This is a genomic window from Kriegella aquimaris, from assembly GCF_900103215.1.
GTDB lineage: Bacteria > Bacteroidota > Bacteroidia > Flavobacteriales > Flavobacteriaceae > Kriegella > Kriegella aquimaris.
Map to the genome: position 1 here is coordinate 1 of NZ_FNGV01000009.1, position 57,671 is coordinate 57,671.

The window sequence follows — 57,671 nt, forward strand, 5'->3', positions numbered from 1 at the left end:
TCGATCTCGCATATCGCGGAATGGTCCCTGTCGTAGACGACCTTGCTGCCACGGCTTACGGCACCCGTCTCGAGGAAATAGATGCCCAAGCGGTCGCCGCCGAATATGATGTTGTCGGTACCTACGCCCCTTTTGCGCATTTCCATAAGGGCACAGTCGCCGATATCGTTCTTGGGCAAACGGGTCACGAAATCAACGGGAACCCCGTAGTTGGCCAAGGAAACGGCCACATTGGATTCGCCACCGCCATAGACGACGTCAAAACTGTTGGTCTGTGAAAACCTCAAAAATCCCGGAGGGGAAAGGCGCAGCATTATCTCGCCGAACGTAACTACTTTTTTCATTTGTTATGTTAAGTTTAAATAAGTTCTAATCTAAATTAAAAATCAAAATATTCCTTGGCATTATTATAGCTGATATCCTGAATCAGTTTTCCGATCCACTCCATATCATTGGGCAGTTCCCCACGTTGTATCTCGCTCCCGAAAAGGTTGCAGAGAATACGCCGGAAATACTCATGGCGTGGAAAAGAAAGAAAACTTCTAGAATCGGTCAGCATCCCTACAAAACAGCTGATAAGGCCAATGTTCGAAAGGGCATTCATCTGCTTCGTCATACCATCTTTTTGGTCTAAAAACCACCAGCCCGATCCGAATTGTACCTTGCCTTTTACACTGCCGTCATTAAAGTTGCCGATCATTGAAGCCAACACTTCGTTGTCACCCGGGTTGAGGTTGTACAAAATGGTCTTGGTCAATTTATTCTTGCTATCGAGCGTATTCAGAAATTTGGAAAGGCTTTCCGCTTGTGGATAATCGCCAATGGAATCCCAGCCGGTATCAGGCCCTAATTTTTCCAGCATTCTACTATTATTGTTCCGTAAGGCACCCAAGTGAAACTGCTGAACCCATCCGAATTCATGATATTTTTCGCCCAAAAACTGTACAAGGGCACTTTGAAATTTCAAAGATTCACTTTCGGTAATAGTTTGGTTATTTCTTCTTTTTGTGAAGATAGTAAAAACTTCGGATTGGGTAAACGTATCAAAAGGAACGAAACTTAGCCCGTGATCCGAGACCCTGCACCCGTTGTCGTTAAAAAAAGAAATACGGTTGGCCAGTGCGGCACATAAATCTTCATAGGTCGCAATTTCTATATCGGCAGCTTGACCCAACGAGTCGATATAGGTGTTAAAGGTGGGGCTGTCGATAAGAATGGCCTTGTCAGGTCTGAAAGACGTACTCATCTTCGTCGCATGCTCTCCTTTCGAATATTTTTGATGGTGTATGAGGGGGTCGGTAGGGTCTTCGGTGGTACAAACGACTTCTACGTTCATTTTGGAAAGTAGGCTCTGGCAGCTATATTCCTTGGTTCTGAGTTTAGCGCTCGATGCTTCGTAGATGCCACTTGCTGTTTTTTCGTTTAAAAGCTCATGAATATCAAAATATCGGGCCAACTCCAAATGTGTCCAATGATACAATGGGTTGCGCATGGCATAAGGAACCGTTTTTGCCCATTGGGTGAACTTGCCCTTATCCGGTGCCGTACCCGTAATATATTTTTCGTTGACGCCAATGGTACGCATGGCACGCCATTTATAATGATCACCATAGATCCATGCCTGAGATATGTTTTCGAAAATAGTATCGTTAACAATATCGTTTGGTGTCAAATGGCAATGATAATCAATTATGGGCATTTTGCTCGCATACGTATGATAGAGCTCTTCGGCGTACTTGTTCTCGAGTAAAAATTGATCGTGTATAAAAGAAGCGGGCGTACTCATTATGTAGGATGATTTATTTTAGCTTGCTAACTTACGTATTTTTTGATCTTACACAAGGTCGAAATCGCTCAAAATCACATTTTAAACCTAGAATTTTATAAAAATGTAATCGATTGCAAAATTATAGGTTAATTCTTATAAATGCCAAAAGTTGCGTTCGAAAGATAATGGACACGGAATAGCAGCCTGTTTCGTAAAAGGGACTATTGTTTTTTTAGTTTTTGGTACAATGCCCTCGGGACTTTGAAAATAGTACCGTGTCGGGTGCCTTCGGGAAAATGGATTCGATTCGAAATGTCTTTCCAGTTTTTTAGGTCGGAAGACTGTACGGCGCCGTAGGTATGGTCGATATACTTGTCGAAATAGACGGTCCATTTACCATCGATTTTTTGGGCTGTCGGACCCTCCGCCCAATAATCGCCGGTTATCGGGTCACTGGCCTTTGAATAAGGGCCTGTAAGCTTGTCGCTATGGGCAATCTTGATATTCTTTTCTGCCGGTTCCCGGGTTTCGTCTTTCAGGAACATAACGAACTTGTCTTCATGTTTTTGTATGGTCGCGTCGATAACATTAAAACCGGGTTCATAAAGCAAGGTCGTCGGGGAGAACGTCTTAAAATCTTTCGTGGTCGTATAGTACATGCGGTGATTGTAACCGCTGTCTTTGTCCGATTGGGTTTTAGGGAATTTCCCGGGAATCGTACTCGCCCAGTAAATGAGATAGGTGTTACTTTCTGCATCGTACGTAAGTTCTGGAGCCCAGGTGTTGCGTGTGCTTTGTTCATGGGCCATAACGGGAATGAACTGTTGTTCGGACCAATGAATCAGATCTTCGGATGACGCATAGCCGATGCCTTTGTCCGTCCAACTTACCGTCCAGACCATATGATATTTGCCATCGCCCCCTTTAATGATGCAAGGGTCGCGCATCAATTTGTCTTTGCCAACTACGGGGGTGAGAAACGGGGCATCGTTCTTTAGACTTTTCCATGTATAGCCATCTTCGCTATAGGCCAAATGCAGTCCGTCTTCACCGTTACCTTTAAAATAGGAGAATAGCAACACCTCTTCGTTGGGTATCCAGTTGTGAGATCGGAGCCAGTTGGCACAGGCAGTTGGCCAATATTGGTTGGTAGGCCCTACGCCTAGACCGAAACCGTGGCCGCCTTGTTCGTAAATATGCATTTCGGAAGCGACATTATGTTCTTTTAAGGCGAGATAATAGGCGATGCTGTTTTCGACAGGAACGCCCGAATCATCGGTCGCATGTACCAGAAAGGCGGGAGGCGTTTCTTTGTTTATCCGTTTTTCACTTGAAAATTTTTCGAGGAGTTCAGGGGTAGGCGAAGCGCCCAAGAGATTCTTTTGGGAGCCTTTGTGGGTGATGCCGGCTTCCATACCGATTACCGGATAAATTAATATAGAAAAATCAGGACGGGCACTGGTATCGTCCGATTCCGTGTAGGTTTTCTCATTGTAAAGGGTAGACAAACTTGCTGCTAAATGACCGCCGGCGGAGAACCCCATAATCCCGATTTTAGTAGGGTCGATATGCCACTTATCCGCATTTCGCCGAACCATTCGAACCGCTTCTTGGGCATCTTGCAAAGGTCCTACGGATTTGTCTTCCATCGTTTGGTCGCTCGGCATTCGATATTTTAGTACAAAAGCGGAAATTCCCAGGCTGTTGAACCATTCCGCGACCTTATAGCCTTCTTTGCGAATGGCCAAATGGGAATAACCGCCCCCAGGGCAGATGATAACCGCTGTGCCGTTCGAAGTTTCTTTATCGGCAAGAAATACCGTGATGTCGGGCTGCGAGACTTTACTGTAGCCTCTTATATTTCCTAAAGCATCCAATTGTGATTCTTGAATATAGGAAGGGGCCGATAAGGCACTTGGCGCACCATTGGGCCACAAGGGAATGACTTCGGATTGGGCCTGTATTTCCTGTTGATATATCCCCAAAAAAAAGGAGAGGACAAAGATTCTTAAAAATAGTTTTTTGTACATGATTACTTCTTAATGATATACCTCGACTGGCTTCGGTATATTGTTGTGCAATTGGTTTGACATAAAGAGGACAAGATAATGATTTCAACTTCACGAAAGGGAATACTTGATTCGGGCAGTCGTAAAAATAAGTTCTTCCCATTGGCCTAATCAAGAAGTTCCACAATTCGGGCGGCGATGATTTTTTGCCCCGCTGCACTCATGTGAATGCCATCAGGCGCATAATTATCAAGCACTCCCTGAAGGGGGTGATAAACGTCTAAGACTTTAAAACCGTTAGCTTGTGCTATTTCTTGAAAAAGGGGCACCAGATGGCCCAGTCTTTCATTACCGCCCTCGTATTTTTCCAATATCCCTTCTGTTTTCATGGGAGGAGGGGTAACGAAGATCAGTTGGGGCTTACCGTTTTCCTTCGAGGGGGATTTTGCGATATTTTTCAGTAATTTTTCAAAGTTCGTCACCACGGCTGACTGACGATCGGCAAATATTTTTTTGGTATCGTTCGTACCAAGGCATAGCACGATATAGTCGAAATTTTTACCGCCTATTTCTAGTTGGGCTTCCCGTAGATACTTGTTGATATTCCGAAGCGCATTTAAATCTTTTGCGCCGTTATTATCAAACCCTATCGTACGTCCCGATTGGGAAAAATTGACGATTGTAGCATTTGGAAGCATCGTTTTTAATTGATTGACCCACCCTGCTTCACTGGCGCCGTTCGAATCACCGATAGTCAGAATGGTAGCCTTTAACGGCGAAGTTTTCTTATAAGGCACCAGAGACAAAGCTTGGGGAAGTTGTTCGTGGCCCCCTTCAAAAATGGTCAGTTGAATATTTTGATACGTCCGGAACAGGTGAATGTCACGACCATAAAGCGATTGCTTTTTATCCGCGAGTGGATTTAATCTTTTTGTGACCAAATTTATAATCTCACTTTCAGTGACCAAATCGGAATCGGAGACCGCTTTGGGCCGTATTTCGGCTACTTCGGAAATCTGATATTTAAGTTCACCAACTAAGCGGTTATACATATTGATGGAATGCGTTATAGGAACAGAACCTTCATAGCCATCGTGCACCCCTTCATAAATATAAAGTTTGGCTTTTTTTCGTTTTGCAATAGGATACTTATGGGTTATGGGAGAGCGCCTTAAGGCTTCGGCCTTGTCAAAAACACCATCTTTTGAAATGGCCTGTAAAATATCTTGTGCATATTTTTGTTTCCTGCCTATTGACTCCCAATACCATGCTTCAATATCGGAAATGGGCGCCCAGGCAGAAAAAGATTTGACGGGGTAGTCTAATCCCATATAGGCCAATAATGTGGCATAACCTCCACCTGAGACCCCTATAATATGAACTTCATCAGGGTCACTGTCGGTATGTTTTAATGCGTATTGAATGGCATCGGCAATATCTGGAACGACTAGATCACTCCCCATGGCCTGAGGATGGTTGTTGGTGCCTCTAAAATCGGGGTGAATATAATTCCAATCCCTAGCCAATATTTCCTTGGCCAAAGGGTCTTTTTGGGTATAATCGCCACTCCACGTGTGAAGGCTCACAATAAGGGGTTTACGGACTTTGCTTTTTGACCTATAGAAAATAGCATTTTGAATTGCACCATCTTTTGATGATGTAATGCCTACACGTTCAAATGGTGCGGCCCAATTGCTTTTTGCAGTATCGTCCCATGTTGGGTCCTTTTGGGAAAATAGTGTCAAAACCCCAAAAAATAGGGTAAATAGGTAAATGCTGATAAACTGTTTGACCATGTACTCGTTGATTTTTTAAACTACCGCAGTGAGTCGCTTCATCATACCTTTACGGCTACTAATTTAGGAGGGTAAGATAAATATTATTTAATATCAAAACCGATGACGTTTGTATTGATCAGTTCTTGTTCCCTGATGGAATCTACTTTAATATTTTTTAGTTGAATATGCTTTACAGGTACCTCTTGGTTGCCATTAATATGTGATATAAAGTCGACATTCTTTGCAACCACATTGGTTATAAAGATATCTTTGATAGGCGTGAGTCGCCTTTCATAAGTAGGTACTAAATCACGCCATTGATATAATACGTCAGTTTCTATGCCTAGGATTCCTTTGTCAATTTTACCCGATTTGATATTGCTTACATAAATATTTTTGACATAACCGCCGCGTCGTTCATTGGTTTTTATATAAACAAGATGGTTTAGTTTGGCGCCCTCCAAAACTTCACAACTATCCACAAAAACGTTTTCTATGCCACCCGATAGTTCGCTGCCGATGGCCAACAATTCGTGTCCGTTTTTTACCGTGCAGTTTTTTATAACCAGATTTTTTGTTGGGGTGTTTAGACGCCAAGCGTCTTGATTACGCCCTGATTTAACGGCTATGGCATCATCGCCTTGGTCAAAAATGCAGTTCTCTATCAATATGTTTTGAGACATTTCAGGGTCAACACCATCATTGTTATGGCCGTGTGCCTTTACTTTTACATTTCTGATTACAATGTCTTTGGAAAGGTAGGGGTGAATGACCCAAAAAGGGCTGTTTGTTATGGTTATTCCTTCCACTAAAATATTCTCGGATCTATTAAATTGAATGAAGTGGGGCCGCAGGTTAGCGGAGTCGCCGACCATTTGTCGTTCTTCGACCGGACGGTCTTTGGCCGCCAAGTTATATAAGCGCTTAAGACTGTTCATATGCGCCGGGGGGCGTGTAAACCATTTTTCCCATACATCCATCTTCGCCTTTAACTCACCTTCTCCCGTAATAGCGACGTTTTGGCATTCATAGGCATAGATCAAGGGGGAATAGTTAAAGCATTCCATGCCTTCCCAAGTGGTATGTACCGGGGGCAAGTAATCTTTTGGGTTATCTGAAAATAACAGAACGGCTCCGTTGTTCAGGTGTAAATTGACATTGCTCTTTAGATGGATTTTTCCTGTTATCCATTCTCCTTCGGGTATTATTACCATCCCTCCCCCAGCTTTATTTGCCTGGTCAATGGCCTTTTCAATGGCTTGGGAAATTTTTTCTTGATTGCCCAGTACGGCACCAAAGTCGGTAATCGGAAATTTTTCACTGCTCGTAAAATCTGGAACTTTGATCGACGGCATTTCGAAGGGGGCCTCGACTTTTATCTCAATGTTGCCAATGGTAGACTTCTGAGTACATGAACATAGGTTCGAAACCGCAACTAACGTTAATAAGAATAGTGTGTTTTTCACAAAAAAAATATTTTTATCTTGGACTGGGTTCATTTTCCATGCAATTAAGCTTGCAAGTAGAACATCCAATTTGGTTAAGGTGCGGTTTTAAACCATTAAAATAACTCGATAATTAACTTTAAAATCTGTTATTATACGTTTAGTAGACCACACCCAATTTTAGCGTTGTAATCGATTACATTTTTGTGGCAAAAATAGACTTTTTTATTTATCGAGGTTGATAATGTTTGAGGGATTTTATTCTGGGCCTACCTTTTCTAAGTGTTTAGGTTGGTAGGATATTGATTTTCTTTGAAAGTGCCGTCCGAAGTCGAAAGAAAAGGCATTAAGAATATCATGTGCATTCAGAAAATAGATTATCTAGTATCTTTGATAAGCCTAATGGTTCAGGGTTATAGCAGGAAATATTTGAACGGCTTAAGTAGGGTTTGGAAAATAACATGTAACTTGAGCCTGACAAACAGGCTAAAAAGAAAGAATAATCTTACTAATTTGAATCATTATTTTCATATCTTCGGTTTTTGTTTCACTGCGAATAAGGTTGTAGCTTTTCGTCATGAAATTTCCACTGTTTTAGAAGCCCCCTAAAACGTTTAACTAAATATTTAAAAGATAGCCATTATCATAAAATCAAAAAAATCATGGGCAAAAACAATCACATTGTAGCGTTGGATAATAAACAGGAGGAGGCAGCATCTAAAATCGAAATTATAAAGAATTTGATTTTTGGTGAAAATATTCAAGTATACGATTCTGAATTCGAGTCTTTGAAAAAAGATATTGAGAAGAAGAAAAAAGCATTGGAAGAGTTGATCGAAGAGGTACGGCAAGACCTTAAAACAGCCATTGATAATGTGGCGACCGATGTAAATATTAGAATTACCGAGCTAGAAGATAAAATCGAAGAAAAAATAGAAAACCTAGAGACCGAGAAGGTAGATAAAAAGATGCTTGGAAAGCTACTAATTGATTTAGGAGAAAAAGTGAGCGCGAAATAACCTAGTCAAAATTTACCAGGTTATGAATGAAAACGACAAAATGCAAATCTTGAGAGATCTTCTTTTTGAGGATGATGCGATTTTTATTGAAAAGATAGCGAAAAGACTCGAGCGATTAGAAGATAGTTTCAATGACAACGATAAGTTTACCTCAAAAGTAGACCCGATTATCTTGCATCAACTCGACGAGTTCAAAACCAGTATACCACAAACATTGGGGCCTACCATTACCGCTGCACTCAAAATTGAAATCAAAAAGAATAAAGACGAAGTGGTAGATGCACTTTATCCCGTTATCGGGAAAATGATTAAAAAATACATTGCGCAAGAAATCAGAAAACTCTCAGAAAGTATCAATCGCCAACTTGGTTTTAAAGAAAAAATAAAATCTTGGTTCGGAAAATCCAAAGAAAAACAAGCTATCGTTAATGAGCTGGCGGCAGCACATATCGAACAGGTGTTATTGATCGAAAAAGAGTCTGGACTGTTGAAGGGAAGCTATTCTAACTTGCACACGATCGACGAAGAAATGATTTCAGGTATGCTTACCGCTATAAAGAGCTTTGCCGAAGATGCTTTTGGGCAAAAAGGAGAAAGTCTTGAACTCATTGACTACGAACTGTACCACATTCACCTACAAAGTTTCAGTAGCTACTATGTCGCTGTCGTACTGTCGGGCACTTATACCTTAAGCGCCAAGGACAAGTTGCAAGACCTGATTTTTGATTTCTATGAAGATTTCACCAAAAAAAATGAGTACAAATCACTAAGTTCCGACCGTATTAATACCGAACTGGCACAAAATTTCAGATATGCAAGTCTCTAAAAAAGTTATTGTATTAGGACATTTTGGGGTTGGCAAGACCTCATTGATTCGGCGTTTTGTCGAGAATAGTTTTTCAGATAACTATACAGTGTCCATCGGGGTACATATTACCAAGAAAGTGGTCGAAGTCTCCGTGAATAAATCCGTTTCCCTGATTCTTTGGGATTTGGAAGGGACTGATGATCTTAATCATATTCGCGAATCATATTTGCTGGGTACACACGGAATTATCTATGTTTTTGATGTGTCAAGACCAACAACATTTCAAGATATTCAATTGGATTTGTCTGTTTTGGAAAAGAAAGTGCCTGGTATTCCCACCAAAATAGTCGGTAACAAGGTCGATCTAGTAGTACCTACGGAAGTGCAGGAAATTTTGGAAAACAATAATATTTCATTCGATTATCTAACCAGTGCCAAAACAGGGGGCAAAGTTAATGACCTGTTCAAAGAATTAGCAAAAATGCTTGCTCCAGATGCTGAAAAAATTAAAGGAACACTACAGTAGTAACAACTTTCAATTTATTTTGACGGATACCGAGGGATTGGTGGTCGAAAGCGACCAAACCCTCTTAGCGGTCAATAAAGGAGCCCCGATTGGTGAACTGCATCCTTTTTTTATCAGTATTCCCGAGATTATGGCCTCGGTTCAAGAAAGTACTATTTTTCATTGTGTACAGTTGGGCTCCAGCGTTGATAGCCTAACAGCCGATATAGAGGTCCTGAAAAAAGAGGGCCATATACTAGTGGTTATTTGTGACCTTACTGCTCATTACCTCTCTTATCAGGCAATGACCCAGTCTAGAAACGAGTCGATTATAGACTCGGAACTTATCCTTTTAAAAAATCATGAACTTCAGGAGCGCGAGGATTTTAAGAACGAGTTTATTCAGAATTTTAGTCATGAACTTCGCAATCCACTCACAAATATTATTGCCCTTACCAATATTTTAAGACGAACGGACCTGAGTTCGGAGCAACAAAGAATTTTAACCGTATTAAAAGATTCTACGGCTAACTTGAAATTGATGCTAGAGGATATTTTGAGTATTTCTATGATTGCAAAAGGCAAGCTGGCGTTAAACCCCAGTGTGTTCAGTTTTTCACAATTGGTAGACTTCTTAAAACTGACATATACCACGAGGGCCAAAGAAAAAGGACTTGTTTTTACGATAACGGTCGACGAAAAGATTCCCGCTTACCTCGAAGGTGACCGTTTGCGGTTATTACAGGTATTGACGAATTTATGTGATAATGCTACCAAATACACGGAGAAGGGGAGCATTGAATTGTATATTGCCCTTAACCAAAAAAGGGCGAATACCGTGAGCTTGCGATTCGGGGTCAAAGACACTGGGGTGGGTATTCCGAAAGAGAGCCTCGAAACCATTTTTGAAAGTTTTGAACAGCTCCGTCGTACCGAAGGGGTAGGCCTAGGTCTCGCCATAGTCAAAGGTTTATTGGCGTTAATGAAAAGCAAGGTAAATATAATTTCTACGGCCGGGGTCGGATCTCATTTCTATTTCGACGTAACCTTGAGCTTTCCGTTACACCAGCCTTCGGTTCCTGTTTTTCAAGAACATTCAAGAAAGAAAGTTGTCAAACCGAGGTTAAGAAACAATTCAAAATTCAAGGTTTTGTTGGTAGAGGATAACGAACAGGTGCAAACTGCCCTTTTCAAGATGCTGATAGATGAAGGCGAATTCTTTATTGATGTGGTCAATGACGGAGCCCTGGTCATGGAAGAAATTGTTAACAATGCCTATGATATCATTTTGATGGATATAAACCTTCCCAATATTTCAGGAGATCAGCTCGTAAAAGTGATCCGAAGTTTTCCGTTCAATAATATCAAAAAAATTCCGGTTATAGGGATAACGGCCTACTCCTATGAAGAGCAACTCAAGACCTATTTGAAGGCAGGTATGAATGCGGTACTGGCCAAACCTTTTGAAGCGCATGAATTACTCAAAACCATGCACCGTTTCCTGAGGTAGTTTGAGAAGATTAAGTATTGCCCACTTCGTCAAAGCAATTACGTTTAAAAATATTTTGTAAGAATATTACTGTTAAATATGTATTTAATCGATAAAAAGATACGTTTTATCGGTTTTTTAAATTGCTGCTCGTAGGATTGCTGTTTTTGCCTTCAGCTTTATATTTTTACCCTGTTTGATTGAAACAACTTATAAATGCTATTTGAACACTAACCATTGATTATAGCAAAAAGGGTCGAAGAACCATTAGAAGATTCGGTAGACTCAGAATTAAATTGTTCCCCCATTTTTAATAGTATTGGCTTATGAAAGCCCCTTTGTAGGGGCTTTCGTTAGTCAATTTTCAATAGCATAAAAAGAATGGACATAGTGACACCGGATTAGTTCCTTGGATTAAGAAGGTAAGTTATGTTTAGTTCCCCCAGGGATATTTTAAGAGTAATCTTGAATGTCCCTTTTTTATTTCTTGATATCGGAATTTGTTGAGATTTAAACTGAGTGTTCCAGTACAATCGATTTATTGGTTGATTTTGTATATTTCACTTCCGGCCAAAAGAAAACAACCCAAGCCATAATCTTCAAAATCTGGTACCTTGTCGTAGGATAACGGCTGACCATCTTTAGGTTCTTTTCCGGTAGATTGAAGAAAGCCCAAAAATCCCGATGTATGCAAGCCGTCTGTGACCATTGCATTCCAAGCTTTTGTAACTACGGGCAAATATTTCTCACTATCTAGAATTTTATTATTGATTCCGTACGCTAGGGCATAGGTGAACAAAGCGGTACCCGAAAGCTCTTTTCCCCCAAAGTTCTTCGGGTCATGCAAACTTACGTTCCAAAAACCATCTTTTCGTTGAATGGGGACCAAAGCTGCTGCCATGGCCTTGAGGTCGGAAATGTACTGTTCGCTGTGCGGCAAATTATCGGGTGCAATCGAAAGCACTTTCGCCAAAGCGGCAATGACCCAGCCATTACCCCGGCTCCAATAACAATCTTCTCCATTGGGTTCGGTATACGGCGGGTCGAAATCGGCATCGCGCCACCAAAGTCCGTCTTTTGGGTTGTACAATCCATGGTCGCCATGTTGATTACGCGTATACATATACATGTCGTACATTTTTTCGTAATAGCGGTCGTCATTCTCAAGTACGCCCAATTTTGCAAACACGGGCATCCCCATTTGAATCGCATCGATCCAAGACCAATCGTCAGATTGCGGGGTATTCAACAGCATGCGCATGGTTGCCCTCGTATTTTTTAATTTTTTAGGATCTGGTTCTAAATTATAGAGGTCAATATAAGTTTGAGCTGCACAATAGTCGTCGGCATTTCTATTGGCCGAACCATATCGGAAACCCCATTCATGGAATTCGGCCCAGTCGTAGGCATAATTGTAATATTCTTCTTTGGGCCAAATCTCGTAAAGTGCCATAAGGCCTTCGTAATAAACACCCCGGGTCCAGATATTGCTAGGCCTTTCTTTGTTCGTGATGATGGTCTTGCCAACATCGGGCCATTTTTTCATGAAGTAGGCATTCGCCAGTTCCATCTGTTCCAAAACTTTTGCCCGGTCAAAAGGTTGCGCGTGTAAGATGCCAAAAGCAAGTAATATGAAAATAATAAGTGCATTTTTTTTCATTGTTTGGGTGTTTAGTTGTTGTGTTTTAAAGGAACTAGCAATACTTTGCCCAAAAGGCCTGAGGGCATGGGTTTCCATTGGGTGGCATCGAATTTTTGATAATCCTTGTCGACCATATTGATTTCGTGAAATATCTTCCATTCCTCTCCACGTAGTTCTTTGGCACGTATTCTATTGGCCGGTAAATTGGTTACTTCGATGGTCAACCTGTTTTTTCCTTTATTGAGTTTCCCTATGTTCAGGGCAAAAGGTGCCGACCAGAGCGTTCCCATATACGTATCGTTCAACCATACTTTGGCACTTTCGCGTACATCATCGAATTGTAGTCTCCAATTATCAGCTTCAATGTCGGGAGCGTCAAATTCAATTTCATATTTAGCCGTGCCCGAAAAGCCCTCGGCTTGTTTTCCCAATAGGGTCCAGGACTCAAGGGTATTCAATGTGCTGTTCGGAGGTAGCGTGGGCCCTCCTTTTAAAAAAGAAAGCTGCCATTTTCCATTGATTGGGTAGCCCTTTTCCAAGTTTTGGTAATATGGCCATTCAGGAATGGTGGTTTCCCCTGTTTTTAGGAATAGAGAACCTCCTGAAGGAATAGCTACTTTGACCAAGGTCAGTGCTTCTTCTTTTTTAATCACAGCTTTTCCGTAGGCTTTGGTCAAAGGGTCTAGAATAAGAACTTCCTCGGCGCTCCCCTGTAAGGGAATAAAAGTGTTGATGTCTTCGGAGGTATGGTTGACCAAAAAATAAACCTTTGCACCATTTACATCCCTTCGTATGAATTTCAGTCCCGTTTCTACTAGGGTTTCTGGGAAAATTTGGGCAGCGGCCAATGAGTCCACAAGATTTTTTGTTGGCGTAGTTTCCTGTGAATTGTCCGAGATCATTTGTGCCAACTCGCGGTTTCTTTTTTCGTATTGATAAAACCCGGGTACCGATTCGGGTAGCCCTTCAAAAATAATGGAAGCACCTTGTTTTTTTAGGTCAATCAACTTTCGAAGTGTTGCCAATGGCATATTTCGACAATCGGGAAGCACTAAACTTTTGTAGGTGCCGCCTGGCAGTACAATTAGACCATCGGAAACCGTCGCTTTTTCGATAAAGGCGTCCGAGATAAAATCGACACCGTATCCTTTTTTCATCAACTTTTGGGTAGTGTTGTAAAAATTGGTACCCTGTAACCATTCTTCAAGCGAATGAATTTTAAACTGAAAGAATAGGGAGCCGTTGTGGTATTCATCCCATACATCATAAATTGGCCAATAAAGTAAAGTTTCATTGTCCGGTTTCCCTGATTGCAACATCGCTTGGCAACGGGCAATATAGGAAAACAGCTCAGGGGCATCTTCCCAAATGGTGTTGTTGACATTGAAGTTGACCGAGGCGTAGAATTTCCATCCTGGCCATGCGGCACTTTCCGGCGAGTAGGTAGAACCATGCAGAAAAATATGGTTTACACCATTTAACATCAAATCTTCGGCCTCGGGTTTGCATTGTGATAAGGCTGTTTTAAAGTGATCGCGAAGCCAAGTAAAAGTTTCCGAAGAAGTCAACGGCTTACCAGAAATATGGGCGGCGGAAGAGGAGAATTTTAACATGACGGGGTCGGCATCTCCCTGACGGATATCTTCTTTTTCCCTACGGAAACCTTTGATGTCAAATGGCATCGATCCAAAAGTCTCGCATTCGGGTATGTCGGCAGAAGCATACATATCGATAAGGTTGCCTGGCGAACCGTGGGCTTGTAACCGTGTTTTAAATCCTTTTTCATTGGCCCATTTTGTCCAAGGTCTATCAAATTGGGTAAGCAATAAGTCAGAAAGTGTCTGCCGATAATCACTTTTTACACGATTGCTTTCTTGTCGGTCATTTTTGTCCAACAATAGGGGTATGTGTGGTTTTAGGTCGTAACCGCGTCTTTTTTCGAAGGTGCTAAAAAAATCGGGGGTAAAATCGGTATGGTAAACTTCATAACTGTCATTAAAAATAGAACGCAGGTGTTTTGCATGATTTTCAAAGGCGGCATTAAAAGGTTTTACGTAAGAGGTAAAAGCCGCTTGGGAGTAATGGTCAACAGTGAACCCTTGGCCGCCCGGTGCTGCTCGTTTTACCTGCTGTCCCGTTTTACCTTCGTATACTACATAGATAGTGTAATCGGACCCCTTGGCCTTCCATTTTAAAACGTTGTCTTCTAAAGTTGGGGTTAAATCAATGTAAGCACCATGGGCGCCAAAAGCCAGTACATGGATCAACTTGGCATAAGGCCGGTCTTTTGTGTTCGTAGCAAGAAGATGGGTGTTGATTTTTTCGCCTTTTTTTATTTTTAACGTATCGATCACTAATTTGGTGGCGGCATATTCTTGTGTAACCTGAGGTCCGCCGTAGGGCCATCCCGTGCCCAAGGTCATGTCTACCTGCATATCGAGACTGTCGGCGATTGAAATGGTCTTGTCCAGCATTTGCAGCCATTCGGGAGAAAGATAGTCGAGGTAATTTTGTTCCGTTCCCTTTACCCCGTAGATTGGTTGGATCTCGACGCCCCCCAAGCCTGCTTTTGACATTTCAACCAATGACGTTTTGATGTTTGCTTCATCTATGGCATTCCCCATCCACCACCAACGGGTCCACGGTTTTGTAGTATTCTTAATTTCAGGCCATGGCTCTTGTGATGTCTCTTGGGATTGCATACTCGGAATGGTGATCCAAAATACGAGTGCTACGGTCCAATATTTTAAAGATGAGGTATGCAAGAACTGTTTTTTCATTTCAAAGTCTTATCTGTCCGCTATAATTAAGGAGATGAGTTCCTTGCGAAGGCCGTTGTAATGTACTAAAATAACTCCTGTAGCAGATATTTGCATCCTGTGCTGTACTGTTACAAAATAAAAGGGCAGTATACTACAGGATGCAAAGACTAGGAGGACGTGGTATTTTGGTGCGATAAAATAGATTTCGCGTTATTCAAAAATAGAAAGAATAGGATGTTCGGTATAAATACCTGTGGGATACCGGGAGCTTACTCCCGTTAAAATTAAAAGAAAAAAATACAGGTATTCGAATCACGGAATAATTAATTAACTTTCGAGGCTAGCTATAAAACCATCGTATATGAAGCTTATTGTGAACACGCTTGTGCTTGTTACATTTCTAATGTTCTTTTCCTGCGGTACTACCGACGGATTCAATACCAAAATCCATCTGGCCAATGACTCCGATATTGCCCTGATCAACAAACCAATTTCTATTGAACGTTCAACGATAGACTTAAATAATGAGACCAATTTGTTTCCGATGTTACGTGATGAGAAAGGAGATGTGATTTCGGTTCAATTTAATGATAGTGATGGCGATTATAGGTGGGATGAGCTTTTTTTTATTAGCGATCTCGACCCCCATGAAGAAAAAAATATCTCCGTAAAATGGGTCGCAGGGCTACCCGACTTTCCAAAGAGTACGAGTGTCCGGTTTGGGAAACGTCCTTCGGCAACTAAACCGATCAGGCCCGAAATACAGGAAACTCTTACCGCAAATGAACTGCCTAAAAGTTTGGGATATCAGCAATACCAGACTGATGGACCTTCTTGGGAAAACGATAAGGTCGGGTTTCGGCATTATCTTGATGGTCGAAATGCAAAGGATCTTTTTGGTAAAAAAGTTTCAGAAATATCCCCTGAAACTGTTGGAATCAATGCCGATGGTGCTGTTGAAGATAATTACCATACTATGGAAGATTGGGGTAGGGATGTGCTTGCCGTAGGAAACTCTGTCGGTCTCGGCGGGTACGGCTTGGCCATTGGCGATACCCTGATGCGTTTGGGGGTGACCGTAGATGATTCGATAAACAATATAGCAAAAACAACTTTTAAAATACAGTCCGAAGGCCCTGTGAATTCGGTCTTGAGCTTCGAGTACAATGATTGGAAACCGCTAAATCGCTCTTATGATGTTCGCGAATACACGTCGATTTGGCCGGGTATGTATGGCTATAAGAATACCGTTTCCGTTTCGGGACTTGGGGGCAATGAAGACCTCGTGGTCGGACTTGTGAATATAAACACGGATAAAGCGCTTGTCGAAATTACGGATCATGAAGAATATGTCATCGTTTATACCCACGATAAGCAAACCTATGACAAAGAATGGTGGTTAGGTATGGCTTTGATCCTTCCAAAAGATAAGTATCTCGGCTATACGGAAGCCCCAAAAACAGGAAGCCTTTCCAATACGTTTTTGGCCAGGCTCACTATCGAAGATAAAGAGCCGATAAGCTATTATGCCGTGGCCGGATGGGAACTCAGTGATTCCGGTTTTGCAAAAGAAGCCTATTTTGTGAACTACCTTAGACAACTTGTAGATCAGCTGTCAGTAAAAGTAAATGTTGAAATAAGGAATTGATTTGAAGATAACTGAACCGTATGAAAATGATAGATCGCTACACTAAGGAAAGAAATTTATTTCGTATAACTTCGTATGTACTACCTATCTTTCTTGTTCTTTTTTTTGAAAATGCTATAGTAGCTCAAAATAGTACCGAAAGCAAAAAACCTAATTTTTTGGTCATCATTGCCGATGATGCCGGGTGGAACGATGTGGGCTATAACGGCTCTGAAATACACACGCCGAACATTGATTTTTTGGCCAAAACCGGAGTGCGGTTAGACCGGTTTTATGTAAATCCCACTTGCTCACCTACAAGGGCCAGTTTTTTGACCGGTATGCCCGCCAGTCGTATGGGCATTGTAGCCCCTATCGCCGGTCGCAGTGAAAAAAAACTGCCCGATACGGTAATCACCTTGCCGCAATTGTTGCAAAAACAAAACTACCAGACAGCACTGTTCGGAAAATGGCACTTGGGTTTAAAACCGTCGAGCGGACCAAAAGCATATGGTTTTGAATATGCCTATGGATTTTTGCATGGGCAAATCGATCAATACTCGCACGAATATAAAAATGGGGACCCCAGCTGGCATAGAAATGGTGAATTTATCACTGAAAATGGGCATGTTACCGATTTGATAGGGAATGAGATCATCACATGGCTTCGGTCAAAACGGGATACCACAAAAAGTTTTTATGTTCAATTGGCCTATAGCGCTCCCCATTTTCCATTGCAGGAAGAAGATAAGTGGAAAAAACCATATTTGAAATCGATTGCGAATGAATCCCGGAGAGATTTTGCGGCGGCCATGAGCCATATGGACGATAATATAGGGCAGGTGCTAGAAGTATTAAAAGAACTGGGTCTCGAGAAAAATACCATCGTCATTTTTATGAGCGATAATGGGGGAATGGACAGTTGGTATCCGGAAAGTCAATATAACGGCAAACACGGTCCCAATCCGGTATTGGGAAATAATCTTCCCTTGCGTGATTGGAAAAAATCGAATTACGAAGGTGGTATTCGCGTACCCGCTGTTATCTCATGGAAGGGCAAACTTGCACCTTCCGTAAATGCCGATTATATATCGGTCATCGATGTGATGCCTACTTTGCTTAAACTCTCTGGATCTACATCGATTCCCGAGACGGTCGAAGGAGAAGACATTTGGAATACCCTTGTTTCAGAGGATGCGTTCAACAATGAAATTTATGTAAGGGGACATGTACAGGAAAGCTTGATTAAAAAGCCTTGGAAATTGATTCGTACGCGGCATAGGGGAGCGGTTCCTACGGATTATGAATTGTACAATCTTGAAAACGACCCGGAAGAAAAGCATAACCGCTACATTGATGAGGTTGATGTTGCCAAAGAATTAAACGACCGTTTACAAAAGCAATTTGCCAAAGACGCCCCAACAGTAAATGCGGGTATAAACTAAAAATCAGAAGAAAATGTATCGAAATGCCTTTACCATGAAACTAAAGCCTGGGTTCGAGGCGGAATATAAAAAGCGGCATGATGAAATTTGGCCCGAACTTTCTACATTACTCTCTAAATCGGGTATTCATGAATATTCTATTTTTTTGGATGAGGAGTCGCTAACACTTTTTGCTTTCCAGAAATTGGAAGAAGGTTTTGATGACGCCGCACTTCCCAACCACCCAATTGTAAAAAAATGGTGGGCTTATATGGCCGATATTATGGAAACCAATGATGATAATTCCCCAGTAGCAAAACCGCTCAACGAAGTTTTTTATATGGATTAAAAAAAATGCTATTGGTTGTACAAATACAGTTATGTGATGCACCCGGGTAGTTTTTTGGCATTGGTTATCCTAAAGGAGACTTTTGTAGATTAAAAAATTCCAGTGATAATAACTTGCCGATAGACTCCTATCGTCAAACCGAATTCCGCTCGATGTATTTAAAGACGTTTTTTACTTTTTCCGTTTTGTTTTTGAGAATCATATAGGCCGTAGTTTCACCCATGGCTTTAAAATCGGTGCTGATGACGGTAATACCCAAGAGCTCTTTTAAGGGAGTGTCATTATATGAGATAATACCCACATCTTTGCCCAAGACCATTTTTTTGGCGTTGATTTGACGTACCAAGTTGACCAGGTCCATCTCTTCAATGGTAATATAAACGTCTTTGCTGTTAAGCTCCATGTCATCATAGATTTCGTCCAAGACTTCGGAGTCAAATCCAAATTCACCACAAAACCGGGTAAACCCATGAACGATACGCATCGGGTAGGGGAAAACAGATTTTTTTGGATACACTAAAATCAGTTTATCATACTTTCTCAATTTATCGATACCCTCTTGTAGCGCGTTGTACAGGTCATCCTTGAAATTTTGATAAATAGCGCCGTATTTACCTTTTATCTCCAATCGATCGTTATCGAGAATAATAAGTTTGTCTTTCGGTATTTTTTCGATCTCTTTCAATACGGCGTCCGTTGCACTGGTATGCGCCAATTTTTCATCTTTAAAATGAGGCATGATAACGTAGTAGTCAAAGGCACCTAAATTTTTCTGCAACGCCCTTATGAATAGCGTTTCCTCACAATGGTAAATATTGAGTGTAACATGGCCGTCAACGCCAATACCGTTGACAAAGGCATTGTATATGGCCATTTTGTAATAGCTTGGTTTGTTCACCAAAAAGAATATACTGATCTTCGAGATCAAATCGGTTTTCGAAGTGTAATATCCTTTTCCTTTTACGGAAACGATAGCTTTTCTGCTTTTCAGTTCTTTATAAGCTTTTTCAACCGTATCCCGCGAGAGGTAACATGACGCACTCAGCTCATTAATCGAGGGTATTTTTTCACCAATTTCCAACTTACCTTTGGCAATATCGTTTATAATAGTCTCCACGATTTGCTTGTATTTCGGAATTCTCGATGATTCGTTGATCTTAATATTGAGTCTTTGGATCATGTCTGCAAATTAGGGAATTTCGCCACACTGGTCAACAGGGAAAAGATAGTACAATACCGAATTACAACTTAGATTTTTAACAGTGAAGTTTTTCACAGTAGGAAGTCATAAAAAAAATACGGTCTTTAAGCAACGAAAATCAGTATTATGATTATGTCATAACCCTGGAAATTCATTGTGCTAAAGACCGCACTATTTAAAAAGAATTGACGACCAAATTGATTTGATGTGTGCCGGGAGACAAACGAAGGGTGCCAAAAGCCATACTTGCCTTTTCCCCGTTCAAGGTGACTACATCATTTTCAGCGGTCTTGATTTCAAATTCGGCAACCATATTGGCAGGAATTTCTATGGTGTATACCTGTAATCGTGGGTTTTTGTAGGTATAGGCAGCCTTTATTGTCCCTTTAATGGTAGGAACTTCAATGGCGCTATTCTTTAAATCTCCCATTTGAGGTTTAATAGTAGCAATGTCAAATCCGGGTGTTTTTGGTTGAATCCCCCAAAGTCCACGAGGAATAGCATTTGCCGGTACGGCTCCCCAAGCATGGTTCCAATCAAGATTGTTTTTATATTTTAAATCCCAAGCTTCTAAGGTAATCGTCGAGCCGATACGAATCATGTTGTACCAACTCCTGTCACTTGTATCCGTTAATAGTTCCATGGCATAATCCGCCGCGCCAGCATTATATAGGCCATCCATCAAATATTGTGAGCCATATACACTGCAGGCCATTCCTCTTGATTTTACAAATTCAACTACGGATCCTATGTGCTCCTCCGGAACCATATTGAAGGCCAGCGGCATCATGTTGGCATGTAATGAGGCATGGTCTGTTCCGATCCCATCTATATAGATGCCTCGCTGAGCGTCGAACATTTTCTCATTGAAAGCCTTTTTCGCTTTCAACCCCCTTAATTTAAAATCTAAAGATTCTTGTGTCTTCCCTAAAACCTTGGCGAATCCGGCCATGATTTTCATATTTTGATAATAAAAGGCATTGACTACGGTATTATAATCCTTAAAAATATAACCGTCGCGTTCGCCTTTGTTAGCCGGGTCACCGCCCCAGCCAGCAGAGGGCCAATCAACGATGTCCCTGAAAGTTTCTTTCATTTCTTTTGGAAACCCAAGATTGGCCATTAACTCAGGAGTCATTTTGGTCGAGGTAATCAGACCATCTTCGTTCGCAAGCTCATAGAGTGTTTTGTATTTTAACTGATCATAGTATTTCTCAATAAGCTCTGTGTTGCCCGTGTACATATAATCGGCATAAAACATAAGCGCTACGTGCTGTTGCCATTCTGTAGGCCATGTAGGGTGTTCCATGAAATACTCTATGGTCTGTCGGGCGATGGCGTATTCACGATCGGTGGTGTAATGGCTCAGTTGGTTGAGGTAGGCATCGGCCTCATAAGGAATTCGCTCCCGATCGCCATCTACATAAAGACCGTTAAAAGTCGTAGCCTTGATAGAATACTTGCATAAATCCCAAATCTGATTTAAAATATCATCTGAACTTGTGAAGCTGCTGGAATCATCTTCCCAATAACTGTGATAGGCAAGTTGCGTAAAATTTTCAGCAGTCAAAGGTTCTTGGGCTCCGTCAACTTCGGCGTATCGAAAAGGCATCAAAACCGGAAACCCTTCGGGTAGCGGTAGTGCCTTACCTGGTAAAGTATTTCGCTTATTCGGTTTTATTGGTAGTTGATATTTGGTTTGTTCCGGTTTTACCTGAACTTGGATTTCTTGATACCGGATATGGCTCTTTTCAAAAGGTTTTCTATTGATGTTTTTACCTGCTAACTGCTCTCCAATTCGGAAAGTAAGTGTATGGGCCGTTTTGGCGTTATAAGTAAAATCAATGGTTGCGAAAGCAGCCTTGCCGAAATCGATAAAATAGGTGTCACCTCTTTTTTCGAATTCGAAAGGTTTTATTTTATCGATTTGGAAACTATTGGGTGTAGTGATGGTCGCTTTTGGGTTTCCCATGGTAAAGGATTGACTTTTTGAATATCGTGAAAGTCGATTGTCTTGGTCCCAAATACGCACTTTCCAAAAGTAGGTCTGCCCATTTTTCAATGGCGTCCCCGCATGTTCTATTTCTGTTGAGGCATTGGTTCTTACTTGTCCACTATCCCATACATCACCGATATTATTATTTATCTTTTCTTCGGTCGATGCTACCAATACTTGATAGGCCGATTGTGAAACTGCGCCATTTGGCACCACCCATCCGTACTCAGGTTTAGGGTCAATTATGGTAACTCCGGCCGTATTTCGTATCCATTCAATAATTAAATTTGACGGTCCCGTTGAATAGTCGTCCGAAAGTTCAAGAATAAGGTCATCCGTTTTTTTCCGAAACGTTTTAAGGGTTTCGGCATATTTTGAATCTTTTGCAAGATTATTGATCTCTTGTGGGTCCTTTTTTAGGTTGTAAAGTTCCTCGAACGATTTGTCATTGACGTACCTGAAATACTTCCAATCTTTGGTGCGTACCCCCTCACTGGGCGGAATATTTTCAAATTCCCAGATATGCTCGATTAACACGGTGTCTCGTTCTAAGCTCTTTTGTTGCCCGGAAACCAAAGGGAGTAGACTTTTCCCTTGCCAAGCTTTGGGGGGTGCCACTCCGGCAATATCTAATATGGTAGGCGGCACATCGATATTTAGGGCCATGTCGTCAAGGTCTTGGTGCTTTTTAACTCTTGGGTCGTAAATAATAAGGGGCACCCGAACTGAATTATCATAAAGGAGCCATTTTCCGGCCAGTTGGCGTTCGCCTAAAAAATAACCATTGTCACCCATTAGAATGATTATTGTATTCTTGTCGAGTCCTTTCTTTTTGAGATGGTCCCGAATTTTTCCTATTTCGCGGTCAATACCTGAAATCATGCGGTAATATCCCTTTACACTGTGCTGATATTTTTCAGGAGTGTCATAGCGCCAATTCCAACGGGTACGGTTAAAGCCGTCCCGAACGAACTTGGGTTGTTGCTCAAAATATTTGTCCTCACCGAGTTCAGGGTCGGGCATCGTTGTATTTTGTAAAAGTTTATCAGATTCATCTTGCCAAAAATATTGGTCTTTGGCGCCGTCATGGGCATGGGGTGCGCTAAAACTGAGTGAGAGACAGAAGGGGGAAGAAGCGTCGGCGGCGTCAATATAGTCCAATGCTTTTTGACCCGTATAGCGTGTCAGGTGTACCGTATCTTTATCCAAGGTTTTGTAATAATATCCGCGTCGGTCTTTAAAGGCGTTGTTACGGTCGTACGATTCAAAGACATCAAATTGCTTTTCGAGATGGTCGTAACGCACGCCATACTTGCCAAAAAATCCGGTGTGGTAGCCATTATTTTTTAAAAGGGTAGGGTAAGAGGTTTCCATATAACTGTCCCTGATATTTCCCGTCTGAAAATTATAATTGTGGGTACGCTCGTAAAGTCCGGTCAAAATACTAGCGCGGCTAGCGGCACAGATCGGGGTGGTTACCATGGCATTTTTAAAATAGGTGCCCGATTTGGCCAAGTTGTCCATCTCCGGAGTATGAATCAATGAGTTTCCTGCATAGCCCAGCGCATCGAAGCGCTGATCATCCGTCAAGATGAATATGATGTTCGGACGGTCGGCACCATTTTGTGCTTTGTTCTTTTGGGCATAGAACTTGGGGCCCGATACTAAAAACAAGAGTAAAATTAGAGGGAAACTAAATTTTTGATAGTTCATTAATTTTTATTTTTTCTGCAGAATTTTGAAGTAGGTCAAACTTAAGCCATTTCCCATAATTGGGTATCCTGTGCCGTCCTGTTTCATATAAATAACCTGTCTGATATCCTTTATAAATATATACCTTTAAGACCGATTGATGTCATCATTTGAATCTACTTTTAATAACAACAAAATCCCCAGAATGATAAGGAGTTTAATAAAACTGGTATTTACTTCCGTCACATTATTGCTTTGCATACCATGTAAAAGTCAAAAGACCGTAAGTGGTTTTGATCTGGTTCAAATAGAAAGAAACCGGGTGGTTGATAACGCTCGGGAGTATGCAGGCTTAGAACCTATTACCGTTACCCATGACCAAAGTGAACGCAGTGCTGGTACGCTGCATGATTTTTACTCCGAGGGGGATTATTGGTGGCCCGATCCTCAAAACCCTGAAGGACCTTACATACGAAAAGATGGATTGACAAATCCCGATAATTTTACGGCACATCGAAAAGCGATGATTCGTTTAAGTCAGATTTCCGGAGCCTTGGCATCGGCTTATTTGGTCACCGGTGATAAAGCTTATGCCAAACAGTTGCTTCCGCATTTGCAAGCTTGGTTTGTCAATGAAGATACCAAAATGAATCCGAACCTTTTATACGCCCAAGCCATCCAAGGCATAGTAACAGGTCGGGGTATCGGTATTATCGATACCATTCACTTATTGGAAGTAGTTCTTGCCGCTCAGGCCATTGAAGAGGCAAAGGTAATCTCGGCTAGTGACATGGCCGATATACGGAAATGGTTTTCCGATTATTTGGAATGGATTACGACACACCCGTATGGCATCAAGGAGCGCGACAATGGAAACAATCACAGTGTTTGTTGGGCCATGCAGGTCGCCGTCTTTGCCGATTTCGTCGGAAATGATACGCAAAAAGAATTCGTCCGAAATTTTTACAAGGAAACCTTGCTGCCCGATCAAATGGACGACAAAGGGACTTTCCCGCTCGAATTGGCGCGAACGAAACCTTATGGGTACTCCCTTTTTGTGCTTGACGGAATGGCGGCGCTCTGCCAAGTGCTTTCTACCCCTACAGAGAACTTGTTTGCCTATGCGACGGCCGATGGTAAAAGTATGGTCAAGGGACTCTCGTTTCTATACCCTTATGTCAAGGATAAAAGCAGCTGGCCTTTTCAAAAAGATGTCATGTATTGGGAAGAATGGCCCGTAAGGCAACCTTCATTTTTATTTGGCGGACTCGCACTGCAAAATGAGACTTATTTAAATTTGTGGAAATCCCTTGAACCCAATTTCGATAACCCCGAAGTCATACGGAATATGCCCGTGCGATATCCGTTGCTTTGGGTAAGGAAATAAGCGACCCCTAATAACACAGGGTCGCTTCCTTTATAGATTTTTTAACTGTATGTTGCGGTATTCAACTTTCATAGGCGGACCTACATGTACTTGAACGCCTAAAAAGCCTGAAGATGCGCGGTTTACAGTATCATCATCAATAACCTCGCTCATGAGAACTCCGTTGATGTAGTGCTGTAACTTATTTCCTTTAATGATAAGGTGGGCTTCGTTCCAATCTTCACTTTTGATTTTTGTCTTGAGTTCGTCGGAATCGCCTAGAGATTCGATAACCTCACGACTCTGCCAAGCGTTCTTTGCCACATTGGCGCGTAAGGATCCTGGAGTATCTGGGTTTTCTTGTGAAGTGATGATGGCTTTTTCGCCTCGATAGGCGAGTGTAGCGCGTTTTTTCTCTTCGTAGTTCTGCCCCGTATATCTGATTTTCCCGTCGATATCAGCCTGGTAGCCGCGTAGCGCATAGGGAATAGTATCGATTTTTTCACTGCGATAATTGATGCCACTGTTTCCCGCTTCGGCGATACGGAACTCCAGTTTTAATTCGAAGTCGCTTGGTTGCCCGCCTTTCCAGACAATAAACGTATTGTTCTGCAAAAGGGTCGAAGGGGTGACTTCACCTACCAAATTCCCGTTTTCTACTCGCCAGTAATTGGGGTCTCCTTCCCAATTATCCAGGGTCTTGCCATCAAATATTTCTACAAAACCATCAGTGTCTTCAACAACGGCAACGGATTCTTCCGCTGCTTTACTTTCTTTTTTTTCCTTGCAAGATTGTAGACCAATAAGTGCAAGAACTACTAGGGCATAGCGCATATAATTTCTTTTCAAATTCATTTTTTTATTTTTTTGTTGGTTCGTTGTAATAGATAGTTAGCCCATCTTTTCCGGCTACGATAATATCCTTCATTCCGTTTTTATTCAAATCGGATACGCTAAAATAGACGCCCGTGCCTTTTCCCGTGCCATAAGCACCGTAGTCAATAATTTGTTTGCTGAAATTTTCACCGGTCCATCTGAAATAATAGAGTCCGAGTTCATCATTCCCGCCGGGATCTTTTCCGTTGTGTGCACGGTAACGTTTTCCTGTAACCAATTCATTTTCCCCATCTTGATCAATATCGATCCATTCCATACTATGGTATTGCGAATTGTAGGGGTCAATGGAATGTTTGGTCCACGTCGTTTTTTTATCTTTTTTCGTGGTTGTCTGCTCGTACCAGTGCAGACCGTAACCATGACCCTGGCCTACAATCAGGTCGTTAAGTCCGTCTTTGTTGATATCGGCGATAATCATAGGTACGCTGGCGGTGCCTAGTTCAAAGTCTTGATGAAATTTCCATTCTCCGGTATAGGGATCTTCTGGCGCTTCGAGCCACCCCGATGGAACGACCAAATCTCCACGACCATCATTATTGATGTCCCCAAAACCTAAGCCATGACCCTGTTTTTCCGAAATGGTGTGTTTGCCAAATTTCCCCGTACCCTTTTTATTATTATCCAATAGTAAGCGATAGATAATCAAGGGGTCGTTTGGAGTATTTGGAACGATTTCGATGATGCCATCGCCATCAATGTCCCAAGAACGGGTGCTCTCAATATTGCCGGCTTCGGCAATCAAATGTTCTTGCCACTCGCCATTGTCACCGGAATTTTCTTTCCAGACCAATTGTTTTCCAAACCAGCCTCCTGTAATAAAATCCATATTTCCATCACCATTCACATCGAGTGGAATGGTCGAGAAATCATCGTAATATTCACCATAGCGTTTGGCCGACCCAATATAGTGCCTGTTTTGATAGTCAGGTCCTTCGTACCAATAGGCGCCCGATACGATATCAAGCACGTTGTCATTATTGACGTCGAAGACGCCTACCGATTCATAACTTTCGGAGGCAATCGCTTTTTTGGTAAATACCAAGGGTTTTGATTGGGCATACCCAAAAACACCCGTCAAGAAAAAGACGATGAGCGAAATACGTGCCGTACTGTTTTTGGATGTAGTTTTAGAAGCTGGCGCAGTGTAGTTTGAAACTACATGGCAACCAGCTTCTTTTACTAATTTATTCATTTTAATTATTAGCCTCCGTGTAAATAGGGTTTTTTGGGTCACCTCCGGAAATCAAATAGGCCAGAAGATCTTTTAGCTCATCCGCGTTTAACGAATTAATGGTGCCAGGGGGCATTATAGACACAGTCGACATTTTCATATCGGTTACCTGATCTTTAGGAATCTCACGAGTGATGTCCGGAGCATATGGGTTCTGGGAAACTACATAGTTTTGATCGTTTTCGTTCATCAATCTGCCTACTATCGATGTGCCATCTTTTAGAGTGTACACGGTAGAGTTATACTGATCTGAGATAACATCACTAGGGTCTATAGTGGCTTTTAGAATATCTTCAGGAGAGAAACGCGTGCCTAGCTGACTAAGGTCGGGACCAATATTTTGACCTTCGCCCTGCATGGTATGACATGTGATACAGCTCGTGGAAGCAAACATACTTTTGCCGTATTCAAAATCTCTTCCTTTTAAACCATCGGCCAATAAAGGCCCTATTTCTTCTACTTTCCAATTGTGTCTAGGTCCTTTCGGTGTTACCGTAGAAACGGCCAAATCGTTACCCGAACTTGCCAATAAATCGGCTCCTGACATCTTATCGTAGAAATCAAATTTGGCTTTAGGTACATGGGTCAAGGCTTTTTTTCTGGCCTTGTCGATAAAACCGATATAACTTCTACCTGCTTTGAAAGAAAATGCCTTGTTAAACCACTTGAAATACTTTTCGCGAAGCTCCGGCGTCCATCCTTTGTCAACATCTTCGATGACCATGCCATAATAGGTGTGTTGGGCAGGAGGCATATTTTTCAATGTAAGGGCAATGTCCATTCCATACTGAGGGTTTCTCAATATCAAATCGGAAGCGTCAGTGGCAGTGTTTGCCATTACATCTACGTTCTCACCAGTATTCGATTCCAATAACGCTAGCGTTTTTTTGGCGACTGTCGGGTCATCAAGATAGGCAAGGGTCTTGCTCAATAATTGGTTCAAGACATCTGTTTGTGCCGGGTATTTCGGTGAAAGATAGGCGATAACCTTGTTCTTAATGCCGGCCGACGGAACTCCGAAACGCGCAAGTGTCAGTTCAAAAGCGCGTAACAAATCAACCTGATGTTGTGGTGAAAGTGAAGCGTAATCAACACCCATAAGCGCATTTAGCATTCCGCTCTGTTGTGTTTTTGATCCCTGACGGGCTAAAGCGATAACACCTTGAGCCAAGGCTACTGGATCTTTTTCGGCCAATACTTTCGCCTGCCATTCTTGTACGGGTTGATGCTCTATGGCAATACGTGCGGCATACTGTAAAAAACGATCTTCACTGCTTAGGTGCGGCCAAGCAAATGCTACGGCACCTGCCTTTGGTGCTTCGTGATAAGCTTCTAATTGTCTTCTGATTTTATTCGCTTCGGTCAACTCGGGAGTCTCGTTTGAAGCGACAACCGATTCGTCACCTGTGTAATGCACTCTGTATAGGTCGGAATCCAACCTACGGCCTCCTGTCATAAAGTACATCGCGCCATCTGGGCCAATGACCCCATCGGTCAAAGGAAGTGGAATGCCTGATAAAAATTCTTCGCGCTCACCGTCATAAGAAGAACCGTTAGGTGTGAGATGAATGGCATAAATCATTCCAAAACTCCAGTCAAATGCATAGATACTTTTCTGATATTTCTCTGGGAATTTTGCCCCCCTACCATACACCACGTTGGTCGGAGACCCTTGGCCGATATTCACTATAGGCGGAAGGTTGTCAGGATAGGCGGGAGACCATTTTCCGTTACCGGTACGCCATCCGAATTCACTACCACTGGTTACGTGGCAGATACGGGTCGGACGATACCAAGGCATGCCCAAATCCCATTCCATATCGCTATCGTAAACGAACATATCGCCTTGGTCATTAAAATCAAGGTCAAAAGGATTTCGGAAACCGGCGCTCACCAATTCCCAGTTTTTTCCTTCGGGGTCGATTTTTGCTATCCATCCTCCTGGGGCACCTCGGTCATTGGCATGACCACGAGGATCTTTGACCTGAGGAAAGAGGTTATCATCTTGCCATACTTTAGGCAATCGATATGAATCCATTTCAGGTAAATCGGTATGGTTTCCGGCGATGACGTGCAGCGTCTTTCCGTCAGGACTCATTACAATACTATGCGGACCATGTTCACCGGCACCGTTCAATGCCTTTAACAAGGTAATCTTGTCATATTGGTCGTCATTATCCGTATCCTGCAAACGGTAAAGCCCGCTGCTTTTTTCAAATTCGTCGTTACCCCTATGGTTGACCATCACGTAAAGACTATTGAAAGCATAGAGCAGTCCTTGTGCATAGCCCATTTGTATTACGGAATCAGCCACGGCTTCCCCGGTTTGAATCTTGAGCTTTTCAATCTTGGGTGTTACAACGTCGGAGCCGATGGCAGGTATTTCCATACGGTATAATGCACCATATTGATCCGCGGTAATTAGTCGGTCTTTATCATCAAAGGTCATAGCGACCCACGATCCTTGATCATTATCCGCAGGGCTATACAGATGTTCTGCTTCAAAACCTGGCTGTAATTTCAGCTTCGACAGTTTTGGATCAAGCTCTTGGGTACTTTTTGAATCCGTTTCCTTGGCATCCTCACAGGAAATAGAAAACAGCATTGCAAAAATAAGTGCGACGAAAAGTCTGGTCATATTATTTTGATTTTTATTATAAGTCGACTAATTTAATTAAAAATTTGGGTTTAGGGATGATTCGGATGCCGGAAGTGCATAACGTTCTGTGATATTGGTAAAAACATTGCCCCTTGGTTCTACACCCGCAGGATAGTAGTAGTCAACTGGGTTGGCTTTTATTTTATTTCCATGAGCAGTAATCACATCAATTGCACGACCTGTTCGAACCAAATCGAACCATCTTTTGTTTTCAAAAGCGAGTTCGACCCTTCTCTCGTTAAAGATTGCTTCTCCTAAATCACCTATCGGGGCACCAAGGCCTGCACGTGTGCGAACTTCAGTTAGATAGGGAAGGGCTTCACCATCTTTTCCTTGTTCTTCCAAGCTTTCCGCTAAAAATAACAGTACTTCGGAATAACGATAAATAGGCCAATTCATACCATGGTTGCCATGCAAAGAATGGGGTTCAACATATTTCTTGATAATCGGATAAACACCATCTTCCCAAAAGCTCTCACTAGCGGTAACATACAATATTGAAGCATCTTCCCTCAAATCGCCGTCTTCATAAGCTTCAATAATATCTGGGGTTGGGATATTGTTCCCTTCTCCATTAACGGGCTGTGGGTTTGATGTTCCGGTTATAGCACCAACCTCTTCGGCGGTAATTGGTCTTGGAAGAAAGTTGTATAGAAAGCTGCCATTCAGTCCTTCGGCACCTTCCCTGTATTGAATTTCAAAAACAGACTCCATGTTGTTCTTATTGTCGCTATTTCCGGAAAAAGCGTCCTCATAGTTAGGCATTAAGTCATATTCGTTACTGGCTACAACCGCTTTCAAAACGGTTTCGGCATCCGCCCATCGTTCGCGAACTATATAAACATTTCCTAAAAGTGTTTGAGCCGCACCGGAAGTCACCCTTCCAGGTTGTTGTTGTGATTTAAGCGGTAATAAAGAAATGGCCGCTTGGGTGTCTTCTATAATCTGGGCATAAAGTTCTTCTTCCGAAGCAAGGGGCAAAGCTGCTCCTTCACGGTCTACTACCGGCTCAAGATGCATGGGTACACTACCAAATAACTGCGCCAGGTCAAAATAAGAATATGCCCTTAGAAAAAGCGCCTGACCTTTTACGTTCGCTTTTGCAGCTTCATCAAATTCAGCTTCATCTATGGTTGCTAAAATCTGATTGGCTCGAGCAATAACTTCATAATATCCCACATAAACATTATTTACATGGCCATTCGCGGTTATGCCCCCATCGCTAGGTATGGAGTGATCGGCAATATCTTCTTGGTTATCTGTAGCACCAAAAGCCGTATTACGTGCAAAATAGGTGTTGTCAGAGTGCATCTCGGCCAGAAAGGGCTTTGATTGATTGTTAATTCCACGTAGGGGTACGTAGGTTCCGTTAATGGCTTGTGTGAAATCTTCTTCCGTTTTGAAGAAGGTAGGCACACTTAATGAGTCTTCGGGGAAAATGGTTAATTCCTCGTCACAACCGCTTACCAGAAACCCCAGTAATATTGCGATAAAATAGAATATATTTTTCATTTTTTCATTTTTAAGATTTGTCGAAAGTGAACTATTTTTTGACATAATAATTTACGATTTAAAAGTTTAAATTTAAACCTAAACTAAATATACGTGGAACCGGATATCCGGAAATATCTACCCCGGAAGCAAGATTTCCACCATCTCCCTCTCCATTATTCTGCACACTTATTTCAGGGTTTGGTCCGCCCCAATATTTAGTGAATATGTGCACATTTTGAATTGAGCCATATACGCGGGCCGACTTGAAATATTTATCCAGTCCTGGAATGGTATATCCTAAGGTTATATTCCTAATGTTGAAGTAGGAGGCATCTGCAACGAAGCGATCATTGATCCAATCCCTTTCTATACCGGTAACATTACCACCACCAACTGTGGTGCCATAAAAACCGTCACCCGGGTTGTCAACCGATCTAAAACGGTTTTCAACATCTTTTAAAAGATTGAATACCCCATCTAAATTCGTTGTACTGTACAGGTGCCTAACAAGTAGTTCATTGCCGTAAGAACCGGTACCCACAACAGAAAAGTCAAAATTCTTGTAGTTAATAGTGTTTGTAATACCGTAAGTAAAATCAGGAAATGGACTTCCCATGATCGCACGGTCATCTTCATCGCCCCCGCGAGTAATGATACCATCACCATTAACATCGAGTAATTTGATACTACCCACAGTAGAACGACCCGGAACCTGTGGGGAGCTGTCCAAGTCTTGCTGGTTTAGATAAACCCCATCAGATAGATGTCCATAGAATTGACCAAAAGGCTCGCCTACTTTGGTAATATGCCATCCGCCTGGGCCGTAAACCCTGTCAATACCATCGGCCAATGCTACTACCTCATTGCGATTGAAGGATATATTTGCATTGGTGGTCCATTGAAATTCACCTGTAGTGTTAACCGTATTTATACCAAACTCATGGCCCCAGAATTTGATTTCACCAATGTTGTCGCTGAAGTTGGAAAAGCCTGATTCCCTAGCCACCTGTACGTTATACAAGAGATTGGTCGTGTTCTTGGTATAATAATCATAAACTAACGACACCCTATCATTGAAGAGGCTTAAATCCAGTCCAATATCGAACTGCTTGGTGGTTTCCCAACCCAAATTAGAATTTGAGAGTGAATTTACCGCTGAACCAGGCGCAAAAGTGTCTCCAAATACGGCATTTACAGTATTGTCTATTAACGCATATTGCGTGTAGTTACCTATATTATTGTTTCCGGTAACCCCATAACTCGCACGCAGTTTTAGAAGCGAAATGGATTCCACATTTTCTAGAAAAGCCTCATCAGATGCAATCCATCCTGCAGATACGGAAGGAAATGTACCCCATCTATTCTCGGATCCAAATCTTGAAGACCCATCACTACGGATTGAACCGGTCAAGAGATATTTTCCTTTATAGTTATAGGTAAGTCTTGAAAGATAGGAAACCAAACTCCATTCCTGCACTTGATCATATGTGCCGCCCCTGTTAATGTTGGCCGCCCCTTGTATATTGGGCAGTCTATCATCGGCAAAATCACTGGCCGCAACCCTACTCCGGTCGAAACGATATTTTTGATAGGTAAAACCTCCTAGAAGCGAGAAATTGTGCTCGCCAAAACTTTTAGTATAATTAACCGTGTTCTCGTTCAACCATGAAAAAGTGTTCCTTTTGTCCCAAACTGCTTCATTGTTCGTTGGTATCGGACGATTAATTGCATAGGTGGCATTGGTGGGACTGAAGTATTCATATTGACTATTGTAAAATTCCGCGTTTAAACTCGATTTAATAGAAAGGCCTTCTATTGGTTCGTATTCAATATAGGCATTGGACAAAAGATTAAGTTCTTTAGTTCCGTCTTGAATACGCTCAGCAGAATTGAGCCAGTTGGCATAAGAGAAGATATTTCCTGTATTTGCCGGAAAATTATTGAACTCCGTTCTGGTCCCGTCAGGATTGTAGATAGGCATAATGGGCCAGGTGTGCAATGCGTTAAACAGGAGACCTGTTCCCCGGCTACCATCTGTTCTTGGTACATTATCAAGAATGTAGCTAGGTGCAACATTCACCCCTACTCGAACCTTATCAGATAAACTATAATCCAAATTTGCACGTAGTGAATACCGCTTATAATCCGAATTTAAGACTACCCCTTCTTGATCAAAGAAACCTAAAATCACCGAGGTTCGTAATTTTTCTTTATTAGAAGTCAAGGTGAGGTTGTAGTTGGTCATGGGAGCCGTTCTTAGCATCGCATCGTACCAATCGTTGTTTTGTCCTTCGTACTGCGATGGGTTCTGATAAATATCAGGTACCGGGTCCCCTTGATCTTCATAATACTCCTTTTTAAATTGCGCGAATTCAACAGCATTCATCATTTCTATCCTTCCCCTATCCGGAACATTCTGCATACTGGTTGTAACATTCAGGCTTATACTTGTTTCACCGGGTTTTCCGCTTTTGGTCGTAATCAGAACAACTCCATTGGCGGCTCTTGAACCGTACAAGGAAGTGGAAGCAGCATCCTTTAAAACGGAAATATCTTGGATTTCATCAGGATTTATATTGTTGATCCCTCCAGAGATGGGAAAGCCATCAACTACATACAAAGGGTCACTACCACCGGAAACGGATAATTGCCCCCGGATCCGAACCGACATTCCCTGACCCGGTTTACCCGTGGTCTGATTAATTTGAACCCCTGGAAGCCTACCCTGTATTTTTTGAGTGATCTGGGAAACGGGGATATCGGCAAGCTCAGTGGCCTGAATGGTAGACACTGACCCGGTAACCTGTCTTTTAATCTGGGTACCATAACCAACGACCACTACTTCATCGAGGCCGGCAGCGCTTTCTTCGAGTGTAATATTTAGAGTCGATTGACCATTTAAGGGAACCTCTTTGGTTGCGAAGCCGATATAAGAGAAGACCAATGTGGCATTTGTATTGGGAACTTCTATCGAAAAGTTGCCATCAAAGTCGGCCGTTACCCCATTTGTGGTACCTTTTTCAACGATGTTGGCGCCTGGTAGCCCCAGTCCGTCAGTGGAAGAAAGTACCGTGCCCTTGATCACCACGTCTTGAGCATGGCTATTAAGTGCAAAAAGTAACATTAAGGCAAAGAGAAATGCCTTTGAAACAGCGTTCAATTTTTTTTTCATAATAGAGTTGATTAAGTTGTTGTCATTAATAAAAACGAGGGGGTCAGAATACCTTTCTTACTTGAACATAATTCTGTCGTCTTTACCCCGAAAGTACTTACCTAATCTTAATGAACTATCCTGTACTGTCCTGTTTAAAATGAATAGAAGTTAACAATGGTGCATCTTTTTTGATAGAAAGTGTTGTTTTTATTCTGAAAAAGAAGAATTTGATAGTGTTCGTTACTTTTTGGTTTTATAATTATTTTTTCATTGAATCGGGACAGTACAGGACACCTCCCTCAATTCCCTTGCTTACTTTAGCCCTATCAAAACTAAATTAAGACAATCAAAATGAGCAATACGGTTAAGAATTTCAACTATGTAGATTACCTCTGGGACGATGAAAAAGCGGCAAAACTAGGCGACGATCAAGTGGCACTGTTTCTATACCGTTCGAACATTCTCGGGGCCGATTTAAGAATAACGAATTATGGTGGGGGAAATACGAGCTGCAAGACCATCGAAAAAGATCCGTTGACCGATGAGGAGGTCGAGGTGATGTGGATAAAAGGTTCGGGGGGTGATATTGGTACCCTTACCAAGGCGGGAATAGCGGGACTTTACACGGAAAGGCTGCGAAATTTGAAAAATATATATGGCGGATTGGCCGATGAAGATCGCATGGTCGGCCTCTTCAACCATTGTATCTATGATTTAGACAGTAAGGCACCTTCTATCGATACTCCTTTGCACGGGCTGCTTCCATTCAAACATATCGATCACCTACACCCCGATGCCCTGATTGCGGTAGCCGCTGCCAAAGACAGTGAAAAAGTAACCAAAGAAATCTGGGGCGATACCATGGGCTGGGTGCCTTGGCAACGACCTGGTTTTGATTTGGGGCTACAGTTGGAGAAATGTTTGAACGACAACCCAGGTATCCGTGGTATTGTTTTAGGCAGCCACGGACTTTTTACATGGGGAGATACATCATATGAATGTTATATGAACAGTTTGGAGGTGATCGAAACTGCTTCGGAATATATCGAGAAAAAAATCAAGGAAAAGGGAAGCGTTTTCGGAGGGCAGAAAGTACAGTCCCTTCCGAAAGACGAGCGCCGTGAGAAAGCGGCGCAATTAATGCCGATGTTACGTGGACTCTGTTCTTCCGAAAATAGGATGATAGGTCATTTTACGGATAGTGACGTTGTATTGCAATATATAAACAGCAATGATCTTGAGCGTTTGGCCCCGATGGGTACTTCATGTCCCGACCACTTTCTTAGAACGAAAATTCAACCATTGGTCCTACATTTAGATACCAATGAAGACCTTTCCGATACAGCAGCGGTGCTTGAAAAATTAAAGCCTGCCTTTGAGCAATATAGAAAAGAATATCAAGCCTATTACGATACGCATAAGCGTGACAACAGTCCTGCAGTTCGTGATGCCAATCCGGTCATCATTATCTATCCGGGGGTGGGGATGTTCAGTTTTGCCAAGAATAAACAGACGACCCGTGTTGCCAACGAATTCTATGTGAACGCCATAAACGTAATGCGCGGTGCCGAGGCCATTACCGAGTATACTTCCTTGCCAAGGCAAGAGGCATTCGATATCGAATATTGGTTATTGGAAGAGGCAAAGTTGCAACGTATGCCCAAAGAAAAGCCCTTATCGCGAAAAGTGGCTTTGGTAACTGGTGCCGGAGGTGGTATTGGGAAGGCCATCGCCGATAAATTGGCCGAACAAGGTGCCAATGTGGTCTTGACCGATATTGCCGAAGACCGCCTTCAGGAAGCCTTAGAAACTTATGGTCGTGATACTGCGGCATATGCGGTATGTGATGTCACACAAAGCAGTTCCATTGCCGAAGCTTATAAAAAAGCATGTCTCGAATTTGGGGGAGTGGACATTGTGGTCCATAGTGCTGGTCTGGCCATCTCCAAACCATTGGAAGAAACTACCGAAAAAGATTGGGACATTCTTCAAAACGTATTGGTCAAGGGGCAGTTCGAATTGGCCAAACAGGCTGTTGCGGTTATGCGCAAGCAAGGGCAAGGAGGTGATTTTATTAGTATTGCCAGTAAAAACGGTCTGGTCTCCGGTCCAAACAATGTCGGTTATGGTACCGCAAAGGCGGCACAGCAGCACATGGCCCGTTTATTGGCCGCCGAATTGGGGGGTGATAAGATACGTGTAAATACGGTCAACCCCGATGGCGTAATCGTTGGTAGTAAAATATGGGAGGGCGATTGGGCCGAAGGTCGTGCCAAAACCTATGGCATTACCGTTGAAGAATTACCCGCGCATTATGCGAAACGCAATTTGTTGAACGAAATAATTTATCCGAAGGATATTGCAAACGGTGTCTTCGCCTTGGTCGGTATTTTAGATAAGTCTACGGGAAATATAATCAATGTCGATGGCGGTATGGCCAACGCATTTGTACGATAATTATTTGAGTGAGTTTTTTGAGTTATTTTAGGACTATCCACAGGCTTTGTGCCTGTGGGTCTTCCTTCTTGTAAGTACATCATATTCATCATATTATGAAGATAGAAAAAGAGCAGATTTTAGTTGAAAACCAGCAGCAAACGACTTTCCATAATGAAAGTTTTGATTTTTTGGGAAGCTCCTTGGATAAGAGAGGAGTCGATGTCGAAGAAGTCGTTCAAAGGTTGGCCGATTTTCAAGTGGCCATTCCAAGTTGGGCCTTAGGTGCTGGGGGAACGCGGTTTGGAAGATTTTCCTTCTACGGCGAACCTGCGACCTTAGAACAGAAAATCGACGATGTGGGCGTTTTGCATGCCCTTACGGGTACGGCGGGTGCCATTTCGTTACATATTCCATGGGACATTCCTGAAGATTATAAAGCGATAAGGGAACGGGCCGCTTCTCACGGATTAATTTTTGACGCGGTCAATTCCAATACTTTTCAAGATCAGAAAGACGCCAAAGAAAGTTATCGGTATGGTTCGCTGTCGAACAGAAACGAAGCCGTGCGCGAGCAAGCGATACAACACAATCTTGATGTCATTAAGATCGGCGAGAAATTAGGGTCAAAAAGCCTGACGGTGTGGCTTGCCGATGGTTCCAATTTTCCGGGCCAGGACAATTTTCAAACAGCGCTACTGAACACCGAAGATAGTTTGAAAAAAATCTATGCGGGACTTCCCGAAGACTGGAAACTCTTTATTGAATATAAACCTTATGAACCCAATTTTTACAGCACCGTAATACAAGATTGGGGTACATCGTTCCTATTGGCGAACGCCTGTGGTGAAAAGGCCTATACACTTGTGGATCTTGGCCACCACCTGCCCAATACCAATATCGAACAGATTGTTTCCACCTTAATGGTTAAAGGTAAACTTGGGGGTTTCCATTTCAACGATAGCAAATATGGCGATGATGATAGTACGACGGGAAGCGTAAAACCGTATGCGCTATTCTTAATATTCAACGAGTTGGTTTATGGTATGCAGCACAATCCGCAGAACCCATATCCGGCGTGGATGATCGATGCAAGTCATAACATCAAAGATCCTTTAGAAGACCTTATACAGTCATTAGAGGCAATACAAGAGGCCTATGCCAAAGCATTGTTGGTCGACCAAGAACAATTGAAGGTAGCACAGCAGCAGAACGATGTGGTACAGTGCCAAGAGATTTTACAAAATGCATACCGAACCGATGTACGACCGTTGTTAGAACGGGCGAGACTTCAGATGGGTAGTGCGTTGCATCCGTTGATGACCTACCGTTCCTTACAGGTGCGCGATAACTTGATAAAGGAACGGGGCCGACATACCGTCGCTACCGGACTCTAAGATGTATCGATGAAAAAAAAAGTTACCGCCATATTCGATATCGGGAGAACCAATAAAAAGTTCTTTCTTTTTGACGAGGATTATCAAGAGGTCTATCGCGAATATACCCGTTTCGAAGAAATTTCTGATGAGGATGGTTATCCTACGGAAAATCTCGCGGCCCTTGAAAATTGGTTAAAGGAAGTCTTCGATCGGATGATGGACGTTTCCGATTACGAGATAAAGGCCGTTAACTTTTCCAGTTATGGTGCCACCGTCGTACATATCGACGAACATGGAAAAGTAATCACACCTTTGTACAATTATATGAAGCCTTTGGATGAATCCATATCCAAGAGCTTTTATGATAAATATGGTCCGGAGGCAGAACTTTCAAGAATTACGGGGTCACAAAAATTGGGTATGCTGAATACGGGTATGCAGCTCTATTGGCTCAAGCAAGCGCGGCCCGAAGTCTTCAAAAAAATAAAATATACACTCCATTTGCCCCAATACCTGAGTTATTTGTTTACGGGCATACCGGTGAGCGAATATACCAGTATCGGTTGTCATACGCTGCTGTGGGATTATGAAAAAAAAGATTATCATGCATGGGTCTACCGAGAAGGAATAGATAAAATACTACCTCCATTAACCACAGCGGATACTTGTTTACATGTGGATTATAAGGGCCACAAACTAAATGTCGGTGTGGGGATCCATGACAGTTCTTCGGCTCTTTTGCCCTATGTGCGAAGTACGGAAAGTCCTTTTGTACTGGTTTCGACGGGAACGTGGAGTATTTCCATAAATCCGTTCGCGAAAGAGATGCTTACCGATACCGATATCGCCAATGACGGACTTTTTAATATGCGTATCGATGGAAGTCCTGTGAAAGTATCGCGTTTGTTTCTGGGTAATGAATACAAATTTCAGGTAAAACAATTGTCCGCCCATTTCAATCTTCCCGAAGATTACCACAAATTAGTTAAATTCGATCAAGAAATTCTGTTCGAGGTGACCAAAGATTTTACCCCAATGTTCAAATGGACGAGCATTTCGGCCAAGGACGTGCCCGAGGAAACAAAAATATCATACGATAGGTTTGAACACGCTTATCACCAATTAATGTTAGAACTGGTGTTGTTACAAGTCGAAAGTATCAAAGCGGCCGTCGGTGATACCCCGGTCGAACATCTTTTTGTAGACGGAGGTTTTAGCGATAACGACGTATACATCAAATTGGTGTCCCATTACTTGGGCCATATGGGGTTACAAACGACTGATTCGTCTTTGGGTTCGGCCCTGGGCGCGGCAATCGTTATTTCGAAGGCGAAGCTCGACACGACCTTCCTTAAAAACAATTATGCTTTGAAGACACATGCACCCTTTATTCTAAAATAACTATGAAGTCCGAAATAAATTCACAATACCCGTCCGTAGAAGATTTAAGGGAAAGAGCTAAAAAGCGTGTTCCTAAATTTGCTTTCGAATACCTTGATGGCGGTTGTAATGAGGATGTAAGTATTACACGAAACACCTCGGAAATTAGGGAAGTACAGTTACAGCCTCGATACCTTCGCAATAAGGGGGTCAGTGATACCAAAACAAAGGTGTTGGGCATGGAGTTCGATGCTCCTTTTGGCATTGCGCCAGTAGGTCTTCAGGGATTGATGTGGCCCAATTCCCCTGAAATTTTGGCCAAAGCAGCTTTTAAAAATAACATCCCATTTGTACTCAGTACCGTTACAACAATGGATATCGAGCGAGCAAGCGAACTTACGGAAGGGAACGCTTGGTTTCAATTGTACAATCCTGTTGAAGACAGGCTACGCGATGATATTATTGATCGTGCTGAAGCCGCCGGATGTCCGGTGCTTGTTTTGTTGTGCGATGTGCCCACATTTGGTTATCGGCCGCGCGACATCAGAAATGGACTGGCGTTGCCTCCCAAAATGTCGTTGACCAACATTCTTCAAATTTTAGGAAAACCACGTTGGGCCTACAATACGCTCAAATACGGGCAACCAACTTTTGAGACCTTAAAACCGTATACGCCTGAAGGCCTCAACCTAAGGCAATTGGGGCAATTTATGGATAAGACCTTCTCAGGTCGATTAAATGAGGAAAGAATAAAACCAATTCGTGACAAGTGGAAAGGGAAGCTGGTATTGAAAGGAGTAGCCTCGGAACAAGATACCCAAGATGCGATTCGCATGGGCTTTGATGGTATAATTCTATCCAATCATGGGGGCAGGCAGTTAGATGCCGCCCAATCGACAATTAGTTCGTTACAGGGCATTGCTTCGACTTACGGTGACCAGATTGAGATTATGATGGACAGTGGGCTGCGATCAGGTCCCGATATCGCTAGAACCATAGCCAGCGGTGCAAAGTTTACCTTTATGGGGCGTTCTTTTATGTACGGTGCAGGCGCTTTGGGCAACAAAGGTGGTGACCACACGATAGCCATGTTGAAGACCCAATTCAAACAGGTTATGGATCAATTATGCTGTGAGCGCGTCGAAGACCTGCCCAATCATTTACTACACAACTCCTAAACCATAACCATCCGAACCGCTTTGCATAGAACGTTTCAAGTTTAAAACCAGACCAATGAGCCAATACAATATCGAAGAGGAAATAATAGAGGATATCGCCGGTGGCGAATTTGAACGAACTCCAGTCCCCAAATCCAACCTCAAAGGCTGGAAAAGCTTTTTAGGTATGTATGCAGGTGAGCATGCCGCGGGAACAGAATTTATCATTGGTCCGTTGTTCTTAACAGCAGGGGTTAGCGCATTTGACTTGATTATAGGGCTGCTGATCGGCAACCTATTGGCTGTTCTATGCTGGCGTTTTTTAACTGCGGAAATAGCCGTGAAATATCGGTTGACCCTCTATTATCAATTGGAAAAGATTTGTGGTAAAACACTGGTAACCGGCTATAATTTGGCCAATGGTATTTTATTCTGCTTCTTGGCCGGAGCCATGATTACCGTTTCCGCCACGGCAGTAGGAATCCCTTTTGGGATGGAAATGCCCAAATTGACAGATACCATGCCTAATGGGCCTACTTGGGTAATTATCGTATTGATTATCGGAGCGGTAATTTCACTCATCGCTTCCAAGGGGTATGATACCGTTTCCAAGGCCGCCAATTGGATGTCGCCGATAATCGTCTTGGCATTTATAGCCTGTGGCGTTGTTGCATTGGGGCAATTGGAGGTACATAGTTTTTCTGATTTTTGGAATATTTGGGGGGAAGGTTCCGATCCCTTTCCCGGACAATTGAAATATACGTTCTGGCATGTGGTTATCTGGTCGTGGTTCGCCAATGCGGCTATGCACATCGGTATGTCAGATCTTTCGGTTTTTCGGTTTGCTAAAAAGGCAAGCTCGGGCTGGACTACCGCTGCGGGAATGTACGTCGGCCATTATATGGCATGGATTGCCGCTGCGCTGCTATATGCCGTTTATCTAAAATCGCCGGAAGCGCAAGCTTTTTTGACGAATGGGGAAGCTCCACCGGTGGCTCCTGGGCCTTTGGCAAATAACGCCATCGGTATTTTTGGTATTATTGCGGTCGTTTTGGCCGGATGGACAACCGCCAATCCGACCATTTATAGAGCGGGACTTGCTTTTCAGGCCATTGTTCCCAAACTTTCCACTTTTTGGGTGACTATTATTGCAGGCACGGTGGCTACTATTGCGGGGCTTTTTCCAGCCTTTGCCATGAAATTATTGGGTTTTGTAGCACTCTACGGGTTTATTTTGGCACCTTTTGGGGCGATTATCGTGTTCGAGCACTTCTTTTCTAAAAATGCCGGTATCGTTAAAAATTATGCCGAAACGGCCAACATTAAGTTTAATAAATCGGTGTTTTGGGCATGGGCCATAAGTTTTGGGCTTTTCTACTTTATATCCTTACAATTTGATGTGTTCTTAAGTTTCGTAACGCTTCCTGCCTGGTTGCTTTGTGGCGGACTTTTCCTATTGTTCAGTAAAATGTGGCAGAAGAACGTTTAAGAAGGAAATCCGAATGCATTCGAGATGACCCGGAATGGTCGTTCGAATCTATTTGAGTTATAAAAAGGTCTTGTTTAGAAGAACATTTGTCCAACCACTACTTTTTTATCAAATTGGCATCTTTACTGTTATTGTAAGGAACGGTAATTTGCCATGTTTTTCCTTCGGATTTTACGGATAAACTTACACCATCTTTATTTTCGGAAACAATCTTGGCCTTTATATTTGGCGTTTCTTTTTCCGAAGGTACGAGCAACCATACAACAGTGGAATCGGAGTTGATTTGGGTGCTGTAATTAGCGGTGGTGTTGGGTTCGAACAAATTATATTCAGGACTGTACCATCCTTGTATTTCTGGAGTTTCTTGACCTTTGATAAACTTAATTTCGAATTTTTGTTTGCTAACTGGGATTACGGCCAAGTTCCCAAATTCATTAGTAGTCTTGACAGTTGAGCCGTCTTTTTGTACCACCGATTCAGGGTGCCAGTGCCAGAATGCATCAATTTTTCTGGGCCTATCCGTATCGATACGATCTACGACTACCCAAAATTCTCCACGCACGTAAAGTACCGCACGGGTGTGCTTGGCTTTTCCTTCGACATCGATGAATTCGTCGAATGAATTGGTGGCGTAGTCGAAATCGTCGGCAATTTTAAAATAGTTGGCACCTATCGGTTCCTCGGCGAGTTTCGGCCCCGCATTTTGACCTTTTTGGTCTATTAAAATGCTATTATGGCCTGCCGTTCCTTTGGCATATGGCCGGAATTTTTCAGCGACTTCACCAGTATAGGCGAACCGTCCCGAATCGACCAAAAGATCTCTTCCGTAAGCGGAAATGGAAATATGTAATTTGTCATTATGCTGATGGCCGCTGCCCCAAGGGCCCATATCAAAAAAGGACCATTGGGCATTGGCGTCATATCCACTACGAGAAATAAAATGGCCGGCCCAAGGATAAAAATAAGAGGGACCGTCACTTGGCTTGATTCCCGATGCTCCATTAGTGGCAATATATTCCCACTCCGGATGATTAAACTTTTTCGCACCCTTTAAAATAAAATCGCGGTCACTGCCCTTGTCACCATCATTATTTAGAATACGGAAACCACTGGGGCGCACCACATGGGAGACATAGCTGTACATCGCTTCAATCGTATTGTTGAAATAATCTGGAAGCTCTTTATTGGCCCTGTCACAGATATCTTTAAAAAGTTCGAAGTTGATTAGCGAAACATTGTGATAATGGGAGGTAAGTTCTGTTTGAACCCCATCGGCATACACTTGACCCTTCATGCTTTCGCTCATAGTTGCTATGGCATAGTCTAACCATTCATTCGATTTTTTATACTCGGGAAAATCTGCTGCTACAGTAGCTAATGCTGAAATTTCCATCGTCAACCAATTGTTGCTGCTGTGAAAATTTCTGTTGTAGTGGGCATGGTCCGGTAAACTGGCCAGCATCAAAAGTTGTGTGGCCGGAGAAATATATTCACTGTTGATCATTCCATAAAAAATACGCGACCAAACTTTGGCCCGAGCAGCAACTTCGAGACCACGCCATACTGAAGTTCCACTCTTAATGGCGGGGTAGGGCATACTTTTAATAATAAAATCCCTTAGAAATAGATCGATGTATTCGGCATATTTTGGATTGCCCGTTTCGAGATAAGTAGAAAATATACCGCTGAGTTGGCTATGACGGTTCGATAACCAAGCCCATTCTTTGTCGTTGTTCGGGCCTTTGTAATACCAGTCTCGGTGGCCATCATTTAAGAGGGGTACTTTTCCCTTAATATTCTGTATAATAAAAACATCGGTCAGCGTAGTGTCTGCTGTTGCTTTGGTATTATCTGACTTTTCAGGGGTATCTTTTCTAAGCTCCATCGCCGTGTCCCCGTTTTTGTAGTAAGCCAACAACGCATTGCTGGCTTCTACCAAATTACCGGTGGCATAAGTTTCTTTGACTTTCTCCAGCCCGGGATAGTCAAGATTGAATTGTTCGAGCATCGTTTTTACGGTCTCGGGATAACTTGAACAAAGTTCTTCAACGGTGGTGACCTCCTTCCAATTAGATTGGGAAGTACAAGGGAGATAAGCGAAAAATAGAATGGTTAGTAGGGCAAGGGTCCGCGTAATATTTAGAATCATTGTTTGTTTTTTGGTTAAAGTGACTTCGGGTTTTTTTCTCTTTTTCAGAGGGAGTATTTGTATAATTTAATTCGCTAATTCTTTCTTTATATCCGGAACAATCGTTTGTAGCGCCTCATCGACATTGATATACTTATGCAAATCTCTTAGGGCAATGACGGTAAAGTTATGTGCTGCCAAATAGTTTAGATATGCTGTAAACAGTTCAGGAGGCGTATTGACCCAAGGGTGTTCGATATCGGGTACGCCATGAAGGGTTAATACAACGATTTTTCCGTTGTTGGCCTGTTCAAGGGCTGCCATGATGGTTTCTTTATTTTCGGCATCTGTAGCCCAGCTTGGAACAAGAAACGGGTGATCGATCAGGGGATTGTAAGCCCTACTGCCTCCGGCGCGGGCGAAGCGATACCCTAGTTCGTTCAAAAATGGAAGTATCTCAAGATTAAGCCCATATCCTGGGTAGGCAAAATTCGTCGGTTTTTCTATGCCCAACGAGTCACATTTGTCTTCAATATAGCTAAGCTCATTAATAAACTGTGCTTTCGATAATTTGGTGACATTCGCATGCGTTCGGGTATGATTGGCTACTTCAAAACCCATGTTGTCAAGCTCCTTTATTTGGCGCCAATTCATGTAAAGGGTACTATCGCTATAGTTTGGCGGAAATTCACAAACAAAAAAAGTAGCTCCGAAACCAAACTTCTTGAGTAACGGCGCCACTACCGAATATTGACTTGCAGGAGCATCATCAAAAGAAAGTACGACCAGTTTATCGGGAATTTGTTTTTTTAGGATTTGGGAATGTCCGTTAAGAAAAACAGAAAGCGTAAAAAACAGTAGTACTGACCTCATTTCGGGGTGCTTGGTTTAACGAATAAAGCCTTAGGCCATTTAGCCGTTACAAAAATGATATAACGGTCTCTAAAAATAAGCGATTAATTTTAATCTGGAATGAATTCGTTAAGATTTACGTTTTGAACATTTCAGAATAACCTTTGTAATGAAACTTAAAAGTAAATACTTAAAAATTTTAGGGGTAATAGGTTGTTTGCTTTACGAATTAAGAAAATTTCCATTTTTTTATTTGGTAGGCGCTATCCCAGAATTCGAATTCCATGCGACTAGCAATGATAAATGCTTCGGTCATGTATTTTTGGGTTGACGGAGTGGCAGTGAGGGCTGCTCGGTCACAAATTTCAATAGCACGAGTCACTGCGATACCAAATTCTTCCCCTGCATAGGTATCGATCCATTTTTGGTAGGGGTTATTTTTAGCTTTTTGATGTTGGTAAATATAGTTCCCTACTTCCCTGTAAATCCAAAAGCAGGGTAATACGGCCGCCATGGCGATTTCCACGGATTCATAGGCGGCGGTGCTTTTCAAATAATGAATGTAATGGTGGCATGTAGGTTCCAATTTTCCACTGCTGGAAATTCCAAAATCCTTAAAATACGATTCGTGAAGCGCATTCTCCACTAAGATAGCATTTTGTCCAAATTGAATAAAGGCTAAGGCTTCTTCAACATTCGGTGCCTTGGCCCCTATCATTGCTAATGCGCGCCCGAAGTGTTCAAGATATCCGGAGTCTTGGGCCATATAGAATTGGAATTTTTCCATCGCTAGGCTGCCGTCCATAAGTTCGGTAATAAAAGGCATGGCAATAATCGATTCGTAAATAGGGATTATACGTTCCCATGTTTGTTTAGACCAAGTCATGTTTTACTAATATTTGAGGGTTAAAAAAGTGGTTTAACGGGCCATTTCCTTTTCCGATAGCTACATCTTTTCCATGAAAAATGGCTTTGTGTACATAATCCTGCCCTTTTGATATGGCTCCTACAAAAGACTCGCCTAAGGCCAAATAACTGGCGATGGCCGATGATAGCGTGCAGCCTGAACCGTGCGTGTTGTTGGTGTTATATTTTTCCTGTTGAAAAGCAGTTACCTTATCGTCCGCATCAAAAAATAAAGAGGTCAATTCCAGTGTTTTAAGGTGACCTCCTTTTAATAAAACATTTTTTACGCCTAATTTTTTGATTTTTTTACCAGCCGAGTACATGTCTTCGACGGTGTGAATTTCCATTTCAGCCAAGATGGCAGCCTCGTCTAAATTGGGAGTGAGAATATCAATTATGGGAAACAACATTTCCACGATTGTGCCGATCGTGCTGTCTTCAATAAGTTTGTGCCCACTGGTCGCCACCATAACAGGATCAAAAACCAAGGGAGTTTTCGGATATTTTTTGAGGGTCTCAACGACAGTCAATACGAGTTCGGAAGTGTGCAGCATACCAATTTTTATGGCCTTTGGGGGAATGTCTTCCATAATTGCCTGTATTTGTTCTTGTACCGCCATATATTCAATTGGGTAAATCGATTTAACACCTGTAGTGTTTTGAACAGGGAGGGCCGTTAAGGCGGAAGTGGCGTAGCACCCCAGGGCAGATATGGCTTTAATGTCGGCTTGAATGCCTGCGCCCCCGCTGCCATCAAAACCCGCAATTGTCATTACTGAAGGATAGGAATACTGTTTCATATCGTTTTTAGAATCTCATTTTTAAGTTCGAAAGCCGCTTTTTCCGGATTTTTGGCGCTGCAAATGGCAGAAACAACTGCAATACTATCGGCACCAGCTTCCAATACAGCTGCTATATTATCGATATTCATGTTTCCGATGGCGATCAAAGGTTTGGAGATTTTTTCTCGAATGTTGCGAATACCTTCCAAACCCCATTCCGTTAGGGTATCTTCTTTTGTTTGGGTTTTGAAAACGGGACTAACCCCTAGCCAGTCGGAAATTTGTGTTTCTTCGGTATCGAGCTGATCCAAGGCTTCTAGAGAATATCCTAACGATTTGCATCCTTTCCATGCCTTGCGAATGGTACTGGGAGGAATATCTGTTGTTCCCACGTGTATTCCGAAAGCCTTCACCTCCATGGCAACCCTTAAGTTGTCATTGATAATTAAGGGAATATCATATTTATCCGTTAATTCTTTGAGTCGTTCGGCCTTAAGGAAATACATTTCGTCGGGGCAGTCTTTCTCCCGTAACTGGATGAGATCTACCCCACCACGAATGGCTGCTTCGGCAACCTCTAGAAAGGATTGATGTTTGCAATCACGTTCTGAGATGACCAAATACAGTGGATATGGAAAGGCTAGACTAGTCATGTAGCTCGATGTTGAGTGTGTTGTTAAATTCCGATGCTGTGATATTATAGAGCTTGTCCAATAGTTGGGTTTGGAGGCTTCCTGGTCCGGCACAATTATGGGCGGCCAATTCTCCACAGATTCCGAATAATGCCATTGCTGTGGCAACAGCCTCCATCTTGTCATCTATGACTGCGATAAAAGCGCCGATGATAGCGGTAGCGGAACATCCTAAACCGGTAACCTTGGTCATCAATGCATGACCATTTTTGATAAAAACAGAGGTTTTAGGTCCTACGACAATATCTATCTCACCCGAGACGCAGACCACGGCGTAGTAGTTTTTGTGCAACAGTTTGGCAGCTTCCATGGCCTCCATGCTAACTGCCGTACTATCAACTCCCTTGGTCCTTGATATTTTAACCTGGGCCAAAGCCATAATTTCGGAAGCGTTGCCTCTTATTACCGTGGGTCGATATTCGAGCAATTGGGTCAAAAGGGTCGTTCGATAATGCGAAGCCCCTGCGCCTACAGGGTCTAGGATCCAAGGCTTTTTTGTATGATGTGCGAGTTCGGCCGCTTTTAGCATCGCTTGTGACCAATAATTGTCCAAGGTGCCAATGTTGATGACCAACGACTGGCAAATGGTACCAATATCATTGATTTCATCGTGCCCATGAGACATGATGGGAGATGCACCAACTGCTAAAAGGGCGTTGGCCGTGTTGTTCATCACCACAAAATTGGTGATGTTCTGCACTAGGGGAGCAGAATTTTTTACGGTTTGAATGTGTTTCCAGAACTGGTTTTCCATAATATTTGTGAGTTATATATTATGGCTAAAGGGCAATTCTTGAACATAAGAAGATGCGTGGCCACTATGGTGACCGGATACTTTTCCCTACGACGGTATCAACCGTTTCAGGTTCAAAGGGACTCTCTCAATTCTTTTTACGGAATACCCCTAAAGCCATTTCAAATATAGCATCCTTTTTTTTAAACGGGAAATGAAATAATCGGTTCATTAACTTAAGTGAGTGAAACGGAGGTGATATGGTAATGGGTCACTTGAATTTTTGGGTATAGGCATTTGCAAATCTTTTTCCCATAATTCGTTGTGCTTCCGAATTAAAATGTACTTTATCACCTTTATCCTTTAAGTCGGCGGTTTCGATCAGCGATGCTTTGTCATCTGTCGAAACATAAAGCGCAATTTGATTATTTATTTTTTGCCATTGCTGATTGTTTTTTGAGAACGAGCCTAATTTACCTATGAGTATGGGCAAATCTTCGTTGTTTCCCGACGCTCTGAAATTAATAAAAAGTTGTGAAAGTCGGTCGGTGTACAGTTTAATATCTTCTTCGCTCTCAGCATCACTTTCACCTTGGTGCCATAAAATTCCTTTTAAGGTGCCATGATTTTTACCTATTTCCATTTTTTGGGCGAAATTTTTAAATAACTGAACCTTTTGATAGGTGGAATCTTCCAGCCACTGTCGTAGTGAACTTCCGCCGACAGCAGTCGGAATTAGCAATAGTGAAACACTATCGGGAATATGTTTTAGTAATTCCTTTCCAAAGGTTAAACCGCAGTCTAGACCAGCTCGGGAAGTTTCGTAAAAATGAAGTGGTTCTTTTGCCACAATAAACTCCTCGGTTTTGTTTAAACTTAATATCCTGTTGGAAGGAAGTGTATCTTGAGGTTCGACAAGGGCCCTGCCGGCCATGTTCGATTGTCCGGCCAGAATGAAGACCCATAAATTTTCTTTAGCAGGTAATTTATCAACGATTATTTCCATTTTTGGGAAAGTCTGCATCCTGATACTGTCGTCATAAAATTCATCATCTTTTTGATTACAGGAGACCAAAAGGAAGAAGTTAATAAATATGAATATTTCTTTTCTCAAAGCAACTTTTTTTGTTGATAATGGTCATTTCGAATTGTTTATAAAACAACGACAATTTTTCCTATATGCTCACCTCGGCCAAAATATGTGATTAGTTCTGGTATTTTCTTAAAAGTATGCGGACCATCAATAACGCATTTCAATTTTCCTTGTATATAAAGCTGGTTGATTTCCTCCAGGCCCTGATTCGGTTTAAGACTTAGAATGCTGAGTTGTTTTTTATGGAATAAAGAAATGAATTTTTTATAACATAGCATTTGCAGCAGACGATGTGGTTTTCCGCCCACTGTGATGTAACTAGCTTCTAGTTTTAATGAACGTACATAGGCTAAGGGACTTCGATTCGTTTTGCAATCGAGGACTAAGTCATATTTTTGGTGGCTTCTGGTAAAGTCCTCTTTTTTATAGTCAATTACATAATCAAAACCTAATGATTTCATTGTTTCCAGCTTTTTTCCGGTGTCTACTCCTGTAACTTCGCATTCGTGTAATTTTGCTAGTTGAAGTCCGAAAAAGCCCACTCCACCTCCTCCGCCGTTGATTAAAATTCTTTGCCCCTTTTTTATATTTCCCTTGCGTAGGCCCTGTAGGGCCAAAAGAGCAGCGTGTGGCAGAGAAGCGGCTTCATCAAATTTCATGGTTTCAGGTTTTTCGACCACTGCCTTTTCGTGAATACAAATGAATTCCGCAAAACTACCAAAACCATAATCTGAAATATCACCGTAAACGGCATCCCCTATTTTGAGTTTTTTAACATTAGATCCGATTGCCTCGATCGTACCGGCCAACTCCATTCCCGGAATCTGTCTTTTGGGTTTTCTAATGCCGAACATTAAACGGTACAAATAGGGCTTGCCGCGTACCATACTCCAATCATAATCGTTTATGGCCGTGGCACGAATACGCAGCAATACCTCGTTTTCTTTTGGTGTAGGTTGAGGTACCTCTTGAATTTTTAGTAGCTGAGGAGGCCCGTATTTTTCGCATACAAAGGCTTTCATATATTTGGACATGGCTTATTTAAGTCGAAAACTTAAATATACTAAAAAGGAAACAGCCTCTGGCGAGAGGCTGTTTAAAATAGAGTAATTCTTAGTCGGTTATAATTACAAAAGGCTAGAACAAATCCTTTGATTTTTAAAGAAAACTATTTTTTATTTGATTTACCAACTTTGTGCCATCTGGGTCGGCCTGAGTTTTTAATTGACAAAAGTCTTCTGCCCATTTTGAGGTACGAATACGTAATGGCGGATTTTCGTCTTGAGCTACCTTCAGCACGACTTCCGCTACTTCTCGACCAGTTTGATAAACCGCTACTTCGCTTTCACCGGCTCTTTTCTGATTGGCCGCTAGATAGCGCTCAAAAATGGGGAGGTATTCTCCTGAGGCGAGTTGCCCATTGTCTACGGTTTTGTCTATGGCAGACTTCATAAATTCGGTCGCTATACCGCCAGGCTCGACATTGGTGATTTTAATGTTAAAGGCATCGCCCACATAGGTGGCAAGCGCTTCCATATACCCTTCTACGGCAAATTTGGCACCGCAATACAGCTCATTAAAGGGTTGCCCTACTAACCCGCCTACTGAGGTAATGCTGATTATTTGACCCGACTTTTGTTTTCTCATATGGGGCAATACTGCTTGTGTGCAAAGCACTACACCGTGATAATTTACGTCGGTTACCCATTTTATTTCTTCTAGTGTGGCTTGTTCGGTGGTTTTGGCAAAACCAGCTCCGGCGTTGTTTACCAAAACATCGATTTTTCCATCTTTTGCAATTATGGTTTTCACTGCTGACTGAATAGAAATTATGTCGGTTACGTCAAGCGGAAGTAATTCAATATTTAATTTTTCTTCGGAAATTCTTTTTTTCAGGGCTTCGGCCTTTTTGAGATTTCGCATAGTAGCGTAAACCTTGTAGCCCTTGTTGGCAAAAAGTAGGGCACTTTCAAAGCCTACGCCAGTCGATGTTCCTGTAATCAATACATTTTTTTTCATTTATTCTATTTTATTGGAGTGAATGTTCATTCCATTTTTAATTAAAATTTTTTTACGTTTTGATTCCGTCCCAAACCATGTTTGTTTGATTTTGAACTGATGTGCTATCAATATTTTCCTGAATTAAATACCATCTGAGGTACGATAAAACAGAACCTCCTATAAACTGAATTAATTCAGTGATCTCCAGATTTTTGATAATCCGTTCATCCTTGCCTTTTTTTAGCAAATCAAAAACGGGGTTTACAACCGCTATTCCTTTTGCCTTGCTTTCGGAGGTGATTATAGGAGACGCATGTAATTGCTCCATAAACTGAAAGTAGGCGGGATGTTCGATAAAAAAGAAGATAATGGACTGATAATAGTTCTCAAATTGAGTTTTTATAGGTTTTCTATAATCAAAGTCCGGAAAAGCGGAGTTCTCCTTTTCTTTAATGTTCACGTATAGTTCGTTGATTAAAACATCTTTGTTGGGAAAATAGTTATAAATGGTTCCCATACCGGTACCCGCATTTTTCGCTATGGCCGACATGGGGGTATTATGAACCCCTTTTTCTACCAAAAGCATTAAAGCGGATTTTAAGATGTTTTCTTTCTTGTTCACCGGACAAAAATAAGTATTTTGGAATGATTATTCCAAAATATGATGCAATTTTTTCAGCTTACCGTTAATTGTTCGAATATTATAGCTTTGGCAGATAGGGGAAGGAGCGCGAATACTCTTTATTTAATAGGGAGTTTCCTATGAGTATTATATCCTTTAGGATATTTCGAAATATTTAGTTTCTTAGACCATCTAAGTTAGCTTTTAGTATCGTCTTGACATCTGCTTCTTCAACATGTCCTAAAATACCGAAATCACCCATGTAACCTTTGGCTATCAATAATTCGATCATTTCTTTTTCATAATCTCCCGCTCCAATGGGAAGTATCTTGGGTCCCTCTTTTCTTAAGCCATCCAGATTTACATTCCATAGGTAAGGCAACATTATTGTCACCATTTCTGGAAAATCGTCAATTTGATTATGTGCATGGTGAAAATTATAGACTAACCCCAAATCTTCATTGGGCAGTGCTTTGATAATCTTTATTTGATTTTCAGGTTCTCCGAACCAATCTCCATGATTATACAAGGCTATTTTACAATTCAAAGCCGCTGCTTTGTTACTTAGGAAAGCAATCATTTTCGCCCCTTTGTTAACTGAATCGGCATCCGATAGATTTTCAAAAAAATTGGCATTAAAACTAACCCAGATTTGACCTTCGTAACCGACCTCTTGTATAACGCTGAAGACTTTTTCATTGGAGCTATTCAAACCTTCCAACGAATTCGAATCGTTATCTATCCAAAGCCACAGGGCTATTACATCTATATCATTTTTTTTAGCCAACCTCAATTCTTCAGCCATATAAGGGAGATGCTCGCTTCTCCAGTCATAGGCATACTTTGTGATGCCCAAATCTTTCAGCATTTCTATTCTCTCTGTCGGAGATCGCTTCATACTGTCATAGGGTACAATGCACCAAGCATAAATATTTTCGGGGTCAATGATGTGGTCTTCTTTTACTTCTTTGCATGAAATAATTATTAATAATGAAGTAATGAGAATCGGAATATAGGTTTTCATGTCGTTTGATTTTAACTCAACTATGTGCAAGTACATTTTCTCAGTGGAAAACTACTGCAATAAATTATCAGGGCCTAAGTGATAGTTGATTCTTGGTATTTTAAGACTTTTTTACGTAGAACAAGAATCTTATCACAAGATAGTCATTAAGCGCGCACGGTTGCTTTCAGACCTACCCGATTTTGGTTTTCTGGATGGTAGTTTAAAAACAACGCTTCGAACAATTGGTGTCCGAAGCGTTGATGATTATACTTGATTATAATATTTTACTCTACATCCCACCATACCCTGGTGTCCAAAATATCGGGGCCTTGTCTTCCGATAGCTGCATCTAGATTGGCTGAATTGACTGTTCGTTCAGCATCTGGGTAGGTCAACCTACGAATAAAATCTTCGGTCTTCAATTCCCCACCGGGGTAAGGGTTCGGGGCTACAACCGGAAACCCGCTCCTTCTGAAATTGGCCCAACTTTCCGAACCGTTTAAAAAAGAAGATATCCAATATTGGGTATTGATCTGCTCCAATTCCATTCCTGAGGTGAGGGTATGTGTTGAAATATAGGTGTCAATTTCAGCTCCAGGTATCGTAGTATCTCCTGGCCAGTCCGCAAATTGTTCCATATTGGCGCGAATTGCCTCTTGATAGAGCGCATTGGCATCGCCAGAGGCCCAACCGCGAACGATGGCCTCGGCATGCAACAATAATGTCTCTGAATAGGTAACATAGAAACTAGGTGCCTCGGGCGCTCCCAACCGTGTTCGATCTAACTGGCTATAATCAAAAAGGCTTGCTACTCCGTCCGCTGCAACCTGCGGTGCTATCGTGGTGTTATCAAACCCTTGTGGCATTCCTATCTGTACGGCGGGATCGCTATTGGCATTTTCGGGTACTTGGCCCCCTTCTGATGCCGATCCTACATAACGAACGGCTATCGCCTTCAATCTAGGGTCATCGTTGCTCTGAAAGAAGTCGACCAACTCTTTGTCCAAATAATAAAATGGCGCTTGGCCCCCGTTCAAATTGGTACCCATTCCATTTCGGAAGCTGGCATCATGCCGAACCAAGGCATTGTCGTCATTTGAGGTCATAAGGCCTCCTGCAATCGCTTTCGCAGAAAATTCTTGGGCTTTCGCGGGGTTGACTTTGACCAATCGCATGGCGGCCCTTAATAAAAGGGAGTTTCCCAATCTTTTCCATGCGCTTATATTATCGCTGATGCCGGCACCCGCGTACATGACTTCTTGGTCTACCCCATCTTTTGCAGGGTCTAAGGCTGCAGAAGCCTCTTCCAGTTCTTTGAGCAGGTCATCGTAAATCAGCTCCTGAGAGTCGTATTCGGGAAAAGGAATCTGTTCCAAAAATCCTTTTCCGGCCTCGAAATACGGTACATCTCCATAACTGTCGGTCAAGATCATAAATTGATGCGCGCGCCAAATTCGAAGCATCGACAACATATTTGTTTTTTCGGGGTCACCTTCGATGGATGCAATACCATCAACCAGATTTTTGATGGTCGTACGATAGCCCAGGTTCCAAAGTTCGAGCGTTGCTGCGCGGTTGTCTTGATTAAGATTGGCCCCAGTACCTACACCGGCAAAAGGAGTAATCATTTGCCTTACGATGGTAACTTGATAGGTTAGGTTATTGCCATAACCGGGGGCACCTTGTATGATGGCGGTATTCAGTTGATAGGTCGGATCTATGGAAACCAAACGAACTTTGTCGGTATTCAGTTCATCGAACCCATCATCACATGAGAAAAGTAATGCCATTATCAAAAACGTACTGTATATATATTTCGTTATATTTTTCATCGTCTTTGTATTAAAATTTAATATTCATGTTAAAACCGATATCCCTGGTAATCGGTAGACCCGTGGCTTCAAGACCTGTATACTGATCTCCGATAATCCCGTTTTGATCGGGATGGATATGGGGAACCCATTTTTTAAGAACCGCCACATTATTGGCCACAATATCGAATTTCAAGCTTTTTATAAACTTGATATGATCCAAGTGTGATGTAAAGTCATACCCTATGGATAATTGTCTTAACTGCCATGATCCGGCATTAAAAACCGATGCTTCAGATCCCCTATGGGTGCGTATGGTCTGGTAATATCCCTGAATGTCCGCTTGCGCTGTGTTGACACTGCCATCAGGATTGACCCCTTCGCCAATAACATAGCCGACATCCCGTCCGACCAACGTGGCTTTGTCAAGCCCGTGCCGATACGCATTGATATGGGTGCCCGAAATCATCTTATGGCCCAATTTATAATCTATTAAGAAGGAAGCTGTCAGGTTTTTGTATTTAAAACTGTTAGTAAACCCACCGACCCAAACGGGTAGTGCAGTGCCAAAATTAAGTTGCTCTTCAGATCGTAACGGAAATCCGTTGTTTGGATCGAATACCTGATTTCCTTGATCGTCGCGCAACCATCCATAGCCGTAGAGCTGTGCCATTGGCTTACCGACCACCTGCCTAAGTTCTCCATGGAATTCGGCAAGTCCGACAGTAATAAAGTTGTCATCGACACTTTCGCCAAGACTCAACACTTCGGAAGTGTTATAGGATAAATTGGCAGATGTATTCCATGTAAAATTTTCAGTCCGTATGGGGCTGACCGATAAGAAGGCCTCGACCCCTTCGTTTCTACTTTCCCCCACATTTATGCGACGGGTGGTATAACCAGATGCATCTGAGGTCTGTGCTTGGAGAATCTGGTCCGAGGAAAGCTTGTTGTAATACGACGCTTCGAACCGTAAATTATTGAACAAGGTCAATTCTAGCCCTATTTCCCGTTCGGTCACCCGCATAGGTCTCAAATCTGTATTAGGAATGGTACTGGTGTCGATGCCTCCGACAGGTTGGCCTAAGAGTTGTAATGGATTAATGCGATAAGGCAAGTTGTCGGCGTATGCACCCACATCGGTGTCGCTACCTACCTCTGCATAGGCCAAGCGTATTTTTCCGAAGGAAAGCCAGCTCGGCATATTGTTAAACGCTTGGCTAAAAACAAAACTACCGGTTACTGAAGGATAGAGGATGCTTCTATTTTCTGGGGAAAGGGTAGAGAACCAGTCATTTCTCGCTGTGGCATTTACGTATAGAAAGCCCCCGTACGAAAGTTCGGCCGCAGCATATAATGAATTTATCTGCTCTTCCGAACGCACATAATTGGGCGATACCGTACTAGCATTCCCGATAGTGTAGAGATTCCTAGTATAAAAGTTCTCTCCCAAAATGGTGTTCACGTCGGATCGACGGTACATTTGGTTGCCACCAAAATTCAACATTGTGCCAAACTCGCCGAACTGTTTGTTCGCGCTGATTAAAAAGTCGGCATTCACCTCCCTGAAGCGACGTTGGTCTTGAATATATTGACCATTTACAAAACCAGGAGGTGGATCGGACTGTCTTTGGCTACCTGTGGGCAAATTATAATCCACATCACGCATGTAATAATCTTGCCCGATCCTTACTTGAGCGAACAACCAGTCAGCAAAATCATATTTTGTCGTAATGTTGCCATATACCCGATCGCGCGTATTATTCTCAAAACGTTTTAGGGCGAAATACGGGTTGGTTCTGTTGGTAAACCTTGAATACGGAATTTCATCTCCATTTGCATCACAACAGTTCTCTCTCAAGAGATCAAGTGGCATTGTGGATGCAAGGGTGTAGATGACGACGGGACTAAAATCCTGCTCCGCTATATTCGGAGGGTTCGTACGTTCTTCATTGGAGTAATTGACATTTCCCGAAATGGTGAACTTTTTAAGTTTTTGTGTGAATCCAAGGTTTACCGTTCTTCTTACGTAGTCTGATCCGGGAAGAATAGATGTTGCATCCATATTTGCAGCAGAGAAACTGATGCCCCCATTTTCTCCACCAGAAGCGACAGAAATCGTGTTCATCAAAGTCGAACTGTTTCTATAATAGTCCCTAATCTTGTTTGGGGTCGGGGTATAGGGCACTACGAGCCCGTCGAATAGAATTTGCGTGCCGCCTACGGGTTCCCCGAAACTCCAAACCCCGGTATTGGGGAACGGAGCATTGGGGCGAACCCCACCTTCTCCTTGACCATATTCATATTGGTAGTCGGTATAATCAAGTGGCGCGCCATTGGTATAGTTGGTGTTAAAAGTAACTTCGACCCCACCTTCGTCAGACCTATTTTTGGTCGTAATCATGATAACACCATCTTTGGCCCTAGAACCGTATAGTGCCGAGGCAGCTGCACCTTTCAGAATGGTCATGTCAGCCACGTCGTCGGGATTGATACTGCTAAGTCCGTCACCACTATCGGATCGTCTGTTACTACCAACTTCACCAACATCTCCCTGAACCCCAAAAGAGGTATTGTTTATGGGAACACCATTTACTACGATTAATGGAGAGTTGTTATTTCCAAAGGAAGAAATACCGCGTATTCTGATTTTGCTACTTCCCTGCGGACCCGACCCCAAGCCCGAAATATTGACTCCTGCGACTTTCCCTTGAAGGGCATCCATGAAGTTCGGGGTTCTATTCACGGCAAATTCTTCAGAATCGACCTTGGCTGTGGCGTAGCCCAATGTTTTTCGGTCTCTTTCAATCCCAAGTGCCGTCACTACGACTTCCCCTAAAGCCTCGGCGCTTTCTTCTAAGGTTACATTGATGGTAGATTGTCTGCCAA

Annotated in this window: 40 protein-coding genes and 1 riboswitch (1 of these 41 running past the window's edge); of the genes, 13 read left to right on the forward strand and 27 right to left on the reverse strand. The window is 42.4% G+C overall.

The features are described from left to right. The 5 genes from BLS33_RS16360 to BLS33_RS16380 all read right to left on the reverse strand — a co-directional run. Nucleotides 1–344, reverse strand: a 344-nt coding sequence (locus BLS33_RS16360; protein WP_245731505.1) for a PfkB family carbohydrate kinase, incomplete at its 3' end; no start/stop codon positions are given. 35 nt (nucleotides 345–379) lie between these two features. Next, complete coding sequence (gene uxaC, locus BLS33_RS16365) at nucleotides 380–1,786, reverse strand: glucuronate isomerase (protein WP_089891920.1); 1,407 nt, start codon at nucleotides 1,784–1,786, stop codon at nucleotides 380–382. Nucleotides 1,787–1,989: 203 nt separating this feature from the next. Then, nucleotides 1,990–3,798: an alpha/beta hydrolase fold domain-containing protein gene (locus tag BLS33_RS16370; protein WP_089891923.1), complete on the reverse strand. Its 1,809-nt coding sequence runs from the start codon at nucleotides 3,796–3,798 to the stop codon at nucleotides 1,990–1,992. 146 nt (nucleotides 3,799–3,944) lie between these two features. Further along, a complete protein-coding gene (locus BLS33_RS16375) occupies nucleotides 3,945–5,573 on the reverse strand; it encodes an SGNH/GDSL hydrolase family protein (RefSeq protein WP_089891926.1) in 1,629 nt (542 codons plus the stop codon). A gap of 83 nt (nucleotides 5,574–5,656) precedes the next feature. Further along, nucleotides 5,657–7,021: a glycoside hydrolase family 28 protein gene (locus BLS33_RS16380; protein WP_245731507.1), complete on the reverse strand. Its 1,365-nt coding sequence runs from the start codon at nucleotides 7,019–7,021 to the stop codon at nucleotides 5,657–5,659. Between the two features lie 641 nt (nucleotides 7,022–7,662). Between BLS33_RS16380 and BLS33_RS16385 the strand changes: the two genes are divergently transcribed. The 4 genes from BLS33_RS16385 to BLS33_RS16400 are packed head-to-tail and all read left to right on the forward strand — an operon-like array spanning nucleotide 7,663 to nucleotide 10,842. Beyond that, nucleotides 7,663–8,019, forward strand: coding sequence for a fructose 1,6-bisphosphatase (locus BLS33_RS16385; protein WP_089891932.1), 357 nt, complete (start codon nucleotides 7,663–7,665; stop codon nucleotides 8,017–8,019). 22 nt (nucleotides 8,020–8,041) lie between these two features. Then, nucleotides 8,042–8,845: a cell envelope biogenesis protein OmpA gene (locus BLS33_RS16390; protein ID WP_176801413.1), complete on the forward strand. Its 804-nt coding sequence runs from the start codon at nucleotides 8,042–8,044 to the stop codon at nucleotides 8,843–8,845. Continuing rightward, nucleotides 8,832–9,353 carry a Rab family GTPase gene (locus BLS33_RS16395; protein WP_089891936.1) on the forward strand — a complete coding sequence of 174 codons (522 nt, stop codon included), beginning with the start codon at nucleotides 8,832–8,834 and terminating at the stop codon, nucleotides 9,351–9,353. Before BLS33_RS16390 ends, BLS33_RS16395 begins: the two co-directional genes overlap by 14 nt. Further along, nucleotides 9,322–10,842, forward strand: a complete 1,521-nt coding sequence (locus BLS33_RS16400) for an ATP-binding response regulator (RefSeq protein ID WP_089891940.1) — start codon at nucleotides 9,322–9,324, stop codon at nucleotides 10,840–10,842. Before BLS33_RS16395 ends, BLS33_RS16400 begins: the two co-directional genes overlap by 32 nt. Nucleotides 10,843–11,359: 517 nt before the next feature. Here BLS33_RS16400 and BLS33_RS16405 read toward each other — a convergent pair. Beyond that, nucleotides 11,360–12,481, reverse strand: a complete 1,122-nt coding sequence (locus BLS33_RS16405) for a glycoside hydrolase family 88/105 protein (protein WP_089891943.1) — start codon at nucleotides 12,479–12,481, stop codon at nucleotides 11,360–11,362. An 11-nt stretch (nucleotides 12,482–12,492) separates the two neighbouring features. Then, on the reverse strand, nucleotides 12,493–15,243 hold the full coding sequence (locus BLS33_RS16410) for a glycosyl hydrolase (protein WP_089891946.1): 2,751 nt from the start codon (nucleotides 15,241–15,243) through the stop codon (nucleotides 12,493–12,495). A 343-nt stretch (nucleotides 15,244–15,586) separates the two neighbouring features. Here BLS33_RS16410 and BLS33_RS16415 point away from each other — a divergent pair, with 343 nt between their 5' ends. Genes BLS33_RS16415 through rhaM form a run of 3 tightly spaced genes read left to right on the forward strand, consistent with a single transcriptional unit; the run spans nucleotide 15,587 to nucleotide 18,625 of the window. Further along, nucleotides 15,587–16,873 carry a DUF4861 domain-containing protein gene (locus tag BLS33_RS16415; RefSeq protein ID WP_218129578.1) on the forward strand — a complete coding sequence of 429 codons (1,287 nt, stop codon included), beginning with the start codon at nucleotides 15,587–15,589 and terminating at the stop codon, nucleotides 16,871–16,873. Nucleotides 16,874–16,893: 20 nt separating this feature from the next. Then, the gene (locus BLS33_RS16420; protein ID WP_245731508.1) at nucleotides 16,894–18,297 is read left to right on the forward strand and encodes a sulfatase family protein; all 1,404 of its coding nucleotides are present in this window, start codon (nucleotides 16,894–16,896) and stop codon (nucleotides 18,295–18,297) included. A 13-nt stretch (nucleotides 18,298–18,310) separates the two neighbouring features. After that, nucleotides 18,311–18,625 (forward strand): L-rhamnose mutarotase, encoded by a 315-nt coding sequence (gene rhaM, locus BLS33_RS16425; RefSeq protein ID WP_089891949.1) that lies wholly within the window; start codon nucleotides 18,311–18,313, stop codon nucleotides 18,623–18,625. Between the two features lie 133 nt (nucleotides 18,626–18,758). On the opposite strand, the gene BLS33_RS16430 is transcribed toward rhaM, so the two are convergent. Continuing rightward, the gene (locus BLS33_RS16430; protein ID WP_089891952.1) at nucleotides 18,759–19,805 is read right to left on the reverse strand and encodes a GntR family transcriptional regulator; all 1,047 of its coding nucleotides are present in this window, start codon (nucleotides 19,803–19,805) and stop codon (nucleotides 18,759–18,761) included. Between the two features lie 196 nt (nucleotides 19,806–20,001). Next, complete coding sequence (locus tag BLS33_RS16435) at nucleotides 20,002–23,535, reverse strand: sulfatase-like hydrolase/transferase (RefSeq protein WP_089891955.1); 3,534 nt, start codon at nucleotides 23,533–23,535, stop codon at nucleotides 20,002–20,004. Nucleotides 23,536–23,719: 184 nt separating this feature from the next. Here BLS33_RS16435 and BLS33_RS16440 point away from each other — a divergent pair, with 184 nt between their 5' ends. Beyond that, on the forward strand, nucleotides 23,720–24,901 hold the full coding sequence (locus tag BLS33_RS16440; protein ID WP_089891958.1) for an alginate lyase family protein: 1,182 nt from the start codon (nucleotides 23,720–23,722) through the stop codon (nucleotides 24,899–24,901). 30 nt (nucleotides 24,902–24,931) lie between these two features. Here BLS33_RS16440 and BLS33_RS16445 read toward each other — a convergent pair whose 3' ends face one another. The 5 genes from BLS33_RS16445 to BLS33_RS16465 are packed head-to-tail and all read right to left on the reverse strand — an operon-like array spanning nucleotide 24,932 to nucleotide 34,333. Continuing rightward, the gene (locus tag BLS33_RS16445; RefSeq protein WP_089891960.1) at nucleotides 24,932–25,735 is read right to left on the reverse strand and encodes a 3-keto-disaccharide hydrolase; all 804 of its coding nucleotides are present in this window, start codon (nucleotides 25,733–25,735) and stop codon (nucleotides 24,932–24,934) included. A 4-nt stretch (nucleotides 25,736–25,739) separates the two neighbouring features. Continuing rightward, a complete protein-coding gene (locus tag BLS33_RS16450; RefSeq protein ID WP_089891963.1) occupies nucleotides 25,740–26,969 on the reverse strand; it encodes an FG-GAP repeat domain-containing protein in 1,230 nt (409 codons plus the stop codon). 1 nt (nucleotide 26,970) lies between these two features. After that, entirely contained in the window at nucleotides 26,971–29,646 is a 2,676-nt protein-coding gene (locus tag BLS33_RS16455; protein WP_089891966.1) for a c-type cytochrome, read from the reverse strand. A 36-nt stretch (nucleotides 29,647–29,682) separates the two neighbouring features. Next, nucleotides 29,683–31,179, reverse strand: a complete 1,497-nt coding sequence (locus tag BLS33_RS16460) for a RagB/SusD family nutrient uptake outer membrane protein (protein ID WP_089892333.1) — start codon at nucleotides 31,177–31,179, stop codon at nucleotides 29,683–29,685. Between the two features lie 58 nt (nucleotides 31,180–31,237). Next, nucleotides 31,238–34,333, reverse strand: coding sequence for a SusC/RagA family TonB-linked outer membrane protein (locus BLS33_RS16465; protein WP_089891970.1), 3,096 nt, complete (start codon nucleotides 34,331–34,333; stop codon nucleotides 31,238–31,240). Nucleotides 34,334–34,666: 333 nt separating this feature from the next. Here BLS33_RS16465 and BLS33_RS16470 point away from each other — a divergent pair, with 333 nt between their 5' ends. The 5 genes from BLS33_RS16470 to BLS33_RS16490 all read left to right on the forward strand — a co-directional run bounded on the left by BLS33_RS16470 (nucleotide 34,667) and on the right by BLS33_RS16490 (nucleotide 42,156). Beyond that, nucleotides 34,667–36,772 carry a bifunctional aldolase/short-chain dehydrogenase gene (locus BLS33_RS16470; RefSeq protein ID WP_089891975.1) on the forward strand — a complete coding sequence of 702 codons (2,106 nt, stop codon included), beginning with the start codon at nucleotides 34,667–34,669 and terminating at the stop codon, nucleotides 36,770–36,772. A gap of 95 nt (nucleotides 36,773–36,867) precedes the next feature. Beyond that, nucleotides 36,868–38,148: a sugar isomerase gene (locus BLS33_RS16475; protein ID WP_089891977.1), complete on the forward strand. Its 1,281-nt coding sequence runs from the start codon at nucleotides 36,868–36,870 to the stop codon at nucleotides 38,146–38,148. A gap of 9 nt (nucleotides 38,149–38,157) precedes the next feature. Next, nucleotides 38,158–39,531: an FGGY-family carbohydrate kinase gene (locus BLS33_RS16480; RefSeq protein ID WP_089891980.1), complete on the forward strand. Its 1,374-nt coding sequence runs from the start codon at nucleotides 38,158–38,160 to the stop codon at nucleotides 39,529–39,531. A gap of 2 nt (nucleotides 39,532–39,533) precedes the next feature. After that, nucleotides 39,534–40,688 (forward strand): alpha-hydroxy acid oxidase, encoded by a 1,155-nt coding sequence (locus BLS33_RS16485; protein ID WP_089891983.1) that lies wholly within the window; start codon nucleotides 39,534–39,536, stop codon nucleotides 40,686–40,688. 55 nt (nucleotides 40,689–40,743) lie between these two features. After that, complete coding sequence (locus BLS33_RS16490; RefSeq protein ID WP_089891985.1) at nucleotides 40,744–42,156, forward strand: purine-cytosine permease family protein; 1,413 nt, start codon at nucleotides 40,744–40,746, stop codon at nucleotides 42,154–42,156. Between the two features lie 97 nt (nucleotides 42,157–42,253). Here BLS33_RS16490 and BLS33_RS16495 read toward each other — a convergent pair whose 3' ends face one another. The 13 genes from BLS33_RS16495 to BLS33_RS16555 form a co-directional block, all read right to left on the reverse strand. Then, complete coding sequence (locus tag BLS33_RS16495) at nucleotides 42,254–44,305, reverse strand: alginate lyase family protein (RefSeq protein WP_089891987.1); 2,052 nt, start codon at nucleotides 44,303–44,305, stop codon at nucleotides 42,254–42,256. Between the two features lie 66 nt (nucleotides 44,306–44,371). Beyond that, on the reverse strand, nucleotides 44,372–45,157 hold the full coding sequence (locus tag BLS33_RS16500) for a polysaccharide deacetylase family protein (protein WP_089891989.1): 786 nt from the start codon (nucleotides 45,155–45,157) through the stop codon (nucleotides 44,372–44,374). Between the two features lie 208 nt (nucleotides 45,158–45,365). Then, on the reverse strand, nucleotides 45,366–46,022 hold the full coding sequence (gene tenA / locus BLS33_RS16505) for a thiaminase II (RefSeq protein WP_089891992.1): 657 nt from the start codon (nucleotides 46,020–46,022) through the stop codon (nucleotides 45,366–45,368). Next, a complete protein-coding gene (gene thiD / locus BLS33_RS16510) occupies nucleotides 46,009–46,842 on the reverse strand; it encodes a bifunctional hydroxymethylpyrimidine kinase/phosphomethylpyrimidine kinase (protein WP_089891995.1) in 834 nt (277 codons plus the stop codon). Before thiD ends, tenA begins: the two co-directional genes overlap by 14 nt. Continuing rightward, a complete protein-coding gene (gene thiE, locus BLS33_RS16515) occupies nucleotides 46,839–47,477 on the reverse strand; it encodes a thiamine phosphate synthase (RefSeq protein WP_089891997.1) in 639 nt (212 codons plus the stop codon). The genes thiD and thiE overlap by 4 nt, the downstream gene beginning before the upstream one ends. Continuing rightward, nucleotides 47,470–48,270, reverse strand: a complete 801-nt coding sequence (gene thiM, locus BLS33_RS16520) for a hydroxyethylthiazole kinase (RefSeq protein ID WP_089892000.1) — start codon at nucleotides 48,268–48,270, stop codon at nucleotides 47,470–47,472. Before thiM ends, thiE begins: the two co-directional genes overlap by 8 nt. Nucleotides 48,271–48,337: 67 nt before the next feature. After that, a riboswitch (TPP riboswitch) is annotated at nucleotides 48,338–48,432 on the reverse strand. An 88-nt stretch (nucleotides 48,433–48,520) separates the two neighbouring features. Further along, nucleotides 48,521–49,363: a sialate O-acetylesterase gene (locus tag BLS33_RS16525; protein WP_143017633.1), complete on the reverse strand. Its 843-nt coding sequence runs from the start codon at nucleotides 49,361–49,363 to the stop codon at nucleotides 48,521–48,523. Between the two features lie 38 nt (nucleotides 49,364–49,401). After that, the gene (locus tag BLS33_RS16530; RefSeq protein ID WP_245731510.1) at nucleotides 49,402–50,376 is read right to left on the reverse strand and encodes an NAD(P)-dependent alcohol dehydrogenase; all 975 of its coding nucleotides are present in this window, start codon (nucleotides 50,374–50,376) and stop codon (nucleotides 49,402–49,404) included. Nucleotides 50,377–50,500: 124 nt separating this feature from the next. Then, entirely contained in the window at nucleotides 50,501–51,361 is an 861-nt protein-coding gene (locus BLS33_RS16535) for an SDR family oxidoreductase (RefSeq protein ID WP_089892007.1), read from the reverse strand. 52 nt (nucleotides 51,362–51,413) lie between these two features. Continuing rightward, a complete protein-coding gene (locus BLS33_RS16540; protein ID WP_089892010.1) occupies nucleotides 51,414–51,965 on the reverse strand; it encodes a TetR/AcrR family transcriptional regulator in 552 nt (183 codons plus the stop codon). Between the two features lie 175 nt (nucleotides 51,966–52,140). Next, nucleotides 52,141–52,989 (reverse strand): sugar phosphate isomerase/epimerase family protein, encoded by an 849-nt coding sequence (locus BLS33_RS16545; protein ID WP_143017634.1) that lies wholly within the window; start codon nucleotides 52,987–52,989, stop codon nucleotides 52,141–52,143. Nucleotides 52,990–53,255: 266 nt separating this feature from the next. Beyond that, nucleotides 53,256–54,803: a SusD/RagB family nutrient-binding outer membrane lipoprotein gene (locus tag BLS33_RS16550; protein ID WP_089892016.1), complete on the reverse strand. Its 1,548-nt coding sequence runs from the start codon at nucleotides 54,801–54,803 to the stop codon at nucleotides 53,256–53,258. Between the two features lie 10 nt (nucleotides 54,804–54,813). After that, nucleotides 54,814–57,671 carry the 3' portion of a SusC/RagA family TonB-linked outer membrane protein gene (locus BLS33_RS16555; RefSeq protein ID WP_218129579.1) on the reverse strand. The gene runs 601 nt beyond the window's last position, so 2,858 of the gene's 3,459 nt are visible here — the last part of the coding sequence; its start codon lies off the right edge, out of view; it ends in the stop codon at nucleotides 54,814–54,816.

Bases quoted from the DNA above. Each gene is read 5' to 3' on its own strand.
- thiE (WP_089891997.1), bottom strand. From the start codon at position 47,477: ATGACTAGTCTAGCCTTTCCATATCCACTGTATTTGGTCATCTCAGAA.
- BLS33_RS16450 (WP_089891963.1), bottom strand. From the start codon at position 26,969: ATGAATAAATTAGTAAAAGAAGCTGGTTGCCATGTAGTTTCAAACTAC.
- BLS33_RS16550 (WP_089892016.1), bottom strand. From the start codon at position 54,803: ATGAAAAATATAACGAAATATATATACAGTACGTTTTTGATAATGGCA.
- BLS33_RS16530 (WP_245731510.1), bottom strand. From the start codon at position 50,376: ATGTCCAAATATATGAAAGCCTTTGTATGCGAAAAATACGGGCCTCCT.
- BLS33_RS16370 (WP_089891923.1), bottom strand. From the start codon at position 3,798: ATGTACAAAAAACTATTTTTAAGAATCTTTGTCCTCTCCTTTTTTTTG.
- BLS33_RS16430 (WP_089891952.1), bottom strand. From the start codon at position 19,805: ATGATCCAAAGACTCAATATTAAGATCAACGAATCATCGAGAATTCCG.
- BLS33_RS16470 (WP_089891975.1), top strand. From the start codon at position 34,667: ATGAGCAATACGGTTAAGAATTTCAACTATGTAGATTACCTCTGGGAC.
- thiM (WP_089892000.1), bottom strand. From the start codon at position 48,270: ATGGAAAACCAGTTCTGGAAACACATTCAAACCGTAAAAAATTCTGCT.
- BLS33_RS16375 (WP_089891926.1), bottom strand. From the start codon at position 5,573: ATGGTCAAACAGTTTATCAGCATTTACCTATTTACCCTATTTTTTGGG.
- BLS33_RS16410 (WP_089891946.1), bottom strand. From the start codon at position 15,243: ATGAAAAAACAGTTCTTGCATACCTCATCTTTAAAATATTGGACCGTA.
- BLS33_RS16545 (WP_143017634.1), bottom strand. From the start codon at position 52,989: ATGAAAACCTATATTCCGATTCTCATTACTTCATTATTAATAATTATT.
- BLS33_RS16385 (WP_089891932.1), top strand. From the start codon at position 7,663: ATGGGCAAAAACAATCACATTGTAGCGTTGGATAATAAACAGGAGGAG.
- tenA (WP_089891992.1), bottom strand. From the start codon at position 46,022: ATGACTTGGTCTAAACAAACATGGGAACGTATAATCCCTATTTACGAA.
- BLS33_RS16405 (WP_089891943.1), bottom strand. From the start codon at position 12,481: ATGAAAAAAAATGCACTTATTATTTTCATATTACTTGCTTTTGGCATC.
- BLS33_RS16490 (WP_089891985.1), top strand. From the start codon at position 40,744: ATGAGCCAATACAATATCGAAGAGGAAATAATAGAGGATATCGCCGGT.
- BLS33_RS16415 (WP_218129578.1), top strand. From the start codon at position 15,587: ATGAAGCTTATTGTGAACACGCTTGTGCTTGTTACATTTCTAATGTTC.
- BLS33_RS16460 (WP_089892333.1), bottom strand. From the start codon at position 31,179: ATGAAAAATATATTCTATTTTATCGCAATATTACTGGGGTTTCTGGTA.
- BLS33_RS16455 (WP_089891966.1), bottom strand. From the start codon at position 29,646: ATGACCAGACTTTTCGTCGCACTTATTTTTGCAATGCTGTTTTCTATT.
- thiD (WP_089891995.1), bottom strand. From the start codon at position 46,842: ATGAAACAGTATTCCTATCCTTCAGTAATGACAATTGCGGGTTTTGAT.
- BLS33_RS16500 (WP_089891989.1), bottom strand. From the start codon at position 45,157: ATGAGGTCAGTACTACTGTTTTTTACGCTTTCTGTTTTTCTTAACGGA.
- BLS33_RS16390 (WP_176801413.1), top strand. From the start codon at position 8,042: ATGAATGAAAACGACAAAATGCAAATCTTGAGAGATCTTCTTTTTGAG.
- BLS33_RS16465 (WP_089891970.1), bottom strand. From the start codon at position 34,333: ATGAAAAAAAAATTGAACGCTGTTTCAAAGGCATTTCTCTTTGCCTTA.
- BLS33_RS16480 (WP_089891980.1), top strand. From the start codon at position 38,158: ATGAAAAAAAAAGTTACCGCCATATTCGATATCGGGAGAACCAATAAA.
- BLS33_RS16445 (WP_089891960.1), bottom strand. From the start codon at position 25,735: ATGAATTTGAAAAGAAATTATATGCGCTATGCCCTAGTAGTTCTTGCA.
- BLS33_RS16400 (WP_089891940.1), top strand. From the start codon at position 9,322: ATGCTGAAAAAATTAAAGGAACACTACAGTAGTAACAACTTTCAATTT.
- BLS33_RS16420 (WP_245731508.1), top strand. From the start codon at position 16,894: ATGAAAATGATAGATCGCTACACTAAGGAAAGAAATTTATTTCGTATA.
- BLS33_RS16495 (WP_089891987.1), bottom strand. From the start codon at position 44,305: ATGATTCTAAATATTACGCGGACCCTTGCCCTACTAACCATTCTATTT.
- BLS33_RS16535 (WP_089892007.1), bottom strand. From the start codon at position 51,361: ATGAAAAAAAATGTATTGATTACAGGAACATCGACTGGCGTAGGCTTT.
- BLS33_RS16435 (WP_089891955.1), bottom strand. From the start codon at position 23,535: ATGAACTATCAAAAATTTAGTTTCCCTCTAATTTTACTCTTGTTTTTA.
- BLS33_RS16485 (WP_089891983.1), top strand. From the start codon at position 39,534: ATGAAGTCCGAAATAAATTCACAATACCCGTCCGTAGAAGATTTAAGG.
- uxaC (WP_089891920.1), bottom strand. From the start codon at position 1,786: ATGAGTACGCCCGCTTCTTTTATACACGATCAATTTTTACTCGAGAAC.
- BLS33_RS16440 (WP_089891958.1), top strand. From the start codon at position 23,720: ATGATAAGGAGTTTAATAAAACTGGTATTTACTTCCGTCACATTATTG.
- rhaM (WP_089891949.1), top strand. From the start codon at position 18,311: ATGTATCGAAATGCCTTTACCATGAAACTAAAGCCTGGGTTCGAGGCG.
- BLS33_RS16395 (WP_089891936.1), top strand. From the start codon at position 8,832: ATGCAAGTCTCTAAAAAAGTTATTGTATTAGGACATTTTGGGGTTGGC.
- BLS33_RS16475 (WP_089891977.1), top strand. From the start codon at position 36,868: ATGAAGATAGAAAAAGAGCAGATTTTAGTTGAAAACCAGCAGCAAACG.